At 73.5% G+C, this 57,131-nt stretch carries 53 protein-coding genes, 1 tRNA gene and 1 riboswitch (1 of these 55 running past the window's edge); of the genes, 23 read left to right on the forward strand and 31 right to left on the reverse strand.

Going from position 1 to position 57,131, the window contains the following annotated elements:
* The coding region (locus TR42_RS15060) for a hypothetical protein (protein WP_042216180.1) at positions 1-485 on the forward strand (485 nt) is incomplete at its 5' end.
* A 3-nt stretch (positions 486-488) separates the two neighbouring features.
* Here TR42_RS15060 and TR42_RS11940 read toward each other — a convergent pair.
* The gene (locus tag TR42_RS11940) at positions 489-950 is read right to left on the reverse strand and encodes a hypothetical protein (protein WP_143058911.1); all 462 of its coding nucleotides are present in this window, start codon (positions 948-950) and stop codon (positions 489-491) included.
* A 136-nt stretch (positions 951-1,086) separates the two neighbouring features.
* Between TR42_RS11940 and TR42_RS11945 the strand changes: the two genes are divergently transcribed.
* Complete coding sequence (locus tag TR42_RS11945) at positions 1,087-1,341, forward strand: WhiB family transcriptional regulator (RefSeq protein WP_042216184.1); 255 nt, start codon at positions 1,087-1,089, stop codon at positions 1,339-1,341.
* A 100-nt stretch (positions 1,342-1,441) separates the two neighbouring features.
* On the opposite strand, the gene TR42_RS11950 is transcribed toward TR42_RS11945, so the two are convergent.
* Positions 1,442-2,905 (reverse strand): sensor histidine kinase, encoded by a 1,464-nt coding sequence (locus TR42_RS11950; protein WP_042216186.1) that lies wholly within the window; start codon positions 2,903-2,905, stop codon positions 1,442-1,444.
* A gap of 59 nt (positions 2,906-2,964) precedes the next feature.
* Between TR42_RS11950 and TR42_RS11955 the strand changes: the two genes are divergently transcribed.
* Genes TR42_RS11955 through TR42_RS11965 form a run of 3 tightly spaced genes read left to right on the forward strand, consistent with a single transcriptional unit; the run spans position 2,965 to position 4,234 of the window.
* Positions 2,965-3,456, forward strand: a complete 492-nt coding sequence (locus TR42_RS11955; protein WP_042216187.1) for a DUF2505 domain-containing protein — start codon at positions 2,965-2,967, stop codon at positions 3,454-3,456.
* On the forward strand, positions 3,453-3,866 hold the full coding sequence (locus tag TR42_RS11960; RefSeq protein WP_161786644.1) for a FluC/FEX family fluoride channel: 414 nt from the start codon (positions 3,453-3,455) through the stop codon (positions 3,864-3,866). The genes TR42_RS11955 and TR42_RS11960 overlap by 4 nt, the downstream gene beginning before the upstream one ends.
* A complete protein-coding gene (locus TR42_RS11965; protein ID WP_052406060.1) occupies positions 3,863-4,234 on the forward strand; it encodes a fluoride efflux transporter FluC in 372 nt (123 codons plus the stop codon). Before TR42_RS11960 ends, TR42_RS11965 begins: the two co-directional genes overlap by 4 nt.
* A 13-nt stretch (positions 4,235-4,247) precedes the next feature.
* Here TR42_RS11965 and TR42_RS11970 read toward each other — a convergent pair whose 3' ends face one another.
* From TR42_RS11970 to TR42_RS11980, 3 genes are all read right to left on the reverse strand, one after another.
* Positions 4,248-5,468: an APC family permease gene (locus TR42_RS11970; RefSeq protein ID WP_042216189.1), complete on the reverse strand. Its 1,221-nt coding sequence runs from the start codon at positions 5,466-5,468 to the stop codon at positions 4,248-4,250.
* 2 nt (positions 5,469-5,470) lie between these two features.
* Complete coding sequence (locus TR42_RS11975; RefSeq protein WP_074789220.1) at positions 5,471-6,934, reverse strand: amino acid permease; 1,464 nt, start codon at positions 6,932-6,934, stop codon at positions 5,471-5,473.
* A gap of 88 nt (positions 6,935-7,022) precedes the next feature.
* Positions 7,023-8,021 carry a patatin-like phospholipase family protein gene (locus TR42_RS11980; protein ID WP_042216192.1) on the reverse strand — a complete coding sequence of 333 codons (999 nt, stop codon included), beginning with the start codon at positions 8,019-8,021 and terminating at the stop codon, positions 7,023-7,025.
* Between the two features lie 196 nt (positions 8,022-8,217).
* On the opposite strand from TR42_RS11980, the gene TR42_RS11985 reads away from it, so the two are divergent.
* A complete protein-coding gene (locus TR42_RS11985) occupies positions 8,218-9,822 on the forward strand; it encodes a xylulokinase (protein WP_042216194.1) in 1,605 nt (534 codons plus the stop codon).
* A 121-nt stretch (positions 9,823-9,943) separates the two neighbouring features.
* Here TR42_RS11985 and TR42_RS11990 read toward each other — a convergent pair whose 3' ends face one another.
* A complete protein-coding gene (locus TR42_RS11990; RefSeq protein WP_081953372.1) occupies positions 9,944-10,855 on the reverse strand; it encodes an alpha/beta hydrolase in 912 nt (303 codons plus the stop codon).
* A gap of 220 nt (positions 10,856-11,075) precedes the next feature.
* Positions 11,076-11,149 (reverse strand) — tRNA-Met (locus TR42_RS11995).
* Positions 11,150-11,218: 69 nt separating this feature from the next.
* Between TR42_RS11995 and TR42_RS12000 the strand changes: the two genes are divergently transcribed.
* Entirely contained in the window at positions 11,219-12,010 is a 792-nt protein-coding gene (locus tag TR42_RS12000) for a hypothetical protein (RefSeq protein WP_042216196.1), read from the forward strand.
* 69 nt (positions 12,011-12,079) lie between these two features.
* Here the strand turns inward: TR42_RS12000 and TR42_RS12005 are convergent, their stop codons facing one another.
* The gene (locus TR42_RS12005) at positions 12,080-15,139 is read right to left on the reverse strand and encodes a UPF0182 family membrane protein (protein WP_042216199.1); all 3,060 of its coding nucleotides are present in this window, start codon (positions 15,137-15,139) and stop codon (positions 12,080-12,082) included.
* 41 nt (positions 15,140-15,180) lie between these two features.
* The gene (locus tag TR42_RS12010) at positions 15,181-16,269 is read right to left on the reverse strand and encodes a YlbL family protein (protein ID WP_236623439.1); all 1,089 of its coding nucleotides are present in this window, start codon (positions 16,267-16,269) and stop codon (positions 15,181-15,183) included.
* Between the two features lie 129 nt (positions 16,270-16,398).
* On the opposite strand from TR42_RS12010, the gene TR42_RS12015 reads away from it, so the two are divergent.
* From TR42_RS12015 to TR42_RS14435, 3 genes are all read left to right on the forward strand, one after another.
* Positions 16,399-17,748: a zinc-dependent metalloprotease gene (locus TR42_RS12015; protein WP_143058910.1), complete on the forward strand. Its 1,350-nt coding sequence runs from the start codon at positions 16,399-16,401 to the stop codon at positions 17,746-17,748.
* Positions 17,749-17,890: 142 nt separating this feature from the next.
* On the forward strand, positions 17,891-18,049 hold the full coding sequence (locus tag TR42_RS15150) for a DUF5679 domain-containing protein (RefSeq protein WP_143058909.1): 159 nt from the start codon (positions 17,891-17,893) through the stop codon (positions 18,047-18,049).
* A gap of 112 nt (positions 18,050-18,161) precedes the next feature.
* Entirely contained in the window at positions 18,162-18,860 is a 699-nt protein-coding gene (locus tag TR42_RS14435) for a hypothetical protein (protein WP_052406062.1), read from the forward strand.
* On the opposite strand, the gene TR42_RS12025 is transcribed toward TR42_RS14435, so the two are convergent.
* The 3 genes from TR42_RS12025 to nudC form a co-directional block, all read right to left on the reverse strand.
* Positions 18,857-20,839 carry an ATP-dependent helicase gene (locus TR42_RS12025; protein WP_042216203.1) on the reverse strand — a complete coding sequence of 661 codons (1,983 nt, stop codon included), beginning with the start codon at positions 20,837-20,839 and terminating at the stop codon, positions 18,857-18,859. The genes TR42_RS14435 and TR42_RS12025 overlap by 4 nt on opposite strands.
* A 63-nt stretch (positions 20,840-20,902) precedes the next feature.
* Positions 20,903-21,301: a hypothetical protein gene (locus tag TR42_RS12030; protein WP_042216205.1), complete on the reverse strand. Its 399-nt coding sequence runs from the start codon at positions 21,299-21,301 to the stop codon at positions 20,903-20,905.
* A gap of 173 nt (positions 21,302-21,474) precedes the next feature.
* Positions 21,475-22,401: an NAD(+) diphosphatase gene (nudC, locus tag TR42_RS12035; protein WP_042216208.1), complete on the reverse strand. Its 927-nt coding sequence runs from the start codon at positions 22,399-22,401 to the stop codon at positions 21,475-21,477.
* A 293-nt stretch (positions 22,402-22,694) separates the two neighbouring features.
* On the opposite strand from nudC, the gene TR42_RS12040 reads away from it, so the two are divergent.
* Positions 22,695-23,633, forward strand: coding sequence for a phosphotransferase (locus TR42_RS12040; protein WP_042216209.1), 939 nt, complete (start codon positions 22,695-22,697; stop codon positions 23,631-23,633).
* 70 nt (positions 23,634-23,703) lie between these two features.
* Here TR42_RS12040 and TR42_RS12045 read toward each other — a convergent pair whose 3' ends face one another.
* Genes TR42_RS12045 through TR42_RS14440 form a run of 3 tightly spaced genes read right to left on the reverse strand, consistent with a single transcriptional unit; the run spans position 23,704 to position 31,051 of the window.
* The gene (locus TR42_RS12045) at positions 23,704-26,961 is read right to left on the reverse strand and encodes an ATP-dependent helicase (RefSeq protein WP_081953384.1); all 3,258 of its coding nucleotides are present in this window, start codon (positions 26,959-26,961) and stop codon (positions 23,704-23,706) included.
* Positions 26,958-30,113, reverse strand: a complete 3,156-nt coding sequence (locus TR42_RS12050) for a UrvD/REP family ATP-dependent DNA helicase (protein WP_042216211.1) — start codon at positions 30,111-30,113, stop codon at positions 26,958-26,960. Before TR42_RS12050 ends, TR42_RS12045 begins: the two co-directional genes overlap by 4 nt.
* 35 nt (positions 30,114-30,148) lie before the next feature.
* Entirely contained in the window at positions 30,149-31,051 is a 903-nt protein-coding gene (locus TR42_RS14440) for a DUF3152 domain-containing protein (RefSeq protein WP_161786645.1), read from the reverse strand.
* A 50-nt stretch (positions 31,052-31,101) separates the two neighbouring features.
* Here TR42_RS14440 and TR42_RS12060 point away from each other — a divergent pair, with 50 nt between their 5' ends.
* Together TR42_RS12060 and TR42_RS12065 are read left to right on the forward strand one after the other, a co-directional pair.
* Entirely contained in the window at positions 31,102-31,320 is a 219-nt protein-coding gene (locus TR42_RS12060) for a DUF3107 domain-containing protein (protein ID WP_042216212.1), read from the forward strand.
* Between the two features lie 251 nt (positions 31,321-31,571).
* Positions 31,572-33,215 (forward strand): DEAD/DEAH box helicase, encoded by a 1,644-nt coding sequence (locus TR42_RS12065; protein WP_042216215.1) that lies wholly within the window; start codon positions 31,572-31,574, stop codon positions 33,213-33,215.
* Between the two features lie 88 nt (positions 33,216-33,303).
* Here TR42_RS12065 and TR42_RS12070 read toward each other — a convergent pair whose 3' ends face one another.
* The gene (locus TR42_RS12070) at positions 33,304-33,531 is read right to left on the reverse strand and encodes an RNA-binding S4 domain-containing protein (RefSeq protein ID WP_042216217.1); all 228 of its coding nucleotides are present in this window, start codon (positions 33,529-33,531) and stop codon (positions 33,304-33,306) included.
* Between the two features lie 47 nt (positions 33,532-33,578).
* On the reverse strand, positions 33,579-34,403 hold the full coding sequence (locus TR42_RS12075; RefSeq protein WP_042216221.1) for a PHP domain-containing protein: 825 nt from the start codon (positions 34,401-34,403) through the stop codon (positions 33,579-33,581).
* 91 nt (positions 34,404-34,494) lie between these two features.
* Here TR42_RS12075 and TR42_RS12080 point away from each other — a divergent pair, with 91 nt between their 5' ends.
* The 4 genes from TR42_RS12080 to TR42_RS12095 all read left to right on the forward strand — a co-directional run bounded on the left by TR42_RS12080 (position 34,495) and on the right by TR42_RS12095 (position 37,726).
* Entirely contained in the window at positions 34,495-34,884 is a 390-nt protein-coding gene (locus TR42_RS12080) for a hypothetical protein (protein ID WP_042216223.1), read from the forward strand.
* Positions 34,885-34,958: 74 nt separating this feature from the next.
* Complete coding sequence (locus tag TR42_RS12085) at positions 34,959-36,329, forward strand: aminopeptidase P family protein (protein WP_042216225.1); 1,371 nt, start codon at positions 34,959-34,961, stop codon at positions 36,327-36,329.
* 87 nt (positions 36,330-36,416) lie between these two features.
* Entirely contained in the window at positions 36,417-36,602 is a 186-nt protein-coding gene (locus TR42_RS12090) for a hypothetical protein (RefSeq protein WP_042216227.1), read from the forward strand.
* 137 nt (positions 36,603-36,739) lie between these two features.
* Positions 36,740-37,726 carry an LLM class flavin-dependent oxidoreductase gene (locus TR42_RS12095; protein WP_042216229.1) on the forward strand — a complete coding sequence of 329 codons (987 nt, stop codon included), beginning with the start codon at positions 36,740-36,742 and terminating at the stop codon, positions 37,724-37,726.
* A 114-nt stretch (positions 37,727-37,840) separates the two neighbouring features.
* Here the strand turns inward: TR42_RS12095 and TR42_RS12100 are convergent, their stop codons facing one another.
* On the reverse strand, positions 37,841-39,241 hold the full coding sequence (locus tag TR42_RS12100) for an aminotransferase-like domain-containing protein (RefSeq protein WP_042216231.1): 1,401 nt from the start codon (positions 39,239-39,241) through the stop codon (positions 37,841-37,843).
* 100 nt (positions 39,242-39,341) lie between these two features.
* Here TR42_RS12100 and TR42_RS12105 point away from each other — a divergent pair, with 100 nt between their 5' ends.
* Genes TR42_RS12105 through TR42_RS12115 form a run of 3 tightly spaced genes read left to right on the forward strand, consistent with a single transcriptional unit; the run spans position 39,342 to position 42,363 of the window.
* Positions 39,342-40,643 (forward strand): magnesium transporter MgtE N-terminal domain-containing protein, encoded by a 1,302-nt coding sequence (locus TR42_RS12105; RefSeq protein WP_042216233.1) that lies wholly within the window; start codon positions 39,342-39,344, stop codon positions 40,641-40,643.
* Positions 40,636-41,184: a DUF1003 domain-containing protein gene (locus TR42_RS12110; RefSeq protein ID WP_042216235.1), complete on the forward strand. Its 549-nt coding sequence runs from the start codon at positions 40,636-40,638 to the stop codon at positions 41,182-41,184. The genes TR42_RS12105 and TR42_RS12110 overlap by 8 nt, the downstream gene beginning before the upstream one ends.
* A gap of 54 nt (positions 41,185-41,238) precedes the next feature.
* On the forward strand, positions 41,239-42,363 hold the full coding sequence (locus TR42_RS12115) for an Mrp/NBP35 family ATP-binding protein (protein ID WP_042216237.1): 1,125 nt from the start codon (positions 41,239-41,241) through the stop codon (positions 42,361-42,363).
* 162 nt (positions 42,364-42,525) lie between these two features.
* Here the strand turns inward: TR42_RS12115 and TR42_RS15065 are convergent, their stop codons facing one another.
* Positions 42,526-42,996: a hypothetical protein gene (locus tag TR42_RS15065; RefSeq protein WP_042216238.1), complete on the reverse strand. Its 471-nt coding sequence runs from the start codon at positions 42,994-42,996 to the stop codon at positions 42,526-42,528.
* Positions 42,997-43,220: 224 nt separating this feature from the next.
* Between TR42_RS15065 and TR42_RS12125 the strand changes: the two genes are divergently transcribed.
* Entirely contained in the window at positions 43,221-44,444 is a 1,224-nt protein-coding gene (locus TR42_RS12125) for a galactokinase (protein WP_161786646.1), read from the forward strand.
* Here the strand turns inward: TR42_RS12125 and TR42_RS12130 are convergent, their stop codons facing one another.
* The 5 genes from TR42_RS12130 to TR42_RS12150 form a co-directional block, all read right to left on the reverse strand.
* A complete protein-coding gene (locus TR42_RS12130; protein ID WP_042216241.1) occupies positions 44,445-45,245 on the reverse strand; it encodes an exodeoxyribonuclease III in 801 nt (266 codons plus the stop codon).
* Positions 45,246-45,567: 322 nt separating this feature from the next.
* A complete protein-coding gene (locus TR42_RS12135) occupies positions 45,568-46,467 on the reverse strand; it encodes a bifunctional methylenetetrahydrofolate dehydrogenase/methenyltetrahydrofolate cyclohydrolase (RefSeq protein ID WP_042216243.1) in 900 nt (299 codons plus the stop codon).
* Complete coding sequence (glyA, locus tag TR42_RS12140; RefSeq protein WP_042216245.1) at positions 46,464-47,756, reverse strand: serine hydroxymethyltransferase; 1,293 nt, start codon at positions 47,754-47,756, stop codon at positions 46,464-46,466. Before glyA ends, TR42_RS12135 begins: the two co-directional genes overlap by 4 nt.
* A 52-nt stretch (positions 47,757-47,808) precedes the next feature.
* Positions 47,809-47,897: riboswitch (ZMP/ZTP riboswitch) on the reverse strand.
* A 32-nt stretch (positions 47,898-47,929) separates the two neighbouring features.
* Entirely contained in the window at positions 47,930-48,790 is an 861-nt protein-coding gene (locus TR42_RS12145) for a hypothetical protein (protein WP_052406068.1), read from the reverse strand.
* Between the two features lie 34 nt (positions 48,791-48,824).
* Positions 48,825-49,364: a GNAT family N-acetyltransferase gene (locus TR42_RS12150; RefSeq protein WP_042216246.1), complete on the reverse strand. Its 540-nt coding sequence runs from the start codon at positions 49,362-49,364 to the stop codon at positions 48,825-48,827.
* A gap of 87 nt (positions 49,365-49,451) precedes the next feature.
* On the opposite strand from TR42_RS12150, the gene purU reads away from it, so the two are divergent.
* Both purU and TR42_RS12160 read left to right on the forward strand, forming a co-directional pair.
* Positions 49,452-50,303: a formyltetrahydrofolate deformylase gene (gene purU / locus TR42_RS12155; protein ID WP_042216249.1), complete on the forward strand. Its 852-nt coding sequence runs from the start codon at positions 49,452-49,454 to the stop codon at positions 50,301-50,303.
* 199 nt (positions 50,304-50,502) lie between these two features.
* Positions 50,503-51,135 (forward strand): hypothetical protein, encoded by a 633-nt coding sequence (locus TR42_RS12160; protein ID WP_143058907.1) that lies wholly within the window; start codon positions 50,503-50,505, stop codon positions 51,133-51,135.
* Positions 51,136-51,179: 44 nt separating this feature from the next.
* Here the strand turns inward: TR42_RS12160 and TR42_RS12165 are convergent, their stop codons facing one another.
* The 7 genes from TR42_RS12165 to TR42_RS12195 form a co-directional block, all read right to left on the reverse strand.
* Positions 51,180-52,058, reverse strand: coding sequence for an N-acetylglucosamine-6-phosphate deacetylase (locus tag TR42_RS12165; RefSeq protein WP_236623440.1), 879 nt, complete (start codon positions 52,056-52,058; stop codon positions 51,180-51,182).
* Positions 52,059-52,060: 2 nt separating this feature from the next.
* Positions 52,061-52,843: a glucosamine-6-phosphate deaminase gene (locus TR42_RS12170; RefSeq protein ID WP_042216255.1), complete on the reverse strand. Its 783-nt coding sequence runs from the start codon at positions 52,841-52,843 to the stop codon at positions 52,061-52,063.
* Complete coding sequence (locus TR42_RS12175) at positions 52,836-53,729, reverse strand: ROK family protein (RefSeq protein ID WP_042216257.1); 894 nt, start codon at positions 53,727-53,729, stop codon at positions 52,836-52,838. Before TR42_RS12175 ends, TR42_RS12170 begins: the two co-directional genes overlap by 8 nt.
* 2 nt (positions 53,730-53,731) lie before the next feature.
* Positions 53,732-55,165, reverse strand: coding sequence for a glycoside hydrolase family 3 protein (locus tag TR42_RS12180; RefSeq protein WP_042216260.1), 1,434 nt, complete (start codon positions 55,163-55,165; stop codon positions 53,732-53,734).
* Positions 55,162-55,998: a carbohydrate ABC transporter permease gene (locus TR42_RS12185; RefSeq protein WP_042216262.1), complete on the reverse strand. Its 837-nt coding sequence runs from the start codon at positions 55,996-55,998 to the stop codon at positions 55,162-55,164. Before TR42_RS12185 ends, TR42_RS12180 begins: the two co-directional genes overlap by 4 nt.
* The gene (locus TR42_RS12190) at positions 55,995-56,951 is read right to left on the reverse strand and encodes a carbohydrate ABC transporter permease (RefSeq protein ID WP_042216265.1); all 957 of its coding nucleotides are present in this window, start codon (positions 56,949-56,951) and stop codon (positions 55,995-55,997) included. The genes TR42_RS12185 and TR42_RS12190 overlap by 4 nt, the downstream gene beginning before the upstream one ends.
* A 108-nt stretch (positions 56,952-57,059) precedes the next feature.
* Positions 57,060-57,131: the end of an extracellular solute-binding protein gene (locus tag TR42_RS12195; RefSeq protein WP_042216267.1), read on the reverse strand. Its footprint extends 1,257 nt past the window's final position; only the last 72 of its 1,329 coding nucleotides appear in the window; the start codon falls outside the window, past its right edge; its stop codon occupies positions 57,060-57,062.

Consider the following 57,131-nt stretch of genomic DNA (forward strand, 5'->3'; position numbering starts at 1 on the left):
TCTGGGGCGTGCCGTCCGCCCTGCTCGGGCTCTCGCCGGAACCCGGCCGCGGCGTGGCCGTGACCTCCTCGGGCGCGGCCGAGTGCCGCATCGGCCCGGCGACGCCGACGCCGTGCCGCGTGCTCGTGCGGCCGCTCGTCTGCCCGCCCGACCTCGATGCCCCGGCGGTCGGTGTCATCGGCGACGACGCCGCGCCCTGGCGCCCCGGACCGGGTTCCCTGCTCGTGGTCGCCGCCCCTGGCACCGATCCGGCGCCCGCGCTCCACGCGCTCGCGCGCGCGAGAACAGAGGTCACGGTCTCTGCTCGCGTCGACCCGGCGGCCGCGACCGTCGTCATCGTCGATCCCACGCCCGCGCGGCTGCGCGAGCTCGGGGTGGACGCCCCGCCCGGCGTCGCCGAGCCCCTGCCCCCGGTCGGCCGCGTCGCGGTGCTCCACGGGCGCGAGCTCAGCGCGGCGCAGCTGCGGCTCGATGCGAAGGCGTGAGCGTCAGGAGGCCTCGGGAGCGCGCAGCGCGTCCCGGCCGCCGATGAACGCGGCGATCCCGACGCCCACGCCCGCAGCCGCGAGCGCCCAGCCGTACCAGGAGTGAACCGAGTCGTGCTCGACCCCGGTGAGGTTGATCCCCGCGAGAGTGAGCAGCGCCTGCCATGTCAGCGCGGCCGAGACGGACCAGCGCGCCCCATGGTCGAAGGCGCGCGCGACCGCGCCGAGCCCGAGCGCGACGAACCCGAAGAACAGCGCCAGGCCGACCGCGAACGCCGGCTCCGGCAGCCCGGTCGCGTGGATGCCGTACGCTACGGCGTAGACGGCGAGCGCCAGCGCCTCGGCACCGATGCCGAGAGCCGCCGCACGGCGCCACGGTCGTGCTGCGAGGCCGTCTGCCTGGGACCTCTGCCCCTGGCGCGCCCCCTCCGCGCGGCCCTCGTCGGGGCCTCTCACGGAACCCACAGAAATCACCTCTTGAAACATTCTCGTTACTTGTGCGAATCTTAAGGAAGTCTAAACGCGACGGTGCGACGAAACCCCTGAACCCCTCGGTCACCGTCGCGCCCTCCTTCCCCCCGCTACCCCCCAAGGAGACCCCATGGATTGGCGCAGCAGCGCAGCATGCCTCGAAGTCGACGACCCCGAGCTCTTCTTCCCGGTCGGCAACACCGGCCCCGCCCTCAGCCAGATCGAGAAGGCCAAGGCCGTCTGCGGTCGTTGCACGGTGCGCGACACCTGCCTGCAGTGGGCGATGGAGCACAACCAGGACTCCGGTGTCTGGGGCGGTCTGTCCGAGGACGAGCGCCGCTCGCTCAAGCGCCGCGCCGCCCGCGCCCGTCGCGCCGCGAAGTAGTCGTCGGCGGCATCGCCGCCACCTGTGAGAGCCCCGCCCGGCACAGCCGCGGCGGGGCTTTCCGCTTCCCCGGGGCTCCCGTCAGAGCCGCGGGTGCGAGTCAGAGCCGCGGATCGGAGGCGCGCTCCTCGACGTTGCCGCGGAGGTCGACCACCGAGCCGGTGTCCGTGCCGCGCCACTCGATGGTGCCGCGCAGCTCGTTCTGGACCAGCGTGCGCACGATCTGCGAGCCGAGGCCCGACGGATCGCCCTCGATCCCGACGCCGTCGTCCGCGATGCTCACGTGGAGCGAACGACCGTCGCGCGTCGCGGTCACCGTGATGGTGCCCTGCGCGCGCCCCTCGAAGCCGTGCTCGACGGCGTTGGTCACCAGCTCGGTGACGACGAGCGCGAGCGACGATGCGTACTGCGCGGGGATGAGCCCGAACTCCCCGGTGTTGACGATGCGCACCTGCGTGTCAGGCGACGCCACGTCCGCGGCCATGCGGATCGAGCGCGACACCAGCTCGTCGAAGTTCACCAGCTCGTCGAGCGTGCCCGAGAGCGTCTCGTGCACCAGCGCGATGGTCGCGACGCGGCGCATGGCCTCGGCGAGCGCCTCCTTGGCCTCGGGCGCCTCGACGCGCCGCGACTGGAGGCGCAGCAGCGCGGCCACCGTCTGCAGGTTGTTCTTGACGCGGTGGTGGATCTCGCGGATGGTCGCGTCCTTGGTCACCAGCTCGCGCTCGCGCCGACGCACGTCCGAGACGTCGCGGCACAGCAGCACGGCGCCCACGCGCGCGCCGTGCTCGGTGACGGGGATCGCGCGCAGCGACAGCACCGCGCCGTTCGCCTCGAGATCGGTGCGCCACGCCGCGCGGCCGGCGACGACCATCGCGAGGGTCTCGTCCACCACGCCCTGGTCCTCGAGCAGCTCGCTCGTGACGCGCGGCAGCGACTTGTTCATGAGCGAGCCGTGGACGCCCAGGCGGTGGAAGCACGAGAGCGCGTTGGGCGAGGCGTAGGTGACGTGGCCCACGGCGTCGAGCCGCAGCACGCCGTCGCCCACACGGGGCGCACCGCGACGCGGGCCGGTGATCGTGGTGTGCATGGGGAACTCGCCGCGCGTCACCATCCGCAGCAGGTCGTCGGCCGCGCCCTTGTAGTTGAGCTCGAGCCGGCTCGAGGACCGCGACACGGCCTGCGAGACCTCGCGCGTCACCACGGCGATCGGGCGGCCGTTCATCACCACCGGCAGCGCGTCCTCGCGGACGGCGTAGGTCTCGTCCCACCGCGGCTCGCGCGAGCCGATGATGCCGCCCTCCTCGAGCGCGCGCCGCAGATGCGCCACGCGACCGCTGGGCGCGTGCGTGCCCACCACATCGTCCAGATGCACGGTGGGACCGGTCGACGGGCGGCACTGCGCGACCGCGACGAAGCCCTCGCCGTCCTCGCGCCACATGACGAGGTCGGCGAACGAGAGGTCCGCGATGATCTGCCAGTCGGCGACGAGCAGCGCGAGCTGCTCGGCCTCGGCATCGGAGATGGGGCCGTACTCCTCGATGGTGTCGCGCAAGGTTGCCACGGGTACAAGCCTAGGGCCGCGCCGAGGTCGCGCTAGCCTGAGCCCAGGGGGTTCCACCGGTGAAGATCACTCATACGCACCGCTTCAGCGCAGGTGTCGACGATGTCTGGACGATGCTGACGTCCCAGGAGTTCGGCCACGCGCGCGCCGAGGCCATGGGAACCGAGGCGCACGACGTCGACGTCGACGCCCGCGAGGACGGCTCGCGCGCGGTCACGCTGCGCGCCGACGTCCCCGCCTCGTCCATCCCGTCGGAGGCGCGAGGCCTCGTCGGACGCGACCTCGCCGTCACCTACACCGAGGTGTGGGAGCCGCCCACGGGCGACGACCGCGTGGGCACCTTCGCCGTCGAGATCGCCGGCGCTCCCGGCCACGTCTCCGGCGCGATCGGCCTCACCCCCGACGGCGCGGCCACCGAGCTCCTCGCGACGGGCGACGTGACCGCGCATGTGCCGCTGTTCGGCGCGATGATCGAGCGCGCCGTCGCCGGCGCGGTGCAGAAGGCGCTCACCGCGCAGCTCGAGTCCGCCGACGCGTGGCTCGCGAGGTGACGCGGGCCGCTCAGCTGGGCCTCGTGCTCGTCGGCGGCGCCGTGGGAGGCGCGCTGCGCATCGGCCTCACGGAGGCGATGCCCGAGAGCTCGGGACCGGTCCCGTGGGATCTGCTGCTCATCAACGTGGTCGGCTCCCTCGCGCTCGCGTGGGCCGTGGCGCGCACGCAGGCGCACGGCCCGTGGGCGCTGTTCCCTGCCATCGGTCCGGGCCTCCTGGGCGGCTTCACCACGTTCTCGTCGATCGCATGCCTCGAGTGGTCGGCCGACGCCCCGCTCGACGTCGCCGCCGGCGTGCTGCTCGCGACCATGGCCGCCGCGGTGGCCGCCGCGTGGCTGGGCTGGTGGCTGGGCGACCGGCCCCCGACGCCTCTCGACGAGGCCGCGGTGTTCGCGGAGGAGAACGAGTGAGCGCGTGGACGTACCTCGCCGCGATGCTCGGCTGCGGCGTGGGCGCGTGCGTGAGGTTCTCCCTCGGCTGGCTCGACCGCCGCAAGGCCTTCCCGTGGCCGACCGTGCTCGCGAACGTGCTCGGCTCCGCTCTGCTGGGCGGCGTGCTCGCGGCGGGCGACGGCGCGCTGCTGTCCCCCGCGTGGAGCTTCGTGCTCGGGACCGGCGTCGCGGGCGGGCTGTCGACGTTCTCCTCGCTGGCGGTGGACGTGGTGGTGCTGGCGAAGGACGGCAGACGCGGCGCGGTGATGGGCTACGTCGCCTCGACCTTCGCGCTGGGGCTCGCGGCCGCAGCGGCGGGCTACCTCGTGGTCGAGGCGCTCGCGTAACTCCCTGCGCCGCTCAGCGACGCGCGACGATGCGGCCGAGCATCAGCACGCCGAGCAGCGCGGCGGCGGCGCCGACCGCGGCGAGCGGCAGCGACGCCATGAGCGCGACGCAGGCGACGAGCCCGAGCGCCGACAGCGCGCGCGGCATCCGCCAGCCCGCGACGTGTCCCGCGCCCGCCGCACGATGCGCCGCGGCGTTCGCCACCGCGTAGTAGAGCAGCACGGCGAACGAGGACATCGCGATCGCGAACGGCAGCCCGCCCGCCCACACGAGCACGATCGCCGCGAGGCACGCGGCGCCCTCCGCGAGCGCGGGGACCTCGCGCGCGTTGAGCCGCGCGAGCGCGCGCGGCAGGTCGCCCTCGCGGGCCATCGCCATCGCGGTCCGGCCCACGCCCGCGGTGAGCGCCAGCAGCGAGCCGGCCGCCGCCGCGACGGCCGCCGCGGTGACGACGGCGCCGGGCAGCCACGTCCCGTCGACCGCGTCGGCGACGGGGGCGGTCGCATCGGCCAGATCGGCACCGAGCGCACGCGGGAGCACCACCGCGAGCGCGACGTAGAGCGCCGCGGCGATCCCGAGCGCGAGCCCGATCGCGCGCGGGATGGTGCGCGACGGTTCCCGCACCTCCTCGCCCAGCGTCGCGATGCGGGCGTAGCCGGCGAACGCGAAGAACACGAGGGCGGCGGCCTGCGCGAGTCCCCGCGCCTCGTCCCACGCGGTGCTCCACCCGAACGTCGCCGTGGCGGAGCCCTCGGCGCCGGTCGCCGCGAACAGCGCCGCGACGAGCACGCCGATCACGAGCGACGCGATCACGACCGACGCGGCGGCGGTGCGGGTGATGCCGCGCGAGTTGAGCAGCCACGAGGCGACCACGGCCGCGGTCGCGACCGCCGGCGCGTGGTCGGGGACGAGGTAGCCCCCGACCGCGAGCGCGATCGCCGCGATCGAGGCGGTCTTCCCCACCACGAAGCCGATCCCGGCGACGAAGCCCGGCCACGGACCGAGCTCGGCGCGGCCGAACGAGTAGGCGCCGCCGGCCACCGGATGGACCGCGGCGAGCTGCGCGGTGGACCCGGCGTTGAGGGCCGCGACCACGCCGGCGAGGAGCACGGCCCACACGAGCAGGCCGCCCGCGGCCTCGGCGGCCGGCCCCCACACCACGAAGACGCCGGCGCCGAGCATCGAGCCGGCGCCGATCGCGGTGGCTCCGACGACCCCGACGCGGCGCTCCATGGTCAGCGCGCCCGGCGCGAGGCGGGCTCGGGCACGGGCGCGGCATCGCCGACGGGGGCCGCGTCGACCGGGGCCGCGCGGTCATGCCGCTCGTCGTGACCGGCCTCCGACTCGGCGACGGCGAGCGCGGCGCCCCGCGGGCGGCCCGCGCGGACCCAGGCGACGTAGAGGCCGCCGGCGACCAGCGCCGTCGCCGCGAGCGAGCCGAGCGCGGCCGGACGCATGAGGTTGGCGACGAGCGTGAACCCGACCGCGACCGCCGCCACGAGGTTGAGCGCGACCCACGCCGGACGCCGGTCCTGATGCGAGAAGCGCGCCATCGCGAGCAGGCCGATGAGGAAGCTCACGAACACGGACACGGCGTAGAAGAGCACGAGGCGCTGGTCCCGCGCGCCCGCGAGCGTCACCACCGCGGCGGACGCGGCGAGGAACACCCCGACGCCGACCATCGGCACGTGGTGGGCGTTGGTACGCCCGAGGATCGCGGGCAGCACGCCGTGGCGCGACCGCCCGTCCTCGGAGCGCGCGAGCGCCTTGAGCAGTCCGGGACCGGCCTGGAACGAGGACGATGCGGCGGACAGCAGCAGCAGCGCCGTGGTCGCCTGGAAGGCCGCGAAGAGCGCGTGACCGTCGGCCGCGCGGGCGAGCTCGGCGACGAGCGTCGTGTCCTCGTGCGGCACCGCGATGCCGAGGCGGACCACCGCGACCGTGATCGCGAGCGTGAGCGTGCCGACGATGCCCAGCGTGAGCCACAGGGCCCAGCGTCCGAAGCTGCGCCGGCCCGCATCGTCGAGCTGGGCGAGCTGCGCGATCGCGGAGGACGGCGCCTCGATGCCCGTCGCGAGCGCCATCGCCACCGGGAACGCGAGCGCGACGGCGAGCGGCGCGCCGTGCGTGAGGCCCACGAAGGGCTCGGGCTCGACCGCCGGCATACCCGGGACGGGCAGCAGCACCGCGACCGCCACGACGATGAAGACGACCGTGAGCAGCGCGAACACCGCGCGGCCGAGGTGACCGAACCACATGAGCCCCGCGACCACCACGAGCAGCGCGAGGGCGAGCGCGAGGCGGTACGGCGCGAGCGACGGGACGTAGCTGATGATCGCGGACGAGCCGGCGGACACCGAGATCGAGATGGTGAGCACGAAGTCGACCACGAGCGCGCCCATCGGGACGAACGCGAAGCCCTCCCCGAACGCCCCGCCCGCCGCGGCGGCGGAGCCACCGCCCTCGGGGTAGCGCGCGACCAGCTGGTGGTAGCTCGCGACCACGAGGCCGACGACCACGATCACGGCCGCCATCGCGGGCAGCAGCAGCGCGAGGTTGCCGTCGAGCGCGCGCAGCGCCGCCTCGATCGCGTAGGCGACGGAGGACACGGGGTCCGCCATGACGGAGAAGGCGAAGGCGAGCAGCAGCGCGGTGCGGCCGTGGAGCCAGCCGGAGCGGACAGGGATGGCGTGGGACACGCGGCATCCTCCCTGGATTCAGTGGATCGGCAGGTGCGGTCCGGGGGCGCTGGTCATGCTAGACCCGCGGGCGACGCCGCCGGTCCGTTCACGTCGGCGCGCCCTCCCAGGCGTCGAAGGCCTCGCGCGCCAGCGCACGACCGAGGTCGATCATCTCGCTCGCGCGGTGGAAGTCGAGCACCCCGCACGAGTCCGCAGGCACGTCGACCATGACGTCCGGCGGGTAGCCGGCGAGGCGGTAGCGCTGAACCGTGTTCTGGAGCGTCTGGAGCGAGCGGTCGATGACGTCGAGCGTGCTGATCTCGGGAGGCTCGCCCGTCGCATCGGCGACCTGCTCCGCCGCGCCCATCTGCAGGGCCTCGGCCAGCGCATCGTCCTCCGCGTCGCCGCGCGCACGGAGCCGCTGCGTGATCATGCTGAGCAGGCGCGGCTCCGCCACGTGGACGGCGGGAAGGCGCAGGCGCGGCATGCGCATGAGCGGGACGCCCGGCTCCGCGGGAGGCAGCGGCGCATTGTCGGGGCGCGCGTTGCCCGCGAGGTTGACCGCGACCGTGGCGTCGGCGCGCACCGAGGCGAGCGGCACCACGGGCACAGGGTTGAGGATCCCGCCGTCCGCGAGCAGGCGCCCATCGCGCCGCACGGGCGTGATGACCATGGGGATCGCGATCGAGGCCCGGATCGCGTCGACCAGCGGCCCCTCGGTGAACCACACCTCGGACTGCGCGAGCAGATCGGTGGCGACCGCGGTGAAGGGGACCGGCAGGTCCTCGATGCGCCGGCCGTCGAGGATCTCGTCGATGCGCCGCATCACGCGGTCCGCGCGGATCGCCCCGGCGCCCTTGAAGGCCGGGTCCATCATCCGCAGCACGTCGCGCCGGGTGAGCGACTCGGCCCACGCGCGGTACTCGGCGAGCCCGCCGGCGGCGTGGAGCCCGCCCACGAGCGCACCCATCGAGGTGCCGGCGATGCCCGCGATCTCCCAGCCGCGCGCCTCGACCTCGTCGATGACGCCGATGTGGGCGTAGCCGCGCGCTCCACCGCTGCCGAGCGAGAGCGCGATGCGCGGACGGGGCGTGGGCGTGGGCACCCGCTCAGGCTACCTGGCGGTTCGCCCCCGACCCAGGGCCCGGCGAGATCCGGGGAGGGCGACGGGCGAGGTGCCGTCGCGCACGACGGCGGGACCTATGGTTCCATCGAAGGCGGCGACAGGCCTTAGGGTTTTGTCGAACGTTCACATTCGATGTCCGCCGCAAGCGGGCACCCGACGCAAGGAGTAGGTGCCGATGACGACACCGGAGCAGATCGACGTGGCCGCAGCGATCGCGGCCGGCCACACGTCCCTGGGCATCGAGCTCGGCTCGACCCGCATCAAGGCCTGCCTCATCGGCCCCGACCACGAGGTCATCGCCACCGGCAGCCACGCCTGGGAGAACCAGTTCGTGGACCGCCTGTGGACCTACTCGGTCGAGGCGATCTGGGAGGGCGTGCAGGCCTCCGTCGCGGACCTGCTGTCCGAGGTCGAGAAGGCGCACGGCGTGCGCCCGACGTCCTTCGGCGGTCTCGGCATCTCGGCGATGATGCACGGCTACCTCGCGTTCGACGAGGCCGGCGAGCTGCTCGTGCCGTTCCGCACGTGGCGCAACACCAACACCGAGCGCGCCGCGGCGGAGCTCACCGAGGTGCTCGGCTTCAACTTCCCGCTGCGGTGGTCGGCCTCGCACCTCTACCAGGCGATCCTCGACGAGGAGCCGCACGTCAAGGACGTCGCGTTCTTCACCACGCTCGCCGGCTACGTCCACTGGAAGCTCACGGGCCGCAAGGTCCTCGGCGTGGGCGACGCCTCGGGCATGTTCCCGATCGACCCCGCGATCCGTGACTACGACGCCGCGATGCTCGCGCGCTTCCAGGGTCTCGTCTCGGCGCGCCAGCCCGGCCTCGACGTCACCGCGCTGCTGCCCGAGGTGCTCGTGGCCGGCGCGAACGCGGGCACGCTGACCGCCGAGGGCGCCGCGCTGCTCGACCCGACCGGCACCGTCCAGGCGGGCGCCGTCGTCGCGCCGCCCGAGGGCGACGCCGGCACCGGCATGATCGCCACCAACGCGGTCGCGCCCCGCACGGGCAACATCTCAGCCGGCACGTCGATCTTCGCGATGGTCGTGCTCGAGAAGCCGCTGACAAGCGTCCACGAGGAGCTCGACATCGTCACCACGCCCGCGGGCGACCTGGTCGCGATGGTCCACTGCAACAACGGCGCCTCGGAGCTGGGCACCTGGGCGGGCGTGTTCACCGAGTTCGCGGCCGCGATGGGCCTCGAGGGCGGCGCGGACGAGGTGTTCGCCACGCTGTTCTCCGCCGCGCTCGAGGGCGAGGCCGACGGCGGCGGCCTGCTCGCGTACAACTACCTCTCCGGCGAGCCGATCACGGGCCTGGCCGAGGGCCGCCCGCTCTTCGTCCGCACCCCCGGCTCGCGCCTCAACCTCGCGAACTTCATGCGCACCCAGCTCTACGGCGCCTTCGGCACCCTGAGCCTCGGCATGAAGGTCCTCCACGACGAGGGCGTCCAGCTCGACTCGATGTTCGCGCACGGCGGCATGTTCCGCACCGCGGGCGTCGCGCAGCGCCTCCTCGCGGCCGCGATCGACGCGCCCGTCACCGTGGGCGACACCGCCTCCGAGGGCGGCGCGTGGGGCATCGCGGTGCTCGCGGAGTACCTGCGCAAGGGCGCCTCGGTCCCGCTGGACGCGTATCTGAACGAGTCCGTGTTCGCCGGCGCGGCTCTCGACGTCGCGCAGCCCGACGCGGACGATGTCGCGGGCTACACCGCGTGGCTCGAGCAGTACGAGGCGGGCCTCGCCATCGAGCGTGCCGCCACCGAGGCGATCCACTAACCGCCTCTCCCCCTTCGCATGCGCCCTGGCGGGACATGACGGCAGGATCCGACCTGGATCCGCCTCTCATGTCCCGCCAGGGCGCTTCTGCGTGCACTAAGCGCGAGGCCAGCGGCCGCCCTCAGCGCGCGGTCACCTCGGCAGCGAACTCCAGGCCCGCATCGATGATCGGACGCACGTCCACGCCGTCAAAGCCGTGGTCGGCGCCTGGCACGAGCGTGAGGCGCACGTCCCCACCCGCCGCCTCGAGCGCATCGGCCAGCAGCTCGCTCTGCTCCGCCGGCACCAGCAGGTCCGCGGTGCCGTGGACCAGCAGCATCGGCGGCGCGGCGGCGCTGACCCAGGTCACCGGGCTCGCCGCGGCGGCCTCCTCCCGGCGTTCGCGCACCGGCCCGCCGAGCAGCAGGTCCACCACGGAGTCCTCGTCGTCCTCGTGCAGCGCGGGCGCCTCGTCAGGCACGCGGAGCTCGGAGGGGGCGAACCACACGACGGCACCGGCGACCGGTGCGCGCACGTCATCGGACCACCCGGACTCCGGCACCGAGGTGAGAGCGGCGAGCGCCGCGAGGTGCCCGCCCGCGGACTCGCCCCAGACCACGATGGCGTCCCGGTCGATCCCGAGCTCCTCGGCGTGGCGGTGGACCCACGCCACCGCCGCCTTGACGTCCTCGATCTGCGCGGGGAACGGCGCCTCGCCGGCGCGGCGGTACTCGACCATCGCCAGGGCGAACCCGGCGTCCATGACCCTCGCGCGCATCCCGGCGTCCTCGAGGAACGGCCAGTCCTGCTTCGCCGAGCCGACCACCCAGCCTCCGCCGTGGATCCACATGATCACCGGCAGGGTCTCGCCCTGGCGGTCCGCGGCCCGGAAGACGTCGAGCGTGACCGGGCGGAAGCCGACCACGTCGTTCACCACGGCGTCGAGCCTCTCCTCGACCCCGTCCACGATCCGTGCCCGCGGCACCGGGCCCGAGGGGTACGGCGGGGCGGCGGGTGCGGTGGTCGGGGCGTGCGGCTGCTCCGCGGTGGTCATGGATCCTCCTCGTCGACGGTCCACGGCCATGATGGCACCGCACGCGTCGCGCACCCGGCCCCAAAGTCCCCGACGACTGCGATCTGCGAGGCGCTGAGCGCCCGGAACCGTCGATTCTGGACACCGACGACCTCATGTGGAGCGGTTCCGGAAGTTCAGGACGGCTACCCGGAGATACGAAGAAGGCCCGGACCAGATGGTCCGGGCCTTCTTCGATTCGTAGCGGGGACAGGATTTGAACCTGCGACCTCCGGGTTATGAGCCCGGCGAGCTACCGAACTGCTCCACCCCGCGTCGGCCTGATAACTCTAGCGGACGCGCGGCATAGTTCCAAATCGCCCCCCGGTGACTAGGGTCGGAGCCATGAGCGACAACGATCCGTTCCTCAGCAAGCCCGACGAGCAGGGCCCGACCGAGCCGCCGCGCTACCACCCCGCATCCGGCATGAACCCAGGGCAGTCGCATGCGCCCGTCCCCGGGATGATCCCCGGAGCCGCCGCCCCGCCGCCCTCCTACCCCATGGGATCGCAGATCCCGCCGTCGCCCGTCGCGGCCGGGCTCGACAAGCCCTCGGGCCTCGGCACCGCCCTCATCGTCGTGACCGGCCTCAGCGCCGTCATCGGCCTCGCGGTCGCCGCCACGGCGCAGGAGACGCTCGACGGGATCCGCGAGTTCCTCGAGACCGAGGACCCGACCGCGATCACGGGCTCCCCGCTCGCCAACCTCTCCTTCCCGCTGCTGCTCGCGACGTACGTGCTCTACGGGATCTGGATGAACCGCATGCGGCGCAACCGCCAGGCCCTCGGCACCCGTCCGGGGCTGCCCGGCGTCGAATGGTGGGGCTGGTTCATCCCGCTCGCCAACGCGGTGCTGGTGCCGCTCGGCGCACGCAAGGTGGCCGGGCGCACCTCCTCGCTCGCGATGCTCCTCGGCTGGTGGCTGACCTACCTCGCCGCCGGAGCCGTGAGCGGGCTCGGCGCCTTCGCGCTGGTGATGAGCATCGACATCGAGACGATGACCATCACGGACAACGCCGCGTTCGACTCCTACGCGCAGAGCGCATGGGTCGCCGCGATCCTCACGGTCGTCTCGTGGGCCTTCCTCTTCGGCTTCGTGCGCTCCGCCACCGAGCGCCACCTCGACCCGCAGGGCTGACCCCCTCCCCCCGAACAGCAGCGAGGGGCCGGACCACGATGGTCCGGCCCCTCGCGTCGTTCCTGGCTGCTACGGCGTCGCGACGTCCGGTGCAGGGGTGGCGCTCGCCTCGGCGGTCGCCTCCGCGGTGGACGATGCGCTGGGCTCCGCGCTCGCCGACGGCGTCGCCTCGGTCGCGCCGCTCAGCTCCGCCTCGGCCGCGATCGCGTCCTCGATGGCCTGCGAGAGGCGGTCCTGCGCCTCGCCGTAGGCCGCGAAGTCGCCGTCCGCGAGGGCGGCCTCGCCGTCGGTGATCGCCTCGCTCGCACGCTCGAGCGCGTCCTGGAGGTCCGCCTCGACCGTCGGGTCGACCGTGCCGCCGTCGGTGCCGGAGTCCGTGCCGCCATCGGTACCCGTGTCGGTGCCGGTATCCGTGCCGGCATCGGTCCCGGTTCCGTCGTCGACGCCCTCCTCGGTCTCGTCGCCCGCGGCGCCCTCGCCCGCACCCTCGCCGAACACCTGGTCCAGCGCCTCGGGCAGCGTGTCCGCGAAGCCGACCTCGTCGCCGAAGGCCACGAACACCTTCCTCAGGAGCGGCACCCGCGTGCCCTCCTTCGACTGGACGTAGACCGGCTGCACGTAGAGCAGCCCGCCGCCCACGGGGAGCGTGAGCAGGTTGCCGTTGACCACGTCGGTCTCGCCCTGACGCAGCAGGTTCAGCGTCTCCTGCGCGTCCGGGTTCGAGTTGAAGTTGTTCTGCACCTGTCCGGGGCCGGGGATCGTGGTGTCGCGCGGGAGCTCCAGCAGGCGCAGCGTGCCGTAGTCCTCGTCGACCTCGCCCTCGGTGCTGCCCGTCTCGGAGTTCACCGCCAGATAGCCCGTGAGGATGTTCCGCGGGTTGTCGCCGCCCTGGATGTAGTTGCTCGTGAGCGAGAACGTCGGCTCGTCCTGGTCGGGCATCTGCAGCGTGAGGTAGTACGGCGGCTGGAGCTGCGTGTCGTCCGTCGGGTCCGCCGGGTTCCGCCAGAAGTCCTGCGTCGAGTAGAAGGACGCCGCGTCCGTGACGTGGTAGCTCGAGAGCTGGTAGCGCTGGATCGAGAAGAGGTCCTCGGGGTAGCGCAGGTGGCTCATGAGATCCGAGCTGATCTCGCTCATCGGCCGGATCGAGGACGGGAACACGTGCTGCCACGTCTGGAGGATCGGGTCCTCGTCGTCCCACGCGTAGAGCGTCACCGAGCCGTCGTACGCGTCGACGGTCGCCTTCACCGAGTTGCGCACGTAGTTGAGGATCACGTTCGAGCCCAGCGCGCTGGTCGAGCTCGCGAAGATCGACTCCGCGCTCACGGGCGCCGAGTACGGGTACTGGTCGGTGATCGTGTAGCCGTCGACCACCCACACCACGCGGCCGTCCACGACCGCGGGGTACGTGGTCTGGTCGAGCTCGAGGTAGGGCGCGACGCGGGCGACGCGCTCGAGCGGGTCGCGGTAGTAGAGGATCTGCGACTCGGTGGTGACGCGGTCGGAGAACAGGATCTGCTCCTCGCCCATGCGGATCGCGAACATCACCTTCTCGAACAGCGAGCCGATCGACGGGCCGCCCTCGCCCTCGTACGTGGTGTTGACCTGGCCGTTGTCCGAGTTGTCGTCCGGGTAGTCGAGCTCCCACGGCGTGGTGCCGTCGGGTGCCCCCACGATCGAGTAGTCGGGCAGCGTGGTGCCGAAGTAGATGCGCGGCTCGTACTCGCCGAGCTCGCCGCGCGACGGGATGCCACCCTCGTAGAACGACGGCTGGCCGTCGCTCGTGGTCTTGTTGCCGTAGGCGGCGACCACGCCGAAGCCGTGCGTGAAGACCGTGTGGTCGTTGATCCAGTTGCGGCTGTCCGAGCCGAGGCCGTCGAGGTTGAGCTCGCGCACCGCGATCACGGTGTCCTGCAGCTCGCCGTCGATGTCGTAGCGGTCGACGTTCAGCAGCGAGGAGAACGTGTAGTACTGCTTGTTCTGCTGGAGCTGCTGGAACGCCGGCGAGACGATGTTGGGGTCGAGCAGGCGGATCTGCGCCGTGGTGTCGGCGTCCTCGCGCAGCGCATCGGCCTCCGCCTCGGTGGTCGCGCGGTACGCGGTGGTCTCGACGTCGTCGATCCCGTACGCGAAGCGCGTCGCCTCGATGTTGCGCCCGATGTACTCGCTCTCGAGGTCCTGCTCGTTCGGGTTGACCTGGAAGCGCTGGACCACGGCCGGGTAGATCCCGCCGATCGCGACCGCGGACAGCACCAGCAGGCCGATGCCGACCACCGGGATGCGCCAGTCGCCGCGCCAGATCACCGCGAGGAAGACGAAGGCGACCAGCACCGCGATGCCCGCGAGGATCGAGCGCGACGGGAGGATCGCGTTGATGTCGGTGTACGAGCCGCCGTAGAAGCGCTCGTGAGCCTTGGTGAGCAGCCCGTAGCGGTCGAGCCAGTAGTTGACGGCGATCGCGAGCATGACGATCGCGCCGAGCACCGCGAGCTGGATGCGCGCGCCCTTGGACGCGACGAAGGACCGGCCGGTGCCGGCGATGCCGCCGTAGAGCAGGTGCACGAACGCCGCGATGAGCAGCGACAGCACCGCGACCGCGAGGATCACGGTGAGGAACAGGTTGTACGCCGGCAGCACGAAGACGTAGAACGACGTGTCGAGCCCGAACTGCGGGTCCTCGACGCCGAAGGGCTCATGGTTGAGCCACGCGACCACGGTCTCCCACTGCGAGGACACCGCGAGGCCGATGACGAGGCCGATCACGGCGGGCAGCACGATCATCGCGACCCGCTGGAGCGGCTCGATCTGCGCACGCACCTGGTCGAGCTGGCTGCGGCCGCCGGTGCGCGCGGGGCGCACGCGCTTCGCGATCCACAGGTTGAGCCACACGGCTCCGCCTGCGAGCACCGCCGCGATCGCGAAGAGGACGATGCGGGCCAGCCACTGCGTGCGCCACACCTCCGTGTAGCCGAGCTGCTGGTACCAGACCACCTCGGTCCAGACGTTGGCGGTCGCGATCGCGAGCAGGACCAGCGCGCCGAGGACCACGGCCGTGATGGCGAGCGGGGAACGGCGCTGGGGGACGGGGGCGGGCCGGACCGGGCGAGCGGAGCGGTCGTCGTCGAACGTCACTGGGCTGTCCTTCGTGTCGAGTTGGGTCTAGCCTGCCATGCTCAGCACCCGGGAAGGTCCGCGGTGTCGCCCGCACCGATGCGGGTGATGGCCTCGTACGCGTCGTCGAGCGTGTCCACCGCGACAACGTTCAACCCATCAGGGATGTTGCCGCTGACCTCGGCGCAGTTCTCGACCGGCGCGAGGAACCACTCGGCACCGGCGTCGCGTGCGCCGATGAGCTTCATACGGATGCCGCCGATCGCGCCCACGTCTCCGGTCGCGTCGATGGTGCCGGTGCCGGCGACCAGCGCGCCCTGGAGCTCGTCCTCCTCGGTGAGGCGGTCCATGATTCCGAGCGAGAACATCATGCCCGCCGACGGGCCGCCGACCTTCTCGATCCCCACCGTGACGTCGATCGGGAGCTCGAACTCCGGGTCGATGTAGAGGCCCATCACGGCGGCGCCCGCGCCGTCGTCGAGCGTCGCGAAGGTCTCGGTGATCTGCTCGCCGTCGCGCACGACCGTCACCGCGATGTCGTCCCCCGCCTCGCGGTCGCCGACCGCGTCGACCAGGTCGGTGAAGGTCTCCACGTCCTCGCCGTCGACGGCGACGATGACATCGTCCGTCTCGACCAGGTCGGCGGCGTTGGACCGCTCGGAGGCGCCGACGATGCGCAGCGTGGCGGGCACGGGGTGGCCGAGCGCCTCGAGGGCCGACACGGTGGCGCTCTCCTGCGACGAGATCCACTCCTGCGCGGCCTGCTCCTGCGCCTCCTCCTCCTCTTCCGCGGTGCCGTAGACCGACTCCTGCGGGACCACGTACTCGCTCTGCGAGGCCCAGGCCGCGAGCACGCGACCGATCGAGAAGGGCAGCGAGCCCGCGCGCTGCACCGAGACGGTGGTGAGCCGCAGCTCTCCGGAGGACATGTAGGTGGGAGCGCCCTTGATCTCGACCAGCTCGACCCCGTCGGCGGTGCCGAGCGTGTCGAACGTCGGCCCCGGGGAGCCGATCGCGTACGGCGACGGCACCACAGTGAGCAGCGCGATCAGCGCGCTCGTCGCGAGCCCGGCGATCGACATCACCGTCGAACGGCGCGTGGACGGCGCGCCTGCGGCGGGCGCGGGGGTGCTGGCCTCGGTGGTCGTCACCGGTCCATTGTGGCGGATCCTCGGACGGCCCAGGCCCGGCATTGCTGGTAGCGAACGTCGGCGCATCCGGCGCATCTCCTTCGTTACCGTGGAAGCAGCACGCATGCGGCGTGCGCGGACGGAGTGAGCGTGAGCGACGAGTCGACGCCGTGGATGCGGCTGCTGCGAGAGCTGTTCGGGGATGACGCGGAGGCGGCCCTCGAGGAGCTCACGCGCATGGGCATGGATCCCGACGCGCTCGCGGCGCAGGCGGGCCTGTCCGCGAGCCCCGCGATGATGGAGCACGTGCTGAGCCAGATCCGCGGGCTCATCGCGCAGTCCTCGGGTGAGGACGTCAACTGGGGCCTCGCGCACGACGTCGCGCGCGGCGTCGCCTCGCAGGGCGGCGACCCCTCGGTCTCCGCCGCCCAGGCCTCGGTGCATCGTGCCGCGATCTCGCGCGCGGAGCTGTGGCTCGACGCCGTCACCGACTTCGACCCCACGCGCCTCGAGCCGCGGGTGTGGAGCCGCGCCGAGTGGGTCGAGGCGACCCTGCCGACGTGGCGCACGCTCGCCGGGCCCGTGGCCGTCAGCGTGTCGCACGCGCTCGGAGGGCTCCTCGAGGACGCGGTCGAGGGCCCCGAGATCGGCGCGGAGCCCGGCACCGGCGTGGACCCTGGCGCGCTGCTGCGTTCGGTGAGCCCCACCGTGTGCGGCATGCACCTCGGCCAGGCGGCGGGCGAGATGGCGCGCGAGGCCTTCGGCGCGACGGACCTGGGCGTGCCGCTGCTCGCGGAGCCGCGCGTGGTCATGGTCCCCACGGCGATCACCGAGTTCGCGAGCGGGCTCGACATCGAGGAGGACGCCGTGCGCGTGTTCCTCGCGCTGCGCGAGGCCGCCCATGTGCGCCTGTTCGCGGCGGCGCCGTGGCTGCCCGGACAGCTCCACACCCTGATCGAGCGCTACGCGCAGGGCATAACCATCGACCTCGACGCGCTCGAGGACGCCGTGCGGGACGCGGGCATGGGCGACCCCGCGCGGCTCCAGAAGGCGCTCAACCGCGGCATCTTCCAGTCCCACCACTCCGACGAGCAGAAGGCCACGCTCGAGTCCATCGAGAGCCTGCTCGCCCTCGTCGAGGGCTGGGTCGACGACGTGACGATGCGGGCCGCCGCGCCGCACCTGCCCGATGTGGGCGCGCTGCGCGAGATGATGCGCCGCCGCCGCGCCGCGGGAGGCCCCGCGGAGGACACGTTCGCGAACCTGCTCGACCTCGAGCTGCGCCCGCGCCGCATGCGCGACGCCTCGGCGATGTGGGCCGCGCTGCACGCCCGGCTCGGCTCCGAGGGACGCGACGAGGTGTGGTCGCACCCCGACCTCCTGCCCACCGCCGAGGACCTCGGAGCGTGGCAGACCTGGGTCGAGGGCTACGTCAGCCGCGGCGAGAAGGACGACGTCGACCGCGAGCTGGAACGCCTCCTCGGCTCCGAGGACGCGTAAGGTACTCACGGACCGCGGCGCGACACCCGTCCATCGATGGCTGGATTTCGCGCCGTCCCGTCTACGCTGAGGGATCAAGGGCCCTCTGCGGCCCGCAGACGTGCGGCGCGTTCCGCCGCGCCAAGGAGAGAAGGAGAGCCGAATGGCTGACAAGTACTCGGGCGAGTTCTACTGCGTCAAGTGCAAGGACAAGCGCACCACCGAGGGCGACGTCGTCGTCTCGGAGAACGGCCGCCGCATGGCGAAGGCCGTCTGCCCGGAGTGCGGCACCAAGCTGAACCGCATCCTCGGCAAGGCGTAAAGCCAGCAGAGCTCCGTAAGGGCCGGTCCCCGCTGGGGGCCGGCCCTTCGCGCGTCTCGGGGCGCCTGTGGACAGCGGCGGCGCCGTCGCCGTCGCGTGCGACCGTGGGCGCATGAGCCCGCAGCCCGCCGTCCCGCAGCTGTGGCGCGGCGACGGGACCGAGCAGCGCGGGCTGGTGGACGATGCACCGCCCGCTCCGGATCTCGAGGGCGCGCACGTACGGGTCCAGGGGGTCTCCGGCGCGGGTGCGGCGGCCGCGATCGCGGCTGCGGCGGCCGGGGCCGCGTCGGTCAGCCTCGTCGCGCTCGCCGGCGACCGGGGACCCGCGGGGACCCGGCACCTCGCGCGGCGGCTGGCCGAGGAGGCACCCGGGATCCGCGTGCACCTCGACGCGACGCGCCGGGTCGACGGGGAGGTCATCGCCGCGTACGGCGCCGTCCCCGCCCGCCTGCAGCATCGGCTGATGCTCGCGGGACCGCACGTGGTCATGCTCGCCGACGAGGCGGGGTGGGCCGTGCTCCCCGTGAGCCCCGGGACCGCCGCATGCGCGCGGTGCCTCGACCTGCGCCGTGCCGATGCGGATCCCGCGTGGCCCGTGCTCGCGGCGCAGTGCGAGGCGTACGCGCCGCCTCGCGATCCCCTGTCGGCCTCGCTCGCGGGCGCGCTCGCCGCATCGTCACTCGCGGCCCTGCTCGCCGGAGGTGCGGCACCGGCCTGGCGCGTCGAGCGCGGACTGCCGCTGAGGCTCGTCGCGGCGCCGCATCGCGACTGCGGCTGCGGTGCGTCCGGCGCGACCGCGGACGCCCTCTAGTCCTCGGCGACGATCTCCAGGATCTGCAGGCCGTACTTGTCGAGCTTGGAGGCGCCGACGCCGCTCACGCGGGCGAGCTCGCCCAGCGTCGCCGGACGGTCGCGCGCGATCTCGACGAGGGATACGTCCGTCAGCACCGTGAAGGCGGGCTTCGATGTCTCCTGCGCGAGCGCGAGGCGCCACTGCTTGAGCGTGTCGTACAGCCGCAGCGCCTCGGGTCCCAGGTCCGCGAGCTTCTCGGAGGTGGGCTTGCGCGCCGCGCGGGGGGGGCGGGCGTCCGGCCACTGCTGCTCGAGGAAGCGGGTGCGCTTGCGGGTGCCCTTGCCGCCCGCCTTGCGCGAGCGCGCGAAGCTGAGCGCGAGGTGCTCGCGGGCGCGCGTGACGGACACGTAGAGGAGGCGCTTCTCCTCCTCGAGCTGCTCGTCGGTCTCGGCGTGGGTGATGGGCAGCAGGCCCTCGGAGCAGCCGACGATGAACACGGCGTCCCACTCGAGGCCCTTGGCGGCGTGCATCGAGGTGAGGGTCACGCCCTCGACCGCCGGGGCGTGCTGCGCCTGCGCCCGCTCGGCGAGGTGCTCGACGTAGTCGCGCATCGTCGCCCCGTCGCCGGTGTCCGCCGCGAGGTCGTCGGCGAGGTTGACCAGCGCCTGCAGCGCGTCCCAGCGCTCCCGGACCGCGCCGCGCGCCGCGGGCGGCTCCTCGGCCCATCCGAGCTCGCCGAGGGCGTCGCGGACCTTCTCGCCCAGCGGGCGCTCGTCGGGCGCGACCGCGGCGCCGCGCAGCAGCACGATCGCCTTGCGCACCTCCTCGCGGTCGAAGAAGCGCTGGCCGCCGCGCACCAGGTAGCCGATGCCGCGCTCCGCGAGCGCCTCCTCGATCGCCTCCGACTGGCTGTTGACGCGGTAGAGCACCGCGATCTCGCGCGCGGGCACGCCGGTGGCGATGAGCCGCTCGATCGCGGCGACCACGCCCTGCGCCTCCGACTCGTCGTCGTCGTACGCGCGGTAGTCGACCGCGGGGCCGGTGGGCCGTTGCGCCACGAGCTCGACGCCGAGACCGCCGGCGCCGCGCTTGCGCATGAGCTCGTTGGCGAGGCGCACCACCTGCGGCGTCGAGCGGTAGTCGCGGACCAGGCGCACCTGGGTCGCGTCGGGGTAGGTGCGCGTGAACTGCAGGAGGTGCTCGGGGCTCGCGCCGGCGAACGAGTAGATGGTCTGCGCCGGGTCGCCGACCACGCACAGCTCGCGGCGGCCGCCCAGCCACTGCTCGAGCACGAACTGCTGGAGCGGGGAGACGTCCTGGTACTCGTCGACCACGAAGTGCCGGTACTGGCGGCGGATCTGGTCGCCGACCTCGGGGAAGCGGCCCACGATGTCCGCGAGCATGAGGAGGATGTCCTCGAAGTCGAGCACGACGGCATCGGTCTTGGCGTCCTCGTACGCGCGCATGACATCGGCGACCTGGGTCGCGGGAAGGTTGGCGGGCGACGGGCGGCCGAGCCGCGCGATCTTCGCGGCGTAGTCGGCCGGGTCGACGAGCGAGACCTTCGCCCACTCGATCTCCGCCGCGAGGTCGCGGACGGTGAGACGGTCGGGACTGAGGCCGGCGTCGCGCGCGGCACGGCCCACGAGCGGGGCCTTCTGCTTGACGAGCTCGGGGATCTGACCGCCGATCACCTGCGGCCAGAAGTAGCTGAGCTGGCGGAGCGCGGCGGCGTGGAACGTGCGCGCCTGGACGCCCGTGACGCCGAGCCCGCGGAGGCGGGTGCGCATCTCCCCCGCCGCGCGTGCGGTGAACGTCACCGCGAGGACGGACTGCGGGTTGTACGCGTTGACGCGCACGCCGTACGCGATGCGGTGCGTGATCGCGCGCGTCTTGCCGGTGCCGGCGCCCGCGAGCACGGCGACGGGACCGTGGAGCGCGGAGGCGACCTCCCGCTGCTCGGGGTCGAGGGCCTCGAGGATCTGGTCTGCTGACATCGCGGCCATTGTGTCAGCCGGCGCCGACAGCGAGGTGCGCCTTGTGGACGATGCGCGCTCCGGTCAGGCGGGCAGCCGGCCGCGGCAGACGTCGCGCCAGCGGTCGGGGTTCCGCGCGAGCGCCTCGAGCTCGCCCACCCGGTCGAGCAGCCCGGCGATCGCGTCGGGCGAGGCCTCGGCCTGCGGACGCGGCTGGCCGCGCCAGCGCGCCGCTCCTCCGGCGTCGATCGCCCATCTCCACCACTCGGCGCGGTGCGGTGCCGGGTAGGCCACGCATCGTGCCTCGTGCCAGTCCCATGTGACGCAGAAGCCCAGGGCCTCGTTCTCGACGAAGACGTGGAGGACGTGCTCGGACGCCTCGTTCATCACGGCGGCGACCCGGTATCCGCGACCCTCGAGCCGTGCCCGCAGCGGCCCCGTGACGAGGCCGACGGTGCTCGCGAAGTCGTCGAGCTCGATCATCGTCCCTCCCTCAGGAAGCGGGTGGCCGCGGGCCCGCCGGCGCGGGCGCATCGTCCATGCGGGGAGGCTATCCGCGGCGCCGGGCTCGGAGCCAGAGGCGGGCGAGGACACGCAGGGAACGTGCGTGGCGCAGGCGTGGACGGGCGCCCGGCCCGCCCGCCGCACGGTCGCCGTCACACGTCGACGGTCACGTCCGCGCGACGCTCCGGGAGGACGCCGCCGTACCAGTCCTCGAGCATCCGGCGCGCGACCGAGCCCTTGGGCGCGAGGATCACCTCGCCGGTCGCGATGAGGTCGGCGAGGTCCTCGCGCGCGACGAAGCGCGCCTCGGAGACCTCGTCCATGTCGAGCGCGAGCGCCTCGGGGCGGGCGGTGCGCGCGCGGAAGGCCACCATCACCGAGGCGGGGAACGGCCACGGCTGGGAGCCCAGGTACTCGAGGTCGGTGAGCGCGAGGCTCGACTCCTCCTCCACCTCGCGGTGCACGGCCTGCTCGAAGGTCTCCCCCGGCTCGACGTAGCCCGCAAGGTGGGAGAAGCGTCGCGGCGACCAGCTCGCGGCGTGGGCGAGCAGCAGCCGGTCCTCGGGATCGGTGATGGCGACGATGATCGCGGGGTCGGTGCGCGGGTAGTGCTCGCGGTCGTCACGCTCGCAGCGGCGCACCCACCCGCCGTGATCCGGCACCGTCGGCTCCCCGCAGAGCGAGCAGCGCGGGTGGCTCGCGTGCCAGTTGGCGATCGCCACGGCGGTCGAGGCGAGCTCGTGGTCGCGCTCGCCGTCGGTGCCGCGGTCCCAGAAACCGGCGAGCAGGTCGCGCAGCCCGCTCATGCGCTCGCCGCCGATGCCGTCCGGGTCCGCGCCGAACGAGGCGTCCTCGGGCACGAGCGCCGCGAGGTCGCGGTCGCCGTCACGCCCCAGGTAGATGCGCAGCCGCGCCTCCGGCTGGTCGGCAGGCGCGAGCTCGATCAGGCGACCGTCCGCCGTGAGGACACGCCCGTCGCGCACCACGATCGCGTCGCAGCCCTCGAGGTCGACGGTGTCGCGGCGCTCGGCGGCGCGGTCGATGCGGCTGGGCAGGTCGAGCGGCCAGGGGTTCCTCATCCCGTCACCGTACTGCCGAGCCGACAACAGGCGCCCCATGGGAGACGGCACCGCGTCGAAACCGTCCGTGAGCGCCCCATTCGCCGGGGGGGGCGGGGTGGGCTCGGTGCATCCGCCAGCCACCTCGCGACCCTCCCCCGCCGGAATGGGGCGCCGGCGGTCGCTTCCGCGCCGTGCACGCGTGCCATGGGGCATCCACGGTCGCCCACCGGACCCGGGCACGCGAGGCATCGTCCCTGGCCCGCGCGGCGTGGAGCGTGGCGCCGCGCCGCCGTTGGCTCTACCGTGAGCCTGTGCCTCGTTCACCGCTCGCGCTCGCAGCCCTGGCGTCCGTCGCCGTGCCCGGGCTCGACGTCTACGACGTGCTCCGCAGCCCGCATACCGACGCCGACTTCGAGGTCGTCGTGGTGAAGGACGCGACCGGGCGCCGATGGATCGTGCGTGCGCCCAAGCGCGCCGCCGCCGGTGCGGCCCTCGAGGCCGAGAAGGGGCTCCTCAACGCGCTCAAGCGGGCGTACGAGGCGGGCATCGTGTCGTTCGAGGTGCCCCACCCCGAGGGCGCCGCCGAGCTGGGCACCGACGAGGGCCGCGCGATCGTCTACACCGAGGTCCGCGGCGCGCAGCTCATGCTCGCGGCGCTGCAGCCCGGTCCGGGCCTGGCCGCGTCGGTGGGCCGTGCGATCGCCGAGATCCACGAGCTTCCGATCGCCGTGGTCGAGGACCAGGGCCTGCCCTCGTACTCCCCCGAGGAGTTCAGGGAGCGCCGCCTCGCCGAGCTCGACGCCGGGATCCAGACCGGCAAGGTGCCGCCGCGCCTCGCCGACCGCTGGGAGCGCCAGCTCGAGAACGTCGCCTGGTGGCGCTTCGACCCGACGGTGGTCCACGGCGACATGGGCGAGCACCAGATCTTCGTCGCCGACGGCTCGGTGGTGGGCATCGTCGACTGGATGGACGCGCGCGTCGCGGATCCCGCCGACGACCTCGCCTGGCTGGTCGCGGCCGCCCCCGACGATGTGCTCGACTCCGTGGTCGAGGCGTACCACGGCCGCCGCCGCGAGCTGCGGGATCCGCATCTGCTCGACCGCGCCCGCCTCGCCTCGGAGATGGCGCTCATGCGCTGGCTCATGTACGGCGTGCGCACCGACAACGCCGACATCACCTCCGACGGCGAGGGCATGCTCGTGGACCTCGAGGCGATGCTCTTCGACGAGGTCGACGGCGACGACGCCTGACGGCTCGCACCTCACGCCTCACCGCTGACGACCGACGTCCTCGGGCGCCCCATCCCGCGTGCCACCCGCGTCAGGTGGCGAGCAGCGCCTCGATCTCCTCGCGCGTGAGCAGCCGCTCCGGCCTCACGGTCGCATCGTCCTTCACGTAGTGGAAGGCCGCATCGACGTCCTCGAGCGGCACCCCGGTCCATTCGGACCACGCGAGCCGGTACACCGCGAGCTGCACCTCGCGCGAGGCGCGCTCCTCGGGGTCGCGCGGCGCCGAGCCGGACTTCCAGTCGACCACCGTGACCCGGTCGAGCCCCGCACCCGCGGGGAACACCGCGTCGATGCGCGAGCGGATGGTGACGCCGGCGATGGGCACCTCGACGTCGACCTCGATGTGGCTGGGGGTGCGCGCCGCCCAGGCCGAGCGCGCGAACGCCTCGGTGAGCGCCTCGATGTCGGCCGCGTCCTCGTCCGGGCCGAGGTCGTCGATCGACAGCAGCGGCACGTGGCCGTACTGCGCCTCGATCCAGGCGTGGAGCAGGCTGCCGCGCTGCGCCGCCGCGGTGGGCTGCGCGGGCAGCGGACGGCGCAGCTGCGCGGTGAACGCGTCCCGGTCGCGCCGCAGGGCCACGAGCGCCGAGGTCGACAGGTGCGCCGGCATGGCGACGTCACCGACGCCCTGCTCGCGTTCGCGACGCTCCTCGAGCATCGCCGAGATCTCACGTCCCAGCGGCAGCTCCGCCCACTCGCGGTCCGCACGGGACTCCCCCGCAGCACGCGCGTCGAACGCGGCGAGCACCTCCTGCGCGAGCGCTCGGCGCTCGAGCTGCGCCTCGGTCGGTGCGGGCGGCCACGTCGCGATCACGGGCTCGACCTCCACGGCGGAGCCGTCCTCGGGGCGCGGCTCCCAGGCCGCGTCGGACAGCATGCCCAGGTCGACCAGCTCGCGGAGGTACACCGAGGGCGTACGGATGGTCACTCCGCCCGCCCGCCACGAGGCCGAGAGCAGCACATGCGACCTGGCGCGCGTCACGGCCACGTAGAACAGCCGACGCTCCTCCGCGACGCGATGGAGCCCGCACTCCTTCTCGAACTCCTCGATCGAGTCCGCGAGCGTGCCGTGGTCCGCGGCCCCGCGCCAGTCCCAGTGGGGCAGATCGTCGCGGTCGAGCCGCAGCTCGTAGGGCAGCTCGACGCCCTTCCCGCGCCAGCCGCCGTCCGTGTAGTACGGGCGGCGCGAGGAGGGCTCCCCCACCGAGGGGAAGTGCCCGTCGACCAGGCCCGGCACCGCGACGACGTCCCACTCGAGGCCCTTGGCGGCGTGGACCGTGAGCACCTGGACGGCGCCGGGCTCGGGGTCCTTCACAGGCAGCTCGAGCCCGCCCTCCTCGCTGCGCGCGGCCTCGAGCCATGCGAGGAAGGCGCCGAGCGTCGCGCGCTCGGCACCGGCCGCGAACTGGCGTGCGGCGTCGACGAACGCGTCGACGTTGCGTGCGGCACGACCGTCGGGACGCGCGACGGCGGCCTCGATGTCGAGCCCCCATGCGCGCTCGGCGGCGAGGATGAGCTCGGGCAGGGAGAGGTAGGTGCGCGTGCGGACCGCGGTGACGGCCCGCTGCAGACGCACGATGCGCGCGTGCGCCGCCTCGGACAGCGCCCGCGCCTCGCGCGAGACCCAGCCCGCGGGGGGCGGCGTCGCGAGCGCGTCGACCAGGCTCGCCTCGCTGTCGCGCGCCTCGCGGGGGCCGGCGAGCTCGCGCGACCAGTCGTGGAGCGCCGCGAGGTCGCGCACGCCGAGCGCGACCCGCTCCGAGGTGAGCAGCCGCATCGCGGAGTCGCCGCGGGACGGGTCGTGCGCGATCTCGAGCAGCGCGACGAGGTCCGAGACCTCCGGCGTGTCGATGAGCCCGCCCAGGCCCACGACCTCGTAGTCGATGCCCGCGCGCACCAGCGCCTCGACCACGGGCGCGAACTGCGCGCGGCGGCGGCACAGCACCGCCGCGGTGGTGGGCGCCCCGCCTGCCGCGAGCTCGGCGCGTCGCGCGACGAGCCACGCCACGGCCGCATCGGCCTCCGTCACCTGATCCGCGGCGACCATGCTGTCGACGCCCGGGGCGCGGCGCGTCGGCTCCGCGGTGCCGAGGTAGCCCGCACGCGAGCGCAGCGGGAGCACCGCGACCCGCGAGGCCTCGCGCAGCGGCGCGGCCGCGGCGTTCGCGACGTCGAGGACCGCGCCCTCGTTGCGCCACGACACGGACAGCGCGGCCTGACGGACGTCGCGGCCATGGGCGAACTCTTCGACGAACATCGGCAGCGCGCTCTCCGAGGCGCCGCGGAAGCCGTAGATCGCCTGGTTCGGGTCGCCGACCGCCATGACGTGGTGGTCCGCGCCGAACAGCCGCGCGAACAGCCGCAGCTGGCCCGGGGACGTGTCCTGGAACTCGTCGAGCAGGATCGCCCGGTAGCGACCGCGCTCGATGGCCTGCACCGCCTCGAGCCGCGACAGCTCCGCGGCGAAGGCGACCTGGTCGGCGAAGTCGAGCTGCGAGGCCTCGCGCTTGCGACGCTGGAACTCCTCGACCAGCTCCGCGACCGCGGTGAGGGTGCGGAGCTTGGCGATCCGCTTGGCGTGGTCGTTCGCGCTGCCGGTGCGGGTGGTGAGCGGGCCCGGCGCGCGGTCGCCCGCGTTCTTGGGCAGCTCCTCGAGCGCGACCTGCGCCGCGCGCGCCCAGTCCCGGAGCTCCTGCGGCGCGACGTCGTGGTCGCGCAGCTGGCCGGCGAGCCGCGCGATCGACGTGGTGACGGTGCTGACCGCGGCGTCGGTGTCGAGCGGCCCCGTCCACGTCCCCACGACGTCCGAGGCGAGCTGCCACAGCGCCGCGGCGGTCAGGGTGGTCGCGTCCGGGTCGATGCCGAGCCGCAGCCCGTGCTCCGCGACCAGCTGCGCCGAGTACGCGTTGTAGGTCGACACCGAGGCGGGAGGCCGCGACGGGTCCGAGCCGAAGGCCGCGGTGATGCGCGACTCGGCGCGCTCGGCGATCTCCGCCGCGGCCTTGCGGGTGAAGGTGAGGCAGAGGATCTCGTCCGGGCTGATCGGGGTGCCGAACAGCTCCTCGGCGTGATCGAGGAGGTAGACGATGCGCAGGGACAGCGTCTCCGTCTTGCCGGAGCCTGCGCCGGCGACGACGAGCATCGGGTCGAGCCCCGCGCCGATGACGCCCTCCTGCTCGGGCGTGGGCGGGCGCCCCGTCACCAGCTCGACGAGCGCGCGCGCCTCGCGCCGCTCGCCCCTCACCAGGCCCTCGTCGCCGGGGTCCACCACCGGGGTCGCCTCGCTCATCCGTCCGTCACCTGCCGTCCGCTGGGCCACGCCGGGCACGAGCGTCGCACCGGGCACGACGAGCAGCGGTCGTTGGTGACCGCGTCGAACGTCGCCTTGGCCATGGTGTCCACCGCGGTCGCGAGCCGCTCGCGCTCCTTGTCCACGTCGATCGACGGCTGTGCGCGCTCGCTGGCGCCCTGCGTCGAGCCGCCGACGAACACGAGGGAGGCGCCCTCGGCCCCCGCGACATCGCGGAACCCGCCATGCTCGGCCGCGAGCTGGTACATCGCGAGCTGCGCGTGCTCCTCCGCGGCGGCCTTCGACACCGCGGTGCCCGTCTTGAGGTCGACGATGCGCGCGCGGCCCTCGCTCACCTCCACGCGATCGGCGCTGCCCGCGACCACCGCGCGCCCGATCTGCACGGAGAACGGCTGCTCGACCCGCACCTCGGCGGCGCGTGTGCCCGCGACGTAGCCCGCGAGGCGGCGGATCATCGCGTCAGCCCGCTCCTTGAGCACGCGGTCCGGCCACGTCTCGGTGCCCGCGATCTGGGGCCAGCGCTCCTCGAGCGCGGCGGCGAGCTCCGCATGGGTCCCGTGCGGGAGCTCGGCGGCGACCTCGTGCACCAGCGTGCCGAGGCTCTGCTTCTCGCTCGACGCGGCCGTGCCGCCCGTGGTCTCGAGCGCCCACCGCAGCGGGCAGGTCTCAAGCGCCTCGAGCCGCGACGGCGACACCCGCACCGGCTGCTCCGCATCCCACATGCCGACCTCCGAGGACGGCTCGGGGACGCCGTGCCACTCGCGGGGGTCGGCGCCCGCGACCCCGAGCTCCGCGAGCCTCGTCAGCAGCTCGACGTGAGCCTCGCGCGCCGGCCCGGCCGCGTCGGCCGCGCCCGCGCGCACGGCGGCCACCGCGGAGCGCAGGTCCGTGACGCGCGGCGTGGTGTCGGCGCGCTGCGCCTCGACGCCTGCCGCGGCCGACGCCCACTCGAGGTAGCGCGACGGGCGCTCGTCCTCGCCGTCGACGCACGTGAGCACCAGCCTGGTCCGCGCGCGCGACACCGCGACCGCGAAGGCGCGGGTCTCGTCGTCGATGACGGCGCGCCGGGCCGCCCGCGCCCACGCCGCGCGCGCCCGCGGCTCCAGCGGGACCGCCTCGGCGCGCCCCGCGAGGATCTCCGCAAGATGCTGCGCCCCGAGCACCGCGTCGCGCAGCCGGGTGTCGGGCCACGCGCCCTCCTCGAGGCCGGCGACCACCGCCATCTCCCACTCGCGGCCCGCGGCGGAGGCCGGCGTGCGGAACGAGACGACGTCCTCGATCCGTCCGCGCGCACCCAGCGTGTCGGCGGCGAAGTCCTGACCCTCGAGGTGATCGAGGAACGACTCGACCGAGGCGGACGGCATCCGCTCGACGTACAGGGTCGCGGCGCGCACCAGCGCGATCACGGCGTCGAGGTCCGCGTCGTCGCGCGCGGAGCCCGCGAGCGCGGCCGCGCGCCACTCGTCGGCGACCCGCAGCGCGTCCCACACGGCCCATGCGACCGTCGCGGGGGTGCCGTCCGCGGCGGCCTCCGCCCCGGCGGCCAGCGCGCGCGAGGCCCGCTCCGCGAGCCGCGCCTCGGGCGTCCCGACCGTCGCCCACCGCTCCGGGGCCTCGATCGCCTCGGTGAGCAGCTCCGCGGAGGCGCGCTCGCCGCCGCCGCGCCGCTCCTCGCGGACGAGGGCCCGGCGCAGGCGCCGCATCGCGACCGGGTCGATGCCGATGAGCCGCGAGCCGAGCAGCGCGGAGACCTCCGCCTCCTCCCACGGATGCTCCTCGCCGCGCGCGCGCTCGGCGGCCCGCCGCATGAGCACGAGCAGCGGCGCGACGGCGGGCTCGAGGTGCAGCGCGGTCCCGTCGCCGAGGGTCTCGCACGGGATGTCGGCGGCCGCGAGGTCAGCCCGGATCTCGCGCAGCCTCGCCGACGAGCGCGCGATCACCACCATCTCACCCCACGGCACCTCGGCGCCGTCGAGGCCGTGGCGGGCGCGGCGCAGCGCCTGCGCGATGGCGCGCGAGTGCGCGTGACGATGCGCGGCCAGGAGGATCTGCACGTCGCCGCCGTCCGGCGCGGGAGCCGGCACACGCGCGGAGCCGACACCGGACGTGCCGATGCGGCTCACCGCCGCGGAGGCGACCGCGGCGAGCGCGCCCTCCTGCCGGTGGCCGGGCCCAAGCCTCATCACGGTCGCGTCGAAGCCCTCGGGCCCCGCCGCATCGGCGAGCGCGGCCGGGACGGCGCCGCGGTAGCCCTGGACCGCCTCGTCCGCGTTACCGAGCAGCACGAGCCGCGCACCGCCCTCGGCGAGCGCGCGCAGCAGGTCCACGCCCGCCGCGGTGAGGTCCTGGGCGTCGTCGACGAGGACCAGGTCCCATGCCGGCCGCTCCGCGGGTCCCTCCCAGGTCCGCCACGCGTGGGCGGCCTGCGCCACCACCACCGCCGGGTCGAAGCGCGCGCCCTGATCCGGCGTGATCGCGCGCCAACCGAGGATCGCGTCGTACTCGTCCATGACGTCCGCGGCGGCACGCCACTCGGGCCGGCCGGTGCGGTCGCCGAGAGCCGCGAGCGCCTCGGCGGTGAGGCCGGCCTCGCTCGCGCGCATGAGAAGGTCGCGCAGCTCCGCGCGGAAGCCTGCGAGCACGGTCGCCTCGGGCGGCAGGGCTCCGCCCCAGTCGGGCACCCGCCCGAGGCCCCTGCGGTGCCCCTCGAGCAGCTCGCGCAGGATCTGGTCCTGCTCCGCGCCGGTCACCAGCACCGGCGGCGGGTCGCCGAGCGCCGCGGCCTGCGCCGTGAGGATCGCGTGCGCGGCCGAGGCCGCGGTGCGCACCACGGGTGCGCCCACCGGGCGGTCGAAGGCCAGCGAGAGCCGATCGCGCAGCCGCGCGGCCCCCGCGCGGGTCGCCGCGAGGACGAGCAGCCGCGACGGGTCGAGGCCGCGGTCGACCGCCTCGAGGGCCGCCGCGCCCGCGACCGTGGTCTTCCCCGCGCCGACGGCGCCCACCACGACGAGGTGTCCGGGCGAGCCGGGCGCGCGCGCCGCGAGCGCGGCGTCGACCGCGGCCCGCTGCGCCTGGTCGAGCGCGGGGAGCGGCTCCGCGACAGGAGCCGGAAGCAGGCGCAGCGAGGTCATGCGGGAATCACATCACCCGGGTGCGACATCGTGCCTCAGGAGGTCGCCGCGTCGGGGAAGGGCCAGGGGTTGACCTTGCACTCCTTGCCCATCGCGGCCTGGTCGACCATGACGTCGGCGCGGCCCGACTCGCATTCCGCGTCCTCCGAGCCGAAGACGTGGCCCACCCCGTGGTTGAGGAGGTAGGCGCGCGCCGCGACGCGCTTCCCGCCGTAGCGTTCGAGGCCGGCGGTCCAGTCGTAGGTCGACACGGGCACGATGCCCGCGCTCGCGCACGCCGGGTCCGACGACTCGGCGTCCTCGGCGGGCGCCGCGCTCGCCGAGGGGGCGGCGCCCTCCGTCTCCGCGGCGGTGTGCACGTCGGAGCACTGCAGCGCGAGCGTGTACGGGCTCGCGAGCACCACCCGCACGTCCGCGGCGCCGTCGGTAAGCACGAACTGGAGGCGACCGGCCGATCCCCATCCGCGCGGATCGTTCAGGGTCTCCATGACGTAGTCCGCGAAGGCGTCGTCGTCGATCGCCACGCCGTCCTCGACGTCGATCCGCACGTAGCGGGTCGGGGCGGCCTCGGCCGAGGCCTCCGCCGACGCGCTCGGGGACGAGGTCGCGGGCGATCCGGTCGCCGGGGAGAAGGTCCCCTCGCCCCGCTCCTCGACCACGGTGGTGATGATCCCTGCGGCCGCATCGTCCTCATCGAGAGGGCGCGTGATCGCCGCCATCTCGGGCAGCGTGACGTCGGGCTCCGGCGTGGCGCTCGGGCTCGCGGAGACGGTCGGCTCGGGCTCGCTCCACGCCCGGTACCAGTCGGGGACCTGGGCCGTCACCCACCCCGCGCCGATGCCGATCGCGAAGCACGCCACGATGGTTCCGAGGGTCACCCGGAGACCGGGAAGGGCGATTCCCCTGCCCGCGAACAGGCCTCCGGACCGCCGACTCATCGCCCTAGGATAAGGGCGAACACCCCCTGGGCTGAGCATTGGAGGCTGCCGTGGAGATTCGGATCGGCGTGCAGAACGTGTCCCGCGAGATCGCGATCGACACCGATATGAGCGCGGACGCGGTCACGAAGGCCGTGGCCACCGCGGTCGGCGGCGGCACGCTCGACATCACCGACGCGAAGGGTCGCCGGGTCATCGTCCCGGGCGCCGCGCTCGGCTACGTCGACATCGGCGAAGAGACCAAGCGCCGCGTCGGCTTCGAGGCGTAGAGACGGAGTCACGAGGGGCCTGCGGCGCATGCCGCGGGCCCCTCGTCGCGTCTCCACGGGGACACGCCCGGACCAGGGGCCCTATCCCTACGGCACCCTGCGCCGGTACACTGTGACGCGACCCGGGGCTGACCGGTCGTCATGTGACACGCGGTACCGCTGCTGACAGCGATGCGCCGCCGAAGAGGATGATTCGCGATCGGCTGCCCGCCTTATCGGCGCGTGAGCGCCCCCGAATCCATCGGAGCACCATGACAGAGACGCACGCCAGCGTGCAGACGCCCGACACCACCTTCGCGGACTACGACGTCGATCACCGCATCGTCGAGGCCCTCGCGGAGAAGGGCATCACCTCCCCCTTCCCGATCCAGGCGATGACCCTCCCGGTCGCGCTGTCGGGCCACGACATCATCGGCCAGGCCAAGACCGGAACCGGCAAGACCCTCGGCTTCGGCATCCCCGCGCTGCAGCGCACCGCCGCCCCCGGCGAGGACGCCTACGAGCTCCTCGGCGACGCCAAGGGCAAGCCGCAGGCGCTCATCGTCGCGCCGACCCGCGAGCTCGCCGTCCAGGTCGCCAACGACCTCGAGGCCGCGTCGCGCAAGCGCGCCGTGCGCATCGTCCAGATCTACGGCGGCCGCGCGTACGAGCCCCAGATCGAGGCCCTCCAGAAGGGCGCGGACGTCATCGTCGGCACCCCCGGCCGCATGATCGACCTGCTCAACCAGGGCCACCTGGACCTGCGCTTCATCAAGACCGTGGTGCTCGACGAGGCCGACGAGATGCTCGACCTGGGCTTCCTCCCCGACGTCGAGCGCCTGCTCGCCGCGACGCCCGCGTCGCGCCACACCATGCTGTTCTCGGCGACGATGCCCGGCGCGGTCGTCGCGCTGGCCCGCCGCTACATGACGCAGCCCACGCACATCCGCGCGGCCGACCCGGACGACGACGGCGCCACCGTCAAGGCCATCAAGCAGGTGGTCTACCGCGCCCACGCGCTCGACAAGGTCGAGGTGCTCGCGCGCCTGCTGCAGGCCAACGGCCGCGGCCTCACGGTGGTGTTCGCCCGCACCAAGCGCACCGCCGCGAAGGTGTCCGACGAGCTGCGCGAGCGCGGCTTCGCCGCCGGCGCGATCCACGGCGACCTGGGCCAGGGCGCCCGCGAGCAGGCGCTCCGCGCCTTCCGCTCGGGCAAGATCGACATCCTGGTCGCGACCGATGTCGCGGCGCGCGGCATCGACGTCACCGACGTCACGCACGTGGTCAACTACCAGTGCCCCGAGGACGAGAAGACGTACCTCCACCGCATCGGCCGTACCGGCCGCGCGGGCAAGACCGGCACCGCCGTGACGTTCGTCGACTGGGACGACGTGCCGCGCTGGTCGCTGATCGACAAGGCGCTGGACCTCGGCTACCCCGAGCCCCAGGAGACGTACTCGAGCTCCCCGCACCTGTTCACGGACCTCGACATCCCCGAGGGCACCAAGGGCCGTCTGCCGCGCGACAAGCGCACCCGCGAGGGTCTCGAGGCGGAGACGCTCGAGGACCTCGGCGAGACCGGCAAGCACACGGGCGGCTCCGGCGGCTCCGGCCGCTCCGGCGGCCAGGGCGGCCGTTCCGGCGGTCGCGGTCAGGGCGGCCGCGGCGGCTCGGGCGAGGGCTCGCGTGAGGGCGGCTCGGGCCGCAGCCGCAACCGTCGCCGCGGAGGCTCCGGCCAGGGCGGCTCGGGCGAGGGCTCGGCGCCGCGAGAGCCGCGTGCCGAGGGCGCCTCGAACGGCCCGACCGGCGAGGGCGAGGCCAAGCCGCGCCGCAGCCGCAACCGCCGTCGCCGCCGCTCGGGCGGCTCGGGCTCGGGCGAGGGCTCGGCGCCCCAGGCGCAGCCGGCCGGCGAGTAAGCACCGTCAGGAGGGCGGGATCCCCACGGGGGTCCCGCCCTTCGTCATGTCCGGGCGGACCCTCCGGCGGGGACGATGCGGCGCCGCGTCAGGCGGAGACGCGGGCCCCGCGCCCGTCGAGGGTGACGACGTCGCCGTGACGCAGCTGCCGCCCGCGGCGAAGGTCGACCTCGCCGTTGACCTCGACGTCGCCCTCGAGGATGGCCTCCTTCGCCTCCCCGCCGGTGTCGACGAGACCGGCGAGCTGGAGGAACTGGCCGAGGCGGATGACGTCGCCCGCGATGGCGACGTCCTCGATGCGGGGCTGACGGGTCATGACCGCATGATAGGTCCCGGCGCCCGCGGACGGCGGCCGGGCCCGGCCTACCCGCGCTGCGCCTCGAGAGCCTCGAAAGCCGCGGGCGACGTGAGGTTCTCGCCCAGCAGGTTGAGCTTCCCCGTCCCGTGATAGTCCGACGAGCCGGTGCGGATCAGCCCGTACCGGTCCGCGAGCGCCGCGAGCCGCGCGCGCGACTCCTCGTCATGGTCGCGGTGGTCGACCTCGAGCCCCGCGAGCCCGGCCTTGGCGAGCGACGCGATCACCGCGTCCGGCACCACGCGGCCGCGCGCGTGGGCGCCCGGGTGCGCGAAGACCGGCACGCCACCGGCTGCGCGGATGGCGCGCACCGCATCGTGCACGTCGGGCGCGTAATGGTGGACGTAGAAGCGCGAGCTGTTGTGGAGGATCGCGTCGAACACCTCGCCGCGCGTCGCGAAGTGGCCGCGCTCGACCAGCGCGTCGGCGATGTGGGGACGCCCCACGGTCGCGGCGTCGCCGGACTGGCGCACCACGTCCTCCCACTCGAGCGTGTACTCGACCGAGATCCGCTCGACCATGCTGCGCGCGCGCCCCACGCGCGCGTCGCGGGTGAGGGCGAGGATCTCGGCGAGCGCCGCATCGTCCGGGCGCGGCCAGAGGGCGAGCATGTGGATCGACACCCACCGGTCCTTCGCGGAGACCTCGATCCCGGGGACGAAGCGCAGGCCCAGGCGGTCCGCCTCGGCCGCCGCCTCCTCCCAGCCATCCGTCGAGTCGTGATCGGTGAGCGCGACCACGTCCAGGCCCGCCGCGGCGGCGTCGCGCATCACCTGGGCCGGCGTGCCGGTGCCGTCGGAGACGTTCGAATGGGTATGGAGGTCGATCCGCACGGGGCCAGCCTAGGCATGCCGGGGTCTTGCGGCACCCGCGCTCGCCCGCCAGGATGGGCGCCATGCCCGCCACCGCATCGGAGACGCCCTCATGACGCTCGTCGAGGGCGTCGCGTGGGCCACCGCGGGGCTCCTCGTCCTCGTCGCGATCTTCCAGGTGGCGCTCGCCGCCGGCGCGCCGTGGGGCGAGGCCGCGTGGGGCGGCACGCACCGCGGCACGCTTCCCGTGCGCCTGCGCGTCGGCAGCGCGTTCTCCGCGCTGGTGCTGTGCGGCATGGCCGCCGCGGTGCTCGCGGGGGCAGGCGTGATCGGTGACGGCCGCACCACCGCGATCACCGTCGTCCTGTGGGTGATCGTCGGCTTCCTCGCCCTCACGATGCTCGGCAACCTGGCCTCGCGCAGCCCTCGCGAGCGCGCGGTCTTCGGCCCGATCAGCTCGCTGCTCCTCGCGGGCGCCGTCATCGTCGCGGTCGCCGGCTGACGCATCGTCCCCCGCCCGGCGGGGAGGGACCAGCGGCGGCATCGGCCGCCCCGACGCCGTGCGACCATTGCCGGGTGAACGACAAGGTTGAGACCAACAAGGCCCGCACCACGCGCCCGGCCACCCAGGAGTTCAAGGACTTCATGGGGCAGCACTGGGCGCCTCACGAGGACGTCGAGGTGACGCGGATCGCCGCCGCGCCCTACGCCGCCGAGCGCCGTGCGCGCCTCAGCGCGATGTTCCCCGGCCAGCGCATCGTGGTGCCCGCGGGCACCCTCAAGACGCGCGCGAACGACACGGACTACCGCTTCCGGCCGAGCAGCGACTTCACCTACCTCACGGGGCTGGGCCTCGACCACGAGCCCGGGGCGCTGCTCATCTTCGAGCCCCTCGAGGGCGCCGAGGGTCACGACGTCACCCTGTACCTGGTGCCGCCGGCGCAGCCCGGCGACGAGGGCTTCTACTCCGACCCGGCCGCGGGCGAGTTCTGGATCGGCCGCCGCAACGGCCTCGCCGAGTTCGAGGCGATGACGGGCATCGCCACCAAGGCGCTGTCGGACCTCCCGCAGGGCGTGCGCACCGCGAACCAGCCCGGCAAGAGCGTCCGCATCGCGCTGTCGGAGATGCGCTTCGTCAAGGACGAGTACGAGATCCAGCAGATCCGCGACGCCGTGAACGCGACCATCGCGGGCTTCGAGCGGGTGATCCCCGAGCTGCCCCGCGCGATCGCGCACAAGCGCGGCGAGCGCGTCATCGAGGCGACCTTCGACGGCCACGCGCGCGAGGAGGGCAACACGGTCGGCTACGAGACCATCGCCGCCGCCGGGCCGCACGCGACGACGCTGCACTGGATCTCGAACACCGGCCAGGTGCGCGAGGGCGACCTGCTGCTGCTCGACGCGGGCGTCGAGGTCGAGAGCCTCTACACCGCCGACATCACGCGCACCCTCCCGATCTCGGGCGAGTACACCGCGCTGCAGCGCCGCGTCTACGAGATCGTGCTCGAGGCCGCCGACGCCGCCTTCGCGATCGTCAAGCCGGGCATCCGCTTCCTCGACGTCCACCTCGCGGCGATGGAGGTCATCGAGAAGCGCCTGAACGAGTGGGGCATCGCGCCCGAGCAGGTCGACCCCGAGTCGAAGCTCTACCGCCGGTGGATGGTCCACGGCACGTGCCACCACCTGGGCCTCGACGTGCACGACTGCGCGGAGGCCAAGCGCGAGCTCTACCTCGAGGGCATCGTCGAGCCGGGCATGGTCTTCACCATCGAGCCCGGCCTGTACTTCCAGGAGGGCGACCTCATCGCCCCCGCGGAGCTGCGCGGCATCGGCGTGCGCATCGAGGACGACATCCTCGTGACCGAGGACGGCGCGGAGAACCTCTCCGCGGCGCTCCCCCGCGACCCCGACGAGGTCGAGGCCTGGATGGCGCGCCTCGCGCGCTGAGCCTTCCGTCCTGACGCGACCGGCGCATCGTCCCTCCGGGGACGATGCGCCGCTTGCGTTCACCCACGTACGTGGGACGATGCTCCCGTGAGCGAGCGAGGACGGCGGGCCGTGCGATGGGCCCTGGTGGCGGTGGTGCTGGCGTTCGTGTTCGCGCCGGTCGGCACGGTCGGGCGGTGCGTCGACTCGGACACGCCGGGCGCGAGCTACTGCGAGAGCGGCCTCGCGTCGCCTCTGATGATGCTCATGGGCACGCACTACCCGACGCCGTAGCCTTCCACCGCTCCGCTGCTGCATGAGTGCACGCAACCGCGCCGGTTCGTGCACCCATGCAGCAGCGGGACCCACGGCCCCGGGCATAGGGTGGCCCGTCTCCGCGTTCCGCCCCCGCCTTCTCCGAAAGAGAGCCCATGCCCGTCTCCCTGTCCCTGCTCGACCTCGCCTTCATCCGACCCGGCGGCAGCGCCGCCGAGAGCCTCGCCCACTCCGTCGAGCTCGCGAGGGCCGCGGAGCGCTCCGGCTACGGGCGCGTCTGGTACGCCGAGCACCACGGGATGCCGACCATCGCCTCGTCCGCGCCCGCGGTGGTGATCGCCCATGTCGCCGCGCACACCTCGACCATCCGCCTGGGCGCCGGCGGCGTGATGCTGCCCCACCACTCGCCCCTGGTGGTCGCCGAGCAGTTCGGGACGCTCGCGGAGCTCCACCCCGGGCGCATCGACCTGGGCCTCGGACGCGCGCCCGGCGGCGACCGGAGCGTCTACGACGCGCTGCGCCGCAGCCCCGAGGCCTCGGACCGCTTCCCCGAGGACGTGCGCGAGCTCCGGGGTCTGCTGGCCGGCGAGCGTCGCCTCGACGGGATCACCGCGACGCCGGGCGCGGGGACCAACGTGCCGCTGTACGTGCTCGGCTCGTCGCTGTTCGGTGCGCAGCTCGCGGCGGGCCTCGGCCTGCCCTACGCGTTCGCCTCGCACTTCGCGCCGCAGGCGCTCGAGCAGGCCGTCGCGCTCTACCGCGGCACGTACCAGCCGTCCGAGGCCCAACCCGAGCCGTACGTGATCGCGGGCGTCAACGTCATCGCGGCCGAGGAGGAGGACCAGGCGCAGGCGGAGCTCGCCGATGCCCGCCGCTACCGCGTGCGCGCCCTGCTCAAGCGCGGTCCCGCTGCTGTCGAGCACTCGGATGCCGAGATCGACGCGTTCCTCACCACCCCTCAGGGCGCCGGGATCGCCGCCATGATGTCGAAGGCCGCCGTGGGCACCCCGGAGCAGGTGCGTGCCGGGCTGGAGTCCTTCGCCGCGGAGGCGCGCGCCGACGAGCTCATCACCGTGCACCCGTCCCTGGAGCCCGAGGCGCGGATTCGCTCGGTCGAGCTCGCGGGCGCAGCGGTCGCCTGACTCCCGTCGATTCCCAATGGAGGATGTGCACGGTGGGACGGCTGAGACCGCTGTGCCGACGCATCGTCCCCACGAACCCCACGCGTCACATGGTTCATTGGGAATCGGAGGGGGTCAGGCCGCGCGGGCCGCGAGGGTCTTGATCCCGAGACGCATCTGCTCGGGCGGCAGGTAGAAGGGCAGCCGGAAGCGATCGGCGCCCCCTCCCGGGAGCACGCTGAACGCGGCGCCGGGGACCACGGGCACGCCCGCGCGCTCGGCACGCTCGGCGAAGCGCTCGGCCGAGACCCCGGGGGTCCGCACCCAGAGGGACGGCCCTCCGGCGGGCTCGCACACCTCCCAGTCGAGCCCGGCGTCCGCGATCGCCGCACGGGTCGCCGCGAGCGACTCGCGCAGCGACGCGAGACGCCAGGCGACGGACTCGTCGTAGCGCTCGCGCAGCAGCACCGCGCCGATGCGCTGGAACAGCGCGGGGCTGCCGAGGTCCATCGCCGCGCGGCGGTGGCGCAGCTGGGCGGCGAGCGTCGCGTTGGTGTGGAGCCAGCCGATCCGCAGCCCGCCCCAGAACACCTTCGACATCCCTCCGACCGTGATGACCGAGGCGCGGGTGCCGAGCGCGGCGAAGGGGCGCGGCGGGTTGCCGTCGTGGGCGAGCTCGCCCAGCGTGCGGTCGTCGATCACCGTGGTCCCGGACGCCGCCGCGGCCTCGAGGAGCGCGATCGCATCGGCCTCCGCCACGGCCGTGCCGGTGGGGTTGTTGAACGTGGTGAGGTACGCGAGGTCGGGCTCGGCCGCGCGCAGCAGCTTGGCCGCGCCCGCGACGTCGAGCCCCGCGTCCGTCATCGGCAGCGCGAGCGGGCGCGAGCCGGCCGCCGCGATCGCGTCGAAGATCCCGGGATAGGTGATCGACTCGAGCGCGACCGGGGTGGAGGAGCTCGCGAGCGCGGTCACGGCGAGCCACAGCGCCTGCTGCGCGCCGGACGTGATGACCACCTCGTCGGCGCGCGCGGGCACGCCCTGCGCGCGCAGGCGGTCCGTGACCGCGAGGGTGAGGTCGCGGTCTCCGAGCGCCGCGTAGCCGTTGCCCAGCGCGGCGACCCCCTCGAGCAGCTCCTCGGGACGCGCGAGCGCCTCGGAGACCGCGGGGACGGGCGGAGGCGACGCGGTGTTGAGCGCGACCAGCGGCGGGTCCTGGCCCACGAGGATGCGCGAGAAGCGGTCGTGGGCGGTGAGCGCGGAGACGCCGCGCGAGCGCATCCCGAGGCGCGGCGCGGTCCCGGGCGACGCCTCGAGCCAGCCCTGATCGCGCAGCCGCTGGTACGCCGCGGTGACGGTGTTGCGCGACAGGTGGAGCTGCGTGGCCAGCGCGCGCTCCGACGGCAGGCGTGCGCCGTGCTCGAGCGACCCGGCCTCCGCGAGGGAGACGATCGCGTCGGCGAGCTGCTGGTAGAGCGGTCCGGTGCCCGACTTCCAGTGGTCGAGCACCCCGCTGAGCTGATCCGCCGTGGTGCGCACGGGCCCATCCCACCATAGAACTGGCACCTGGATGCAAGTGCCAGGCCGGGCATCGTCCCACCTCCCAGGAACGACGTACGGGGCGGGATACCCTGAGCCCATGAGCACCGCACTCGACCGCGTGTACATCGCGCGCCTCGCGGGCACGTCCGTCTTCGACCCCATCGGCGATGAGGTGGGCCGCGTCCGCGACGTCGTCGTCGTGATCCGCCGCACCGGCGGCACCCCGCCCACCGCGGTGGGGCTCGTGGTCGAGGTCCCCGGCCGCAGGCGCGTCTTCATGCCCCTCACCCGCGTCACCGCGATCAACCCCGGTCAGGTCATCTGCACCGGTGTGGTCAACCTGCGCCGCTTCAAGGCCCGCCCCGGCGAGACCCTCGCCATCGCGGAGCTGTTCGAGCGCTCGGTGAAGCTCAAGGAGGACCGCAGCACCGCGTACATCGAGGACATCGCGATCGAGCAGGACCGCACGCGCACCTGGCGCCTCGCGAAGCTCTACGTGCGCCGCGCCGAGCGCCGCAAGGGCGTGCTGGGCTTCTCCCGCCGGGGCGAGGCCCTCGTGGTGGACGTCGACCAGGTCACGGGCCTGTCCATCCGCGACAAGAACCAGGGCGCGTCGCTGGTGATCGAGGCCTTCGAGGACCACAAGCCCGCGGACCTCGCGGCGGCGCTCATGGAGATGTCGCCGTCGCGCTCCGCCGAGATCGCCGCGGCGCTCGACGACGAGCGGCTCGCCGACGTGCTCGAGGAGCTGCCGGAGGAGGACCAGATCGTCCTGCTGTCGACGCTGCGCTCCGAGCGCGCCGCCGACGTGCTCGAGGCGATGGACCCGGACGATGCGGCCGACCTCCTGGGCGACCTGCCCGCCCCGCAGGCCGCGGCCCTGCTCGAGCTGATGGAGCCCGAGGACGCGCGCAACGTCGAGCAGCTGCTCGGCTACGAGGACGACTCGGCGGGCGGTCTCATGACCACCGAGCCGGTCATCGTGGGCCCGGAGACCTCGGTCGCCACCTGCCTCGCGCTCGTGCGCAAGAACGAGCTGCCGCCGGCGCTCGCCTCGATGGTCTTCGTGGTGCGCCCGCCGCTCGAGACGCCCACCGGCCGGTACATCGGCCTGGTCCACATCCAGAGGCTGCTGCGCGAACCCCCGCACGAGGCCATCGGCTCGTTCGTGGACCCGGCGATCGACGCGCTGCACCCGGGCGACCACCTGTCGATCGTCGCGCGCCGCATGGCGGCCTACGACATCCTCGCCCTGCCCGTGGTGAACGACGACCACCGCCTGGTCGGCGCGATCTCCATCGACGACGTCCTCGACCACCTGCTCCCCAGCGACTGGCGCGAGCACCTGGACGAGGACGAGCCCGACGTCTCCCCCGCGAAGGGAGCGCGCCGTGGCTGACCGTCTCGACCGCCCCAAGGGCGTGGAGCGCGGCGTCTTCCGCCGCCGCTCGACCAACCCCGACCGCGCCGGCGTCATCGTCGAGGGCATCGCCCGCTTCCTCGGCACGCCGCGCTTCCTCGTCTACCTCACCGTCTTCTGCCTCGCGTGGCTCGCGTGGAACATCTGGGCGCCCGAGAGCATGCGCTTCGATTCCGCGGCCAACGGCTTCACCGCGCTCACGCTCATGCTGTCGCTGCAGGCCTCGTACGCCGCGCCGCTCATCCTGCTCGCGCAGAACCGCCAGGACGACCGCGACCGCGTGGCCGCCGAGCAGGACCGCCAGCAGGCCGCACGCTCGCTCGCGGACACCGAGTACCTCGCCCGCGAGGTCGCCGCGCTCCGGCAGTCCCTCGGCGAGACCGCGACGCGCGACTTCGTCCGCTCCGAGCTCCGCTCGCTCCTCGAGGAGCTGCGCGCCATGGACGAGGACGAGGCCGACGAGCACGGCGACGAGCCCCCGAGGGACGAGCAGCGCCGCCCGGCGCGCCGCAGCCGCTGAGCACCGCATCGTCCCCGCGCGGGCGGCCCTCGCCGAGCGCCTACGATTGACCGCATGCCTACCGTCGAGCTCATCCACGACGCCCTCGCGAAGGTCATCGACCCCGAGATCCGCCGCCCCATCACCGAGATCGGCATGGTCCGCTCGGTCGATGTCGACGGCTCGCTCGCGGTGGTCGGCATCGATCTCACCACGCAGGGCTGTCCGATGCGCGAGCGCATCACCACGGACGTCGAGGCGGCCGCGCTGACGGTCGACGGGGTCGACGATGTGCGCATCGAGCTGGGCGTGATGTCCGAGGAGCAGCGCCTCGAGCTGCGCTCCAAGCTCCGCGGCGGCAAGCCCGAGCCCGTCATCCAGTTCACGCAGCCCGGCAACATGACGCGTATCTACGCGGTCGCGTCGGGCAAGGGCGGCGTGGGCAAGTCGACGGTGACGGCGAACCTCGCCGCCGCGATGGCGCAGGACGGTCTCAAGGTCGGCGTGCTGGACGCGGACATCTTCGGCTTCTCCATCCCCGGGATGCTCGGGGTGCAGGGCCAGCCCACCCGCCTCGACGACATGCTGCTGCCGCCCATCGCGCACGAGGTCAAGGCGGTGTCGATCGGCATGTTCGTGCCCGAGGGCCAGCCGGTCGTGTGGCGCGGGCCGATGCTCCACCGCGCGATCGAGCAGTTCCTCGCCGACGTGTTCTGGGGCGACCTCGACGTGCTGCTGCTCGACCTCCCGCCTGGGACCGGCGACATCGCGATCTCCGTCGCGCAGTTGCTCCCCCACGCCGAGATCCTCGTGGTGACCACGCCGCAGGCCGCGGCCGCGGGCGTCGCCGAGCGCGCCGGCGCGATCGCCACGCAGACCTCGCAGTCCGTGGTCGGCGTGGTCGAGAACATGGCGTGGCTCGAGCAGGCCGACGGCTCGCGGCTCGAGGTGTTCGGCTCGGGCGGCGGGGCCACCGTGGCCTCCCGGCTGTCGAGCGTGCTCGGCACCGACGTGCCGCTGCTGGGCCAGATCCCGCTCGACATCACCGCGCGCGAGGCCGGCGACAACGGCACGCCCGTGGTCGTCTCGGACCCGGGCTCGCCGGCGGCCGAGGCGCTGCGGTCCGTCGCGCGCGGCCTCACCTCGCGCCAGCGCGGCCTCGCGGGCCGCTCGCTGGGCGTCACCCCCGTCAAGCGCTGACCCCCTCGCGGCCGGGACGCTCACCTGGCCTTTCGGGCGCGATCCGCCTCACGCGGGACGCTCACCTGCGCTTCGGGACACTGAGTACTGGTCCCGGCGCGGTCGGCGACCGCGGCGGGACGGTGAGTACCGGTCCCGGCGCGTCGAGTCCTGCGCGCCGGGTCAGTCGCGGTCGCGCGCGCCCCAGCCGACGATGATCGCCGCGATCAGCCCGCACAGCAGGCCCCCGGTCGAGACGGGCGGGCTCGCGAGCGCGGCGAGGAACGCGTCGTCGAAGCTGGGGCCGATGTCCGCGATCTGCGCGACGATGCCGCTCGACCCGACGCCGTTGAGGGTGCCGGTCACGCCCATGACGTGGATGCCGAGCAGCGTCGCGAGGAAGGCGATCCCCTGCGCCATGAGGCCGCGGTCGTGCGACAGGTAGCGCGTGGTGAAGCCGACCGCCGCGGTGAGCAGCAGGCCGAGCACCAGGCTCGCGTAGAGGTTCGGGCTGCCCGGCACCAGCACCGCGAGGAGCAGCGCCACCGCGAGCGCGACGCCGAGGGACGCTGCGAGCGGGCCGGTCCGGTTGCGGCGCACGCGCTCAAGGGCGGACGGCGGAACGGACGATGCGGCGGGCTCCTGGTGGGACATGGCGGCAGGATCCGGCTCGGATCCTGCACTCATGTCCCGCTGGGGCTCAGCAGCGGGCTCGGCAGCGGGCGCAGACGCAGGCTCGGCAGCGGGCGCAGACGCAGGCTCGGGAGCGGGCTCGGACGCATCGTTCTGCTTGGCCATCGGGACCTCCTCGACGTGACCCTCGCATTGTGGCACGGCCGCATGGGCGACCGGACGAGCCTCCTGGCATGATGGCGAGTGTGACCGCCGTCCCCCGCGAGGACGCGCCGCTCTGGCTCCGGCCGTGGAGCCTGGATGAGGGCGCGGATCGCGCGCGCGGGCTCTTCGCGGAGACCTTCGAGGGCGAGCCCGACGCCGTGGCGTCGGCACCGGGGCGTCTCACCGTGATCGGGGACCACACCGACTACAGCGGCGGCCTCACGCTCGCGACGGTGACGCCGCATCGCACCTTCGTCGCCGCCCGCCGTCGCGACGACGAGGCGATCCGCGTGGTCGCCACCCGCGGCGACCTGGTCGACGGGCCGAGCACCCGCTGGGAGGGGGCGCTCAGCGCGCTGACCCCGGGCGACGACGGCTGGCCCTCGCGCGTCGCCGGCATCGTCTGGGCGCTCGCCGAACGCGGCTACCCCGTCACGGGGCTCGACATCGCGGTCGACTCGTGCGTGCCGCTCGGCACGGGTCTGGGCTCCTCGGTCGCGCTCACCGCCGCGGTCGGGCGCGTGCTCGACGCGGCGTGGGGGCTCGCGCTCGACACCGAGGACGGCGCGGTCGAGCTCGCCGAGGCCTGCTTCGAGGCCGAGAGCGCGTACGTCGGATTCCCGTGCGGGCGGCTCGACCCCCACACCGCGCTGCGATGCGAGGACGGCGAGGCGGTCCTGCTCGACTTCTCCGAGGTGCCGCCGCAACTTACCCGCTACCCGCTCTACTTCCACGAGTACGGGCTGCGGCTCCTCCTCATCGACACGGGGCCGCGGCGCGAGGGATGGCGCGACGCGTACGCCCGCCGCAGCCGCGCCGCCGCCCGCGCGGCCGCGGAGCTGGGCCTGCCCTCCCTGCGCGAGCTCAAGCACGATGAGGCCCTCGCCCGGGTCGCCGCGCTCGAGGACACCCCCACGCGCATCCGCGCCCGGCACATCGTCAGCGAGAGCATGCGGGTGCGCGACACGGTCGCGGCCCTGTCGGGGCTGGGACCCGCGCACGACCGCTTCACCGAGATCGGCGCGCTCATGCTCGCCTCGCACCGGTCGCTGAGCTCGGACTACCGCGTGAGCACGCCGGAGCTCGATCTCGCGGTCGACTCGGCCTTCGCCGCGGGCGCCCTCGGGGCGCGCCTCGCGGGCGCGGGCTTCGGCGGGTGCGCCGTCGCCCTCGTCCGGACGACCGCGCTCGACCGTGTGGCCGAGCGCGTCGACGCGGACTTCACCGCGCGCGGGTACCCGCGCCCGGCCTTCCTCCAGGTGTGACTACAGCGCGTAGTCGACCACGAGCGGCGCGTGGTCGGTCCAGCGAGCGTCCCACGACGCCTGACGGTCGACGCGCACCGCGATGGCCTTCGCCGCGAGCTGCGGGCTCGCGTACTGATAGTCGATGCGCCAGCCGGCGTCGTTGTCGAAGGCCTGGCCGCGCATCGACCACCACGTGTACGGGCCGGGCTTGGCACCCTCGAGCGAGCGGTGGACGTCGACCCAGCCGGCGTCGACCCAGCGGTCCTGGTAGGCGCGCTCCTCGGGCAGGAAGCCCGCGGACTTGAGGTTGCCCTTCCAGTTCTTGATGTCGTTCTCGGTGTGGGCGATGTTGATGTCACCCATCACCACCACGCGGTCGAACTCCTCGCGCAGCACCGCGAGACGGTCGGTCATCGCGTCGAGCATCGCGTACTTGTCGTCCATCTTGGGGGTGCCCGCGGTGCCGGAGTGCATGTAGACGGAGACGATGCGCACGGGACCGGACGGCGACTCGACCGTCGCCTCGATCCAGCGACCGGTGTGGACGGGCTCGTCCATGGTGCCGCCGAGCGCGTCGACACCCGCGAGCACATCGGTCAGCGGGGCGCGCGAGGCGATCGCGACGCCCGCGCGGCCCTTGATCTCGCAGGCCTGCTCGACCACGTGCCACTCGTCGCCGATGAGGCCGGCGGTGATCTCGAGGGGCGCGCGGACCTCCTGGAGGCAGATGACGTCGCACTCGGACTCGGCGATCCAGTCGTGCATGCCCTTCTTGGCGGCGGCACGCACGCCGTTGACGTTGACGGAAGCGATTCTCATGGCGACAACCGTACCTGCGGCCGCCGACGCCGAGAGCCCGCCGCCGAGAGCCCGCCGCCGGTGCGCCCGGCCGCCGACGCATCCCCCGGCCGGCCCCGATCCGCCGTCGCCACCGGCACGCATGTCGGAGCGAGCGCGGGCCGTTCCGACGCGACGGTCGCGACCGGCACGGCTGTCGGACCGGCGCAGCGGCGGTCCGACATGCGGGTGGGCGGGGTGGGCAGGGCGAGCCGGGACCTAGGTGCGCCGCAGGAGGCACCGACGCTGAGGGCCCGCCCGGAACGATCCGGACGGGCCCTCGATGCAGCACTGTGGTGCAGCGTCAGCCGAGCGCGCGCTCCGCGCTCTCGACCACGTTCGCGAGCAGCATCGCGCGGGTCATCGGACCCACGCCGCCCGGGTTGGGCGAGTACCAGGAGGCCTTGGCCCGCGCATCGGCCGCGATGTCGCCGGCCACCTTCGACTTGCCGGTCTCCGGGTCGGTGACGCGCGAGACGCCCACGTCGACCAGCACCACGCCGTCCTTGACCATGTCGGCGGAGACGATGCCCGGCACGCCGGCGGCGGCGATCACCACATCGGCGTTGCGCGTGTGGGCGGCGAGGTCCGCGGTGCCGGTGTGGCACAGCGTCACGGTCGCGTTGACGTCCTTGCGCGTGAGCAGCAGCCCGATCGAGCGCCCGACGGTGGTGCCGCGGCCCACGACCACGACCTCCTTGCCCCGCAGGTCCACCCCGTGCCGCGCGAGCAGCTCGATGATGCCCTTGGGCGTGCACGGCAGGCTCGACTCCACCGGCTCCGAGATGCGCAGCACCAGGCGGCCCAGGTTGGTCGGGTGCAGCCCGTCGGCGTCCTTGTCGGGGTCGATGAGCTCCAGCACGCGGTTGGTGTCGATGCCCTCAGGGAGCGGGAGCTGCACGATGAAGCCGGTGCACGCAGGGTCGGCGTTGAGGCGCGCCACGGCGGCCTCGATCTCCTCCTGCGTCGCGGTCTCGGGCAGGTCCTCCCGGATGGAGGCGATGCCCACCTCGGCGCAGTCGGCGTGCTTGCCGTTGACGTACCAGGTGGAACCCGGGTCCGAGCCGACCAGAAGCGTGCCGAGGCCGGGCGTCACGCCGCGCGAGCGCAGCGCGTCGACCCGGTCCTTCAGCTCGCCCTTGATGGCGGCCGCGGTGGCCTTGCCGTCGAGGACCTGCGGCCCGGAGGCGGCGGGAGCCGTCACTGGGCGAGGCCCTCGTACAGCGGGAACTCGTCGGCCAGCTTCGCGACGCGGGCGCGGAGGGCCGGGATGTCGGCGCCGCCCTTGAATGCCGTGGCGATGACGTCGGCGACCTCGGTGAACTCCTCGGCGCCGAAGCCGCGCGACGCGAGCGCCGCGGTGCCGATGCGCACGCCCGAGGTGACCATCGGCGGGCGGGGGTCGAACGGGACGGCGTTGCGGTTGACGGTGATGCCGACCTCGTGGAGGAGGTCCTCGGCCTGCTGGCCGTCGAGCGGCGAGTTGCGGAGGTCCGCGAGCACGAGGTGCACGTCGGTGCCCCCGGTCACGACGTTCACACCGGCCTCGATGGCGTCGGGCGACGTGAGGCGCTCGGCGATGATACGGGCGCCCTCGAGGACGCGCTCCTGGCGCTCCTTGAACTCCTCGCCCGCGGCGGCCTTGAGCGCGACCGCCTTCGCGGCGATGACGTGCATGAGCGGGCCGCCCTGCTGGCCCGGGAACACGGCCGAGTTGAGCTTCTTCGCGAGCGCGGTGTCGCGCGACACGATCATGCCGGAGCGGGGGCCGCCGATGGTCTTGTGGATTGTGGTCGAGACCACGTCCGAGTACGGCACGGGCGACGGGTGCAGGCCCGCGGCCACGAGGCCGGCGAAGTGCGCCATGTCGGTCCACAGCTTGGCGCCGACCTCGTCGGCGATCGAGCGGAACGCCTCGAAGTCGAGGTGACGGGGGTACGCCGACCAGCCCGCGATGATGACGTCGGGACGCTCGGCCAGGGCCTGCTCGCGCACCTGCTCCATCTCGATGCGGTGCGTCTGCTCGTCGAGGCCGTAGGCCGCGACGTCGTAGAGCTTGCCGGAGAAGTTGAGCTTCATGCCGTGCGTGAGGTGGCCGCCGTGCGCGAGCGAGAGGCCCATGATCTTGTCGCCGGCGTTGATGAGCGCGTGCAGCACCGCAGCGTTGGCGGTCGCGCCCGAGTGCGGCTGGACGTTCGCGTACTCGGCGCCGAACAGCGACTTGGCGCGCTCGATCGCGATGGTCTCCGCGACGTCGACCTCCTCGCAGCCGCCGTAGTAGCGGCGGCCGGGGTAGCCCTCGGCGTACTTGTTGGTGAGCACCGAGCCCTGGGCCTGCAGCACGGAGCGCGGCACGAAGTTCTCGGACGCGATCATCTCGAGGTAGTTGCGCTGGCGGTCGAGCTCGCGGTCGAGCACCTGCGCGATCTCGGGGTCGAAGTCCTGCAGGGTGGCGTTCATCACCGCTGCGGTGGCGCTGGAGTCGGTCGTCATGACTGTCCTTGTCCTGTCCGCCGGCGAGGTCGCCGGCAAGTAGCTTCCGGTGACCAGTGGCCCAGGCGTGCGACCAGCAGTCGAGAGATCTCCTTGCCGCTCCCCGTGGGTGAGCCCACTGCGCCAGTTGCGGCAGGCCCGAGTCTAGCAACGGACGCGCGATGCGCCAGGTGTCAGCGCGAAGCCGGGCCGCGGTCGGGGACGACGGCGTCGCCGGGAGCATCGTCCTCGGTCGCGCGGACGATGCTGTCGCTCACCCTGCGCTCCATCGCGGCGGACAGCCTGCTGCCGTGCGCGCCGCCGATGCGATCGCGGATGCGGTCCCAACGCCGCTGGTAGACCTCGGAGTAGCGGCGCCGTGCGCGCGCCATCTTCTTGTCCTTGTAGAACCGTCGCGCCCAGTAGGACGTGGGCTTGGCGAGCCGGATCGCGCAGACGAGCGAGACGATCGGGATGACGATGCCGATGAGCCCGAGCACCCGCTTGCCCTTGAGGAACGCGAGGACCACCACGGCGAAGTGGAGCGCAAGCGCGAGCGCGAAGGCCCACGCCGAGCTCTGCTCGGACGGGTCCACCCCGACCGGCGAGGAGCCGAGCAGCAGCCCGAGCGCGAGCACCGAGGCGATGAGGATCGCGTCGATCGACTTGCGGCCCTCCGCGGACCAGTAGACGTCCTCGAGATGGAGCCACAGGGCGAACTCGTCGAGCGCGAGCGCCGCGCCGGCGCCGAAGAACGCGGCCAGCACCTCGGCCCACGGCGACGCCGGGGAGAAGCGGAACTCGAGCACGCCCGTCAGCAGCACGAGCAGGATGCCCCACACCTGGTGATGCACGTGCACGCCGCCGAGGTGGATGTTCGACAGCAGGCCGCCCTCCGACGAGGCCTCGACCTCGCCGCGGGCGACCGCCTGCTCGCGCGCCCGGATCCGTCGCGTGACGCCGCGCGTGATGGCGAAGGTCACCAGGAAGCCGATGAGCAGCCACAGGGTCGGGCCGCGTCCCGGCTCGACGATGTAGGTGTCGTACCAGGCCATCGCCCCTCCCCCGTCGGCTCAGGCGGCCCTTGCGTCAGCCGTCGCTGCGCGCCGCGCCGTCCTCGACGTCGTCCTCGTCGTCGATGATGGCGCCGGCCTCGAGCACCTTGCGCAGGTACGCGTACGTGAGGTCGCCCGCGACCTGGTCGAACTGGTGCTCGTAGCCGGCCTTGTTGTACATCGCGATGTTGTGCTTGGAGTTCTGGCCGGTGAAGACCCAGACCTCCTTGGTGTCCTCGGGTAGGTAGCCGAGCACACCGAAGAGCAGCTGCGTGCCGATGCCCTGGCCCTGCTGGTCGGGCGCGACCGCGAGGCGGCCGATGGTCGCCTTGCCGTCCTCGATGCCCACCCGGATCGAGCCGATGAGGCGGTGGCCCATCCACGCGCCCAGCGTGACGACGTCGTCGTCCTGGAGGTCGACCACCAGCTCCTCGAGCGTCTGCGTGAGCGCCGGGATGTTGGGGTCGTTGAAGATCTGCGCCTCCGAGACGAACGCGGCGCGCCTCAACGTGAGGAGCTCGCCGGCATCCGGGGTGCCCACGACATCGATACGGATCTGATCGCCCTCGCTCATGGCTCCATCCTGGCATGACGAGGCCCCCGCCACGCACTGTCACGCCGTCGGGGGTGATCAACGTCATTCCCGCTAATCTTGTGCGTCATGACCGCCGCATCGTCCTGGGTCCTCAGCCTCTCCTGCCCCGACCGCCCCGGCATCGTCCACGCGGTGACGGGCGTGCTCGCGGAGCACGACGGCAACATCACCGAGTCGCAGCAGTTCGGCGACCCGGACACGGGCCTGTTCTTCATGCGCGTCGAGTTCGCGTCGGCGGCGCCGCTCGCGGAGCTCGAGGCGGCGGTGGCGGGGATCGCCGGCCGCTTCGAGATGACGTGGAACCTCGACGTCGCCGGGCGCCGGATGCGCACGATCGTCATGGTGTCCAAGACCGCGCACTGCGTGAACGACCTCCTGTTCCGTGAGCGCGCGAAGACCCTGCCCGTCGACATCGTGGGCGTCGTGGGCAACCACGAGACCCTGCGCGAGCTCGCGGAGTTCTACGGCAAGCCGTTCCACCACATCCCGGTGACGGCGGACACCAAGGCCGAGGCGGAGGCCGCGCTGCTGGCCCTGGTCGAGGAGCTCGACGCGGAGCTGGTGGTGCTCGCGCGCTACATGCAGATCCTGTCCCCCGAGCTCTCGGACGCCCTGCGCGGGCGGATCATCAACATCCACCACTCGTTCCTGCCGAGCTTCAAGGGCGCGCGCCCCTACTTCCAGGCGCACGACCGCGGCGTCAAGCTCATCGGCGCTACCGCGCACTACGTCACGAGCGACCTCGACGAGGGCCCGATCATCGAGCAGGACGTCGAGCGCGTCGACCACACGTTCACGCCCGAGGCGCTCACCGCGATCGGCGCGGACGTCGAGCGGCGCGCTCTCGCCCGCGCGGTCCGCTGGCACGCGGAGCACCGGGTGCTGCTCGACGGCCACCGGACCATCGTCTTCAAGTAGGCCCCCGGCCCCGCGCCTCCACCACGCAGCGCTCGTCACGAGCCGCTGAGTCGAGGAACCGGCGACGCGACACGCCGCCGATACGCCGGGGACTGTGCGGCGCGGCCGCGAAAGTGTGACGGAACCGCGCTCGCTCGACCTGGCCGAGCAGCGCACTGAATAGTTCCGAAGCACGGTGCCAATACTGGCGTCATGCCTGATGACGCCGCTAGCCTCGGAATCAGCGCCGCGCCCGCGCCGCCAATCGATTCTGCTGGGGGGAACCATGCCTGCATTCGAACTACATAGTCTTCACGCGCTCGACTCCGGGTACGGCGGAGACCTGGACCAGTGGATGGCCGAGGTCCGCCAGCGGCCCGAACCCGTCGTCACGATCGCGCGCACGACTTGGCCCCTCGAGGAGAACCGCTACCGGACGTTCCCGCAGTACCTCGACGATCTCAAGTACCACGAGCTCCCCAGGATGGAGATCGCCGTCGCGACATGGCTCCTGGAGAGTTCCAAGTATCGGCCGTTCCCGCAATACGTCGAGGACCTCAAGTACCGGGACATGGTGCTACTCCAACTGGCTCGCGAGGCCTGGTTGGCCGAAGACAGCCGCAATCGCCAGTTTCCGCTGTATGTCGACGACCTCAAGTACACGGATATTCCGCGGCTGATGTTCGCGCTCGAACTCTGGAAGCTCGAGCGGTCGAAGTACCGCACATTCCCGCAGTACGTTGAGGATCTGAAGTATCACGACCTGTCCACGCTCATGCCGCTGAGCACCGAATGGAAGTCCGGCCCCTGCGCGTCGACAACCTTCCCTAGTTTCGTCGACTCGCGACGCTGAACCCCTCGCGGCTCGGGCCGGTCCGCCGTACCGAGCCGCGGGACCTAGCCGAGCGCGAGCACCCGCTCCGGCGTGGTCGACGCCGCCGCCTCCGCCTGCTCGCGCGGCACGCCGGCCTCGACGCACACCTCGACCGCGCGGTCCATGGTGAGCGTGGAGCCCGCGAGGGTGTCCGTCCCGGCCAGCACGGCGCGACCATCGGCCGTGACGTCGACGTCCAGCCCGCCCAGGTCGTAGCGGCCGGGGGACGATGCGGCGGCCGCCATGGCGTCCGTCACGAGCACGATGCGCCCCGGCGCGGCGCGGAACAGCGTCGCGAGGTTGGAGCGCGCGACGTGGATGCCGTCGGCGATCACCTCGATCGCGACCCGCGGGTCGTCGAGCGCGGCGCCGAGCGGCCCGGGCTCGCGGCCCGTGATCGCGGGCATCGCGTTGAAGCCGTGCGTGATGAGCGTGGCGCCCGCGTCGAAGGCGGCGCGCGCCTCGGCGGCCGTGCACTCGGTGTGCCCGACGGCCACCACGACCCCCATGTCGATCAGGAGGGAGACCGCCTCGACAGCGCCCGGCAGCTCGGGCGCCATGGTGATCTGGCGCAGCGTCCCGTCGCAGGCCTCGAGGAGGTCGAGGACCGCCTCGCGCGAGGGATGTGCGAGGGCCGCCGGATCGTGCGCCCCCTTGCGCGACGGCGCGAGGAAGGGCCCCTCGAGGTGGATGCCGAGCAGACCGGCATCGGCCTCCATCGCCTCGCGGATCACGGCGGCCGCGCGCGCGGTCTCCGCGAGCGGAGCCGACACCAGGGACGCCACCACCCGCGCCGTGCCGTGCGCGCGGTGCGCCGCGACCGCCGCGAGCGTGCCCTCGACGGTGCCGCCGAAGGCATGCCCGCCGCCGCCGTGGCAGTGGATGTCGGTCCAGGGCGCCACGCTCAGATCCCCTGCCACTCGGGCTTGTGATCCTGCGCCCACCGGTAGTAGTCGGCGAAGCGCAGCTGCGAGGCGGCGCCCTCGTCCACCACGACGGTGACGCGCGGGTGGAGCTGGATCGCGGAGCCGGGCATCGACGCGGACACCGGTCCCTCGACCGCGGCCGCGAGCGCCTCCGCCTTCGACTCGCCGAACGCGAGCAGCACCAGGTGGCGCGCACGGAGGATGGTGCCGAGCCCCTGCGTGACGCAGTGCACCGGGACGTCGTCGAGCGAGGCGAAGAAGCGCGCGTTGTCGATCCGCGTGCGCTCGGTGAGCGTCTTGACGCGCGTGAGCGAGCCGAACGAGGACCCGGGCTCGTTGAAGCCCAGGTGTCCCGTGCGTCCGATGCCCAGCAGCTGGAGGTCCACGCCTCCATGCTCCTGCAGGGCGGCCTCGTAGCGCTCGCCGGCGGTGCGGATCCCTTCCGCCGAGCCGTCGGGGACGTGCACGCGCGCGGGGTCCAAGCCCAGCGGCTCGGTGACCTCGCGGTCGACCACCGCCCGGTAGCTCTCGGGGTGCCCCGCGGGCAGCCCCACGTACTCGTCGAGCGCGAAGGCGGACATCCGCGTGAAGTCGGTGCCGCGGTCCGCCTCGGCGCGCAGCGCCTCGTAGACCGGCAGCGGCGTGGATCCCGTCGCGACGCCGAGCGTGAACTCGGGACGGGACCGGACCTGCTCCGCGATGTGCGCCGCGACGAACGCGCCCGCCTCGGCGGGGTCCCGCACCACGATCACCTCAGCCACGGCCGCCTCCCAGCATCGCGGCGCCCACGGCGGCGACCGGCAGGTCGAGGCCGAGCGGACGCATGCGTTCGGCGAGCTGAAGCGAGGCGAGGAACGGGCTCGCACCCGCCCACGCGTCGAGGATGCTCGTGGCGCCGTGGATGAGGTCCTCGCCCCACGCGGTCATGCCGCCGCCGACCACCACCTCGTCCACGTCGAGCGTGAGCACGAGCACCCGCACGCACGAGGCGAGCCCGTAGTACGCGCGCCCGCAGATCTCGCGGGCCCTGGCGTCGCCGGCGGCGGCCGCCTCGACCACGTCGGCGGCCGTGGCGCCGTCGACGCCCCACTGCAGCGCGAGGCCCGAGCCGGAGGCGTAGGTCTCGAGGCCGCCGGGCAGCCCGTCGGAGCCCACCGGGCCGGCCGGGTCCACCGAGATGTGCCCGATCTCCCCCGCCGCGCCGCGCGCGCCCCGCCACACCTTGCCGTCGAGGACCAGCCCCGCCGCGAGGCCCGTGCCGAGGTTGAGGTACGCCATCGAGCGGCCCGGGCCGCCCGTGAGCGTCCACGCGCCGAGCGCGGCGACGTTGACGTCGTTGTCGACCAGCGGGCGTCCGCCCCACCCGGCGCCGAACTCCGACGCGAGGTCGAGGCTGTCGACTCCCAGGTTGACCGCGTGGGTGACGATGCCGTCGACCACCGCGCCCGGCGTGCCGATGCCCACCGTGACCTCGTCGGGCCGCACCCCCGCGTCGGCGCACGCGGTGCGCGCGCTCTCGAGGGCGGCCCCGACCACGGCGTCGCCGCCGCGGCCCGAGGGTCGGCGGTGCCGCGCCCGGATGCGGCCGGTCGTGTCCACGACCACGGCATCGGTCTTGGTGCCTCCGATGTCGATTCCCAGATGCATGCTCAGCGTCCGATCAGCTCGAGGAGCGCGTCGCCGACGAGGCGCGACGCTCCGTAGGTGGCGACGTCGGCGGCGCGGTCGCCCGGCCAGCCCATGTCCACCACCACCGTGGCCCCCCGCTCGCGGACCGCGTCGATCGCGGCCAGCGCCCACGGGTGGCGATGATTGTCCTTGCCCACCACGATCGCGAGCGCGCCGTCGGGGACGGCGGCGGCGAACGCGGCGGGGTCGCCGTCGGGACCCAGCGACGCGGCGGGCGCGACGCCCGCGGCGAAGGGGCCCCACGGCGAGTTGCCGACGGCCATGTTCGCGGCCGGGTCGAGCCGCAGCCAGGCGCGCGGGCGGTCCTCGGCGAGCGCCGCACGGGCCTCGCGCGACACGTCGAAGGTCGCGCGCACGGCGCCGGCGCCGACGATGCCCGGGGCGTCGACGCGAGCCGCCGCCGCCCGACGCGAGGCGTGCGCGTCGCCCAGCCGGGCGCATCGTGCCGCCGCGTCGGTGAGCCGGTCCGCGTCGAGCGCACCGTCCTCGACGGCCGCCGCGATCGCTGCGGTGATCTCGCCGATCTCCTCGTCGGGGTTGACCGATCCGAGGCACAGGAGGTCCGAGCCGCCCGCGAGCGCGAGCACCGCGGCGGCGGGGATTCCCCTGCCGGCCGAGGCACCCGCCATGTCGAGCGCATCGGTGACCACGACCCCGTCGAAGCCGAGGCCCGCACGGAGCAGGCCCTGGAGGATGGGCCGGGAGAACGTCGCGGGCAGCTCCGCGTCGAGCGCGGGCACCATGAGGTGCGACGTCATCACGGTCGCGGTGCCGGCCTCGATGGCCGCGACGAACGGCGGCAGGTCCCGGGCGTGGAGCGTCTCGCTGTCGGCGTCCACCACCGGCAGCGCGTGATGCGAGTCCTGCGCCGTGTCACCGTGGCCCGGGAAGTGCTTGGCGCACGCCGAGACCCCCTTGCGCTGGACCCCGGCGACCCAGGCGGCCGTGTGGCGCGCCACCAGCGCCGGGTCCGCGCCGAAGCTGCGGACACCGATGACCGGGTTGCGGGGATCCGCGTTGACGTCGACGTCGGGGGCGAGCGTGAGGTCCACGCCCACCGCCGCGAGCTCGGCGCCCACCCGGGCCGCGACGGCCTCGGTGACCGCCGCATCGTCCAGCCGTCCCAGCACCGCGTTGCCGGGGAACGGCGAGCCCACGGCCTGGTAGAGGCGGGAGACGTCGCCGCCCTCCTCGTCGATCGCGACGATCGCGCGGGGGTTGGCCGCGTGGATCGCGTCGGTGAGGGCACGCAGCTGCGCGGGCGACTCGACGTTGGCGCCGAAGAGGCACACGCCGCCGAGGCCGTCCTTGAGGCGCCGCTCGAGCCAGTCCGGCAGGGTGTGCCCGACGAAGCCGGGCATGAGCACCGCGAGCGGGTTGATCACGCTGCTCATCCCTTGACCGCGCCGCCCACGAGGCCCTGCGCCATGCGGCCCTGGACGATCATGAAGAAGACGATGACGGGGATCGCGACCAGCACCGAGCCGGCCATGACCTCGCCCCACTCGGTGACGCCGAGGTTGGAGGACTGCGCGAAGTCGCGCAGCCACAGCGGCAGCGTGGCCTTCTGGCTCTCGGTGAGGATGATCGACGCGAGCGCGAACTCGTTCCACACCTGGAGGAAGGCGAACACGCCCGAGGCGACGAGCCCCGGCGCGAGGAGCGGGAACGTCACCCGGCGGAAGGCGCCCATGCGGGTGCAGCCGTCGATCATCGCGGCCTCCTCGAGGTCCACGGGGATGCCGGCGACGAAGCCGCGGAGCATCCAGGTGGTGAAGGGCACCACCATCGCGAGGTAGATGACCGAGACGCCGATGACCGAGTTGAGCAGGTTCGCGCCGGCGAGCATCTTGTACTGCGCGATGAACATCGCCTCGGCGGGGAGCATCTGCACCACGATGATCGCGAGCACGAAGGTCTTGCGGCCACGGAAGCGGAAGCGTCCGATCGCGAACGAGGCCAGCAGCGCGTAGACGAGGCACAGCACCAGGCAGATCGCGGTGACGACGAGCGACATCCCGAGCGCCGATGTGAAGGCGTTGTCCGCCAGGACCGCGCGGTAGTTCGACAGCGTGCCGCCGAACGGCACCCACGTCGGCTCGAGCTTCGAGATGGTCGCGGGCGTGAGGAAGGACGAGTTGACCATCCAGTAGACGGGGAACGCCCAGACGGCGGCGAGCACCAGGGCCAGCGCCGCTCCGGCGCTGCGAAGGAACGTGCGCTTCACGACTCCTCATCCTCCTTCAGCAGGCGGCGCACGTAGCCCCAGCTCACCGCGAGCGTGAGGATCATCACCACCATGGCGGCGGCCGCGGCCGCCCCGAACTGGCCCTGGCCGATGCCGAGGCCGTAGATGTACGTGCCGAGCAGGTCGTACCGCTCGCCCGCCGCCCCGAAGTCCTGCAGCAGCTGGATCTGCGCGAAGACGCGCAGGTCCCAGATGAGCTGGAGCAGGATGAGGATGACGAGCACCGGACGGATGATCGGCATGATGATGAGGCGCAGCATCTGGAACGCGCTCGCGCCGTCGAGCTGACCGGCCTCGAGGACCTCCTCCGAGACCTGCGTGAGGCCGGCGTACACCGAGAAGGCGACGAAGGGCACCGACGCCCACGTGATGATGACCAGCGCGACGCCGAAGAAGCTGAGGGGGTCGATCAGCCAGTCGTGGCCGATGAGGTCGACGCCCGGGATGAGCGAGAGCACGTGGTTGAGCACGCCGTTGCGGTCGTCGATGAGCCAGTTGGCGACGGTCATCTGCGCGACGATGGGCATCGCCCAGGCCAGCAGCATCGCCACCTGGAGCACGATGCGCGACCACGTCGGGATCACCTTCATCAGCAGCGCGAACGCGATGCCGATCACCATGGTGACGGCCGCGGTCGCGGCCATGAAGGCCACCGAGCGCAGCGCGATGGTCCAGAACATGCCGTCGGTGAACAGCGCGATGTAGTTGGCGAAGCCGACGTACTCGGCGGGCTGTCCGAACTGCTGCGCGAGGCCGTACTCCTTGAAGGAGTTGAGGATCTGCCACGTCACCGGGTAGCCGAGGCCGATGAGGAGGGTGCCGACCGCGGGGATCAGCAGGAGGTGCGGCAGCCGCGTCCGGCGGCGCCGTCGCCGCGGGGGCTGCTCGACGCGGGCCGGGCTGCTCGCCGGCGCCGTCATCGTGGTGGTCATGAGGTGCCTCTCGATGGTGCTGAGATGGGGTCCAGCCATGGCATGGGCCCGGGTGCGGGTGCGCACCCGGGCCCATGCGGGAGCGGCGAGGCCGCTCGGAGGTGGCTATCAGCCGTTGATGAGCTCGTCGATCTTGGCGTTGGCCTCGACGGCGAGCGTCGCGACGTCACCGCCCTCGGC

The sequence above is a fragment of the Demequina mangrovi genome, from assembly GCF_000759715.1.
GTDB lineage: Bacteria > Actinomycetota > Actinomycetes > Actinomycetales > Demequinaceae > Demequina > Demequina mangrovi.

Bases quoted from the DNA above. Each gene is read 5' to 3' on its own strand.
- TR42_RS11945 (WP_042216184.1), top strand. From the start codon at position 1,087: ATGGATTGGCGCAGCAGCGCAGCATGCCTCGAAGTCGACGACCCCGAG.
- TR42_RS11970 (WP_042216189.1), bottom strand. From the start codon at position 5,468: ATGGAGCGCCGCGTCGGGGTCGTCGGAGCCACCGCGATCGGCGCCGGC.
- TR42_RS11985 (WP_042216194.1), top strand. From the start codon at position 8,218: ATGACGACACCGGAGCAGATCGACGTGGCCGCAGCGATCGCGGCCGGC.
- TR42_RS11990 (WP_081953372.1), bottom strand. From the start codon at position 10,855: ATGACCACCGCGGAGCAGCCGCACGCCCCGACCACCGCACCCGCCGCC.
- TR42_RS12000 (WP_042216196.1), top strand. From the start codon at position 11,219: ATGAGCGACAACGATCCGTTCCTCAGCAAGCCCGACGAGCAGGGCCCG.
- TR42_RS15150 (WP_143058909.1), top strand. From the start codon at position 17,891: ATGGCTGACAAGTACTCGGGCGAGTTCTACTGCGTCAAGTGCAAGGAC.
- TR42_RS14435 (WP_052406062.1), top strand. From the start codon at position 18,162: ATGAGCCCGCAGCCCGCCGTCCCGCAGCTGTGGCGCGGCGACGGGACC.
- TR42_RS12025 (WP_042216203.1), bottom strand. From the start codon at position 20,839: ATGTCAGCAGACCAGATCCTCGAGGCCCTCGACCCCGAGCAGCGGGAG.
- TR42_RS12030 (WP_042216205.1), bottom strand. From the start codon at position 21,301: ATGATCGAGCTCGACGACTTCGCGAGCACCGTCGGCCTCGTCACGGGG.
- nudC (WP_042216208.1), bottom strand. From the start codon at position 22,401: ATGAGGAACCCCTGGCCGCTCGACCTGCCCAGCCGCATCGACCGCGCC.
- TR42_RS12045 (WP_081953384.1), bottom strand. From the start codon at position 26,961: ATGAGCGAGGCGACCCCGGTGGTGGACCCCGGCGACGAGGGCCTGGTG.
- TR42_RS12050 (WP_042216211.1), bottom strand. From the start codon at position 30,113: ATGACCTCGCTGCGCCTGCTTCCGGCTCCTGTCGCGGAGCCGCTCCCC.
- TR42_RS14440 (WP_161786645.1), bottom strand. From the start codon at position 31,051: ATGAGTCGGCGGTCCGGAGGCCTGTTCGCGGGCAGGGGAATCGCCCTT.
- TR42_RS12065 (WP_042216215.1), top strand. From the start codon at position 31,572: ATGACAGAGACGCACGCCAGCGTGCAGACGCCCGACACCACCTTCGCG.
- TR42_RS12070 (WP_042216217.1), bottom strand. From the start codon at position 33,531: ATGACCCGTCAGCCCCGCATCGAGGACGTCGCCATCGCGGGCGACGTC.
- TR42_RS12080 (WP_042216223.1), top strand. From the start codon at position 34,495: ATGACGCTCGTCGAGGGCGTCGCGTGGGCCACCGCGGGGCTCCTCGTC.
- TR42_RS12095 (WP_042216229.1), top strand. From the start codon at position 36,740: ATGCCCGTCTCCCTGTCCCTGCTCGACCTCGCCTTCATCCGACCCGGC.
- TR42_RS12105 (WP_042216233.1), top strand. From the start codon at position 39,342: ATGAGCACCGCACTCGACCGCGTGTACATCGCGCGCCTCGCGGGCACG.
- TR42_RS12115 (WP_042216237.1), top strand. From the start codon at position 41,239: ATGCCTACCGTCGAGCTCATCCACGACGCCCTCGCGAAGGTCATCGAC.
- TR42_RS15065 (WP_042216238.1), bottom strand. From the start codon at position 42,996: ATGTCCCACCAGGAGCCCGCCGCATCGTCCGTTCCGCCGTCCGCCCTT.
- TR42_RS12130 (WP_042216241.1), bottom strand. From the start codon at position 45,245: ATGAGAATCGCTTCCGTCAACGTCAACGGCGTGCGTGCCGCCGCCAAG.
- glyA (WP_042216245.1), bottom strand. From the start codon at position 47,756: ATGACGACCGACTCCAGCGCCACCGCAGCGGTGATGAACGCCACCCTG.
- TR42_RS12145 (WP_052406068.1), bottom strand. From the start codon at position 48,790: ATGGCCTGGTACGACACCTACATCGTCGAGCCGGGACGCGGCCCGACC.
- TR42_RS12150 (WP_042216246.1), bottom strand. From the start codon at position 49,364: ATGAGCGAGGGCGATCAGATCCGTATCGATGTCGTGGGCACCCCGGAT.
- purU (WP_042216249.1), top strand. From the start codon at position 49,452: ATGACCGCCGCATCGTCCTGGGTCCTCAGCCTCTCCTGCCCCGACCGC.
- TR42_RS12160 (WP_143058907.1), top strand. From the start codon at position 50,503: ATGACGCCGCTAGCCTCGGAATCAGCGCCGCGCCCGCGCCGCCAATCG.
- TR42_RS12175 (WP_042216257.1), bottom strand. From the start codon at position 53,729: ATGCATCTGGGAATCGACATCGGAGGCACCAAGACCGATGCCGTGGTC.
- TR42_RS12180 (WP_042216260.1), bottom strand. From the start codon at position 55,165: ATGAGCAGCGTGATCAACCCGCTCGCGGTGCTCATGCCCGGCTTCGTC.
- TR42_RS12190 (WP_042216265.1), bottom strand. From the start codon at position 56,951: ATGACCACCACGATGACGGCGCCGGCGAGCAGCCCGGCCCGCGTCGAG.